Raw genomic sequence first — 57,671 nt, forward strand, 5'->3', positions numbered from 1 at the left:
ATTAACCGCTTTAGCTGCTGGTTTCTCTTCTGTTAATGAAGACATGCTATTTTGCATTTGCTGATAACGTTGCTCCATTGACGTCTGCTGAGACATCTTATTGCTGACTAAGGTAATTTCTGGACGTTTGTCCATACCAATACCCGTAGCAACAACAGTGACGCGCAGCTCTTCGTGCATTTCTGGGTCTAGAGAAGTACCGATTACTACCGTCGCATTATCAGATGCGAAAGCACGGATAGTATTACCTACCGTCTCAAACTCATCCAAGCGCAGGTCGAAACCAGCGGTGATGTTAACCAACACACCACGCGCACCAGACAGGTCGATATCTTCAAGTAGTGGGCTAGAAATGGCCATTTCAGCCGCTTCTTCTGCTCTATCTTCACCACGAGCGACACCTGAACCCATCATCGCGTAGCCCATTTCTGACATGACTGTACGTACGTCAGCGAAGTCTACGTTCATCAAACCTGGGCGTGTAATCAGTTCAGCGATACCTTGTACTGCACCTTTAAGTACGTCATTTGCCGCACCAAAAGCATCTAGTAACGAGATACCACGACCAAGTACTTTCAATAATTTATCATTTGGGATGGTGATCAGTGAGTCTACGTGTTTTGATAACTCAGTAATCCCCGCTTCTGCAAATGCCATGCGCTTTTTACCTTCAAAATTGAAAGGCTTAGTCACAACAGCAACTGTCAGAATACCCAGTTCTTTGGCTACCTCGGCAACAACTGGAGCAGCCCCAGTTCCTGTACCACCGCCCATACCTGCTGCGATAAAGACCATATCTGCGCCATCTAATGCATTACGCAGAGCTTCACGATCTTCTTCAGCGGCATTACGGCCGACTTCAGGGTTTGCGCCAGCACCCAGACCTTTGGTAATACCTGTACCGATCTGGATAGTTTGTCCAACTGCGGTTTTACGCAGTGCCTGTGCGTCTGTATTGACAGCGAAGAACTCAACGCCTTCAATACGTTCACGCACCATGTGTTCAACGGCATTACCGCCGCCGCCCCCAACGCCGATGACTTTAATCACCGCATCGTTGGTTAGCTCCATTGGTTCAAACATAATGTCTCTCCGTTTTGTGCTTACTACTTTTGAAGCTAATAATATGCTTCTTTATAAAAATTAAAATTCTTTTCTCAGCCAGCTAGTTATTTTACTAAACCACCCGCTCACTGATGCTCGTTTTTCTATTTCGGTATCATCGCCTAAATGGCTTTCTTTACCGTAGTGCAGAAGCCCAACCGCAGTTGAATAGTATGGCTCCTGTGCATAATCCGTTAATCCTGTGATGTTGAGCGGTGTACCAATTCGCACTTGCGTATGGAACACTTTTTGAGCACATTCGACTAAACCATCGATTTGAGCTGCTCCACCAGTCAACACGATACCAGCGGCCAAATGGTGTTTGACACCTTGTTGGCGTAACTGTTCCTGTAAATTTAAAATTTCTTCATTTACTAAGTTTAACAGCTCAGTATACCGTGGCTCGATAACTTCTGCTAAGGTTTGACGCTGTAAACTTCTAGGTGGACGACCACCCACACTAGGCACTTCTACGGTCTCATCTTTACTGACAATCGAACCTACTGCACAACCATGACGCACTTTGATTGCCTCTGCATCTGTTGGCGGTGTTCCGAAAGCATAAGCGATATCACTAGTCACCACATTACCTGCGTATGGAATAACCTTAGTGTGGCGTAAAGCGCCCCCCGTATAAACTGCCATATCCATTGTACCGCCACCAATATCGACGACACAAACGCCTAACTCACGCTCATCTTCAGTTAACACGCTATAGCTTGCAGCAAGACCCGCAAAAATAAGCTGATCGACTTTTAACCCACAACGCTCAACTGCTTTGACTATGTTCTTCGCCATATCATTATGGCAGGTGATCAGATGTACTTTGGCTTGCATACGTACACCCGATAACCCAACCGGGTTTTTAATCCCTTCTTGGTAATCTATCGCGAACTCTTGTGGAATTACGTGCAATATTCTGTGTTCATCACGAACACGAACTGATTTTGCAGTATGTACCACACTATCAACATCTTCTTGTGTCACTTCTTCTTCTGAAACTGGCACCATACCAATTTCATTTTGGCAGCTAACATGCTTACCCGATAACGCAAGATATACTGAAGATATTTGGCAATCTGCCATTAATTCAGCCTGATCAATCGCTCTTTGGACACATTTTACCACTGATTCAAGGTCGTTTACGCCACCTTTGTCCATTCCGCGAGATGGACAACTTCCCACCCCAATAATATTAACCATACCATCGGGCAGAATTTCGCCAACAAGGGCTGATACCTTGGAAGTTCCAATTTCAAGGCCTACCACTAATTTTCTGTCCGTTGCTTTAATCATTTCTTCTGCCTAATTAGAGTTATTAGTCATTATTGTAAACTCGGTGGAGCATCGACCAATAGTGGTGCCCAACCCACCGCAGCACCACTGGTATAACGTAAGTCAACATAATCAACTCGTTTATCCGTCGTTTGCTGCAAAAGCGGATAAAGTTCAAGGAACCTGTTTAGCCGCTCTGAAACATCTTTTTTACCCAGTTCAATTCTGACATCGTTGTCTAAAATAATTTGCCATGCATGCCTAGCAGTCATAGAGAGTGACTTTAGTTTTAAGTTATGTGCAGCTAACGTATTCTTAAATACTGCAAATTCTTTAAGAACTTCTTTTTGGCTACCTTGTGGGCCATACAGCAACACATAGTCGCCTTTCCCATTTTCGCTGACCGGTAAACTAAATACCCGCCCCTCTCCATCTACCATGTTTTGATCATTCCACCTTGCAAATGGACGATACTCAACAATGTGAATCTTTAATTCGTCAGGCCATTGTTTGCGCACTGTAACTTGGCGTATCCAAGGCATCATGCTTATTTGATTTTGGATAGCATTGACATCAACTGTCATAAACGTACCTGGTTGCCCTAATGCTAAAATTGCCTTTCTAACATCATCATTTTTGGTGTAATGACGCTCCCCTGTTAGAACCAACTTAGACATGGGTAGCCTATCTGCATCTTTCATCCATGTCGTTACCATCCAACCACTCCAAATGATAGTACTTACAACAATTAGGAAGAAAAATAACCCACCTAAAAATGCACCATTACTTGGCCCTGAACTTGGGTCTTCATCGTTCTTATGGTTATGATGTTTAACGTTTAATGCTGCCTGCGACATATCAACGAGCCAATTTCAAAATTTGCACAACTAACTCAGAAAACCCCATACCTGCTTGACGTGCGGCCATTGGTACTAGGCTATGGCTAGTCATGCCTGGTGAGGTATTCACTTCTAATAAATAGAACTGACCGTCACTATCTTGCATTACATCCACTCGCCCCCAGCCTTCACATCCTACTGTCTGATATGCATTCATTGCTAACTCAGACAACTCAGATTCCGCTTGTTCATCTAAACCACTTGGGCAAAAATATTGCGTTTCATCTGACAGATATTTTGCTTCATAGTCATAAAAAATACCCGGTGGTTGAATACGGATGGACGGTAATGTCTTATCACCTAATATTGCAACCGTAAATTCTGGGCCACTAAGCCATTTTTCTATCAACACTGTATCGTCAAACTGAAATGCCAATTCTAGTGCTGAAGACAATGTCTCTAAACTGTCGACTTTACTCATCCCAACACTGGAACCTTCTAAACTTGGCTTAACAATAAGTGGTAAACCAAGTTGTTGAACCTTTTCGATAACTTGTTCATGGGAAGCTTGGGTATACTGCTGCTGAGTCAAGTATACATACGGAGACACACTTAACCCCGCCCCTTCCCACAATTGTTTTGTTCTTAGCTTGTCCATGCTGAGTGCCGAGGCCATTACACCGCTACCAGTATAAGGTAGGTTTAAAAACTCCAATAACCCCTGTAATGTTCCGTCTTCACCGCCACGACCATGTAACGCAATAAATACTTTATCGAAACCTGCATTTCTCAGTGTTTCAACAGGAAAATCTTTGGTATCAATAGGATGAGCATCAATACCTGCTTGACGTAACCCTGTCAGCACAGCGTTCCCTGACTGAAGTGAAACCTCACGTTCAGCGGATGTCCCTCCTAATAAAACCGCAACTTTCTCTGCCATATTTATTCCTCAACCATCGGCGGCTGTAATTTCGTTTCCGCTAGGTTTTTTGCTATTTTACCAATATTTCCTGCGCCTTGAACTAAAATTAAATCATTTTCATCAAGAGTTTGAGCTAGGATGTGTGGTATTTGTTCAACGTCGGCAACATAAATAGGATCAATCTGACCGCGACCACGAATTGTTCTACATAATGAGCGGCTATCAGCCCCCGGAACATGCTTCTCACCAGCAGAATACACATCTAACATCAGTAATATATCAACTTGCCCCAGCACATTAACAAAATCATCGTATAAATCACGCGTACGTGTATAGCGATGAGGCTGAAAAATCATAACAATACGTTTATCTGGCCAACCTGCTCTTGCTGCTTTAATGGTGGCGTCAACTTCTGTTGGATGATGACCGTAGTCATCAACTAACATCACTTCGCCTTCCTTACCATTCACATTGCGTAATGCGAAATTACCTAGGAAATCAAAACGACGCCCAGTGCCTTGGAACTCTACCAGCGCAGACAAAATATGTAAGTCATCAATGCCTTCCTCAGTTGCCACAGCAACCGCAGCCGTTGCATTCAATGCATTGTGACGCCCCGGCGCATTAAGTACGACAGTCAGTTCTGGCATCCCTTCACGCGCAATGGTGAAAAAACCTTGATTACCTTTTTGTTCATATTTTGTGATACGCACATCAGCATCTTCACTAAAACCATAAGTCGTTATATAACGACCAATTTTGGGTAATAATGAACGAATTACAGGGTCATCAATACACATGACTGCACGGCCATAAAATGGCAAATTATGTAAGAAGTTAATGAACGTATTGGTTAAATTATCAAAGTCACCTTGATAAGTATCCATATGATCAGCTTCAATATTCGTGACGACCGCAACTAACGGTTGTAAGTGCAAAAATGAAGCATCGCTTTCATCAGCTTCAGCAATTAAGTAACGGCTACTGCCTAAGCGAGCATGTGTCCCTGCTGATTTAACTAAACCGCCATTCACAAAGGTTGGGTCTAAACCTGCTTGTGCATAAATCCCAGAAATCATTGCTGTCGTTGTTGTTTTGCCATGAGTCCCTGCAACAGCAATACCATGACGATAACGCATTAGTTCAGCTAACATTTCTGCACGGCGAATAACAGGAATACGTAACTCTTTTGCTGCTTGAATTTCAGGGTTCTCACTGGAAATAGCTGTAGAAACTACAACCACACTCGCATTTTCAACATTTTCGGGGCGATGGTTAAAATAAATTGTTGCGCCCAATTCGGTTAACTGTTGAGTCACTGCATTTGGTGCTAAATCAGAACCACTAATTTCATAACCTTCATTTGCCAACACTTCAGCGATACCACCCATGCCGGCACCACCGATGCCAACAAAATGGATGTGCCTAACTCTTCTCATTTCTGGCACTGATATTCTTAATTTCGCTAATTGTTGTGTATTCACTATATTTCTTCGCTTCTAATTAAATCGGTATCAATTATGGCTAAAATTATTTAGCCACTTCGCAAATAACAGCAGCAACGCGTTCCGTTGCGTCAGTTATTGCACAATCATGGGCTTTTTGCGCCATCGACAGTAACGTTGCCCTATCCCACTGTTCAAGTAGGTTCGCCACAGCATCAGCCGTAAATTGCGGCTGTTCTAATATTTTAGCGGCCCCTGCTTTTTCTAGCGGCAGTGCATTCCAATATTGCTGGCGGTCTTTATGCTGAAAAGGAACAAAAATGGCAGGTAAACCTGCGGCTGCAACTTCACTTACTGTCAATGCACCTGAGCGGCAAACAACAATATCTGCCCAAGCATAAGCTTGCGCCATATCGTCAATAAATTCAGTAACTTTATACTCGGAATTACCCGAAACTTGCAGGTGTTCATTATACAATGCTTCAGTAGAACCTTTACTACCTTTTCCAGCCTGATGCCAAATATTTAACTGCTTGCTTGTTTTTTCAGCCACTAAAGGCATAACTTGGTTTAAAATTCGCGCCCCTTGGCTACCACCGATAACCAATACACGTATTGCGCCATCTCTACCCGCCAAACGGATTTGTGGGGCTGGTAAAGCTAAAACATCTTCACGGACGGGGTTGCCAACCACAGGTGCATTTGGAAATGCCCCCGGAAAAGCTTGTAATACACGCTTAGCTATTCGAGATAACCATTTATTCGTTAAACCAGCTATGCCATTTTGTTCGTGCAAAACAACCGGAACCCCACACTGCCATGCTGCAATTCCACCCGGACCGGAGACATAGCCCCCCATCCCTAAGACTGCATCGGGTTGATACTGTTTAATAATGGCCTTAGCTTGACGGATCGCTTTGTAAATCCGCCAAGGTGCACCAACCAATGCCGCAATCCCTTTTCCCCTTAAACCCGATATCTGAATAAACTCGATATCAATGCCATGTTTAGGTACTAATGTAGCTTCCATACGATCAGCGGTGCCTAACCAACGAATTTCCCAGCCCTGAGCCTGCAAATAATGCGCCACAGCTAGACCAGGAAAAACATGTCCCCCTGTTCCACCGGCCATGACGAGTAGTTTTTTTGCCTGACTCATTTAACGCTCCTTACAAACGCCTGTGCTTTTTCAAGACGTGTTTCAAAATCAATTCGTAATAATATTGCTATCGCAGCAGCCATAACCAGTAAACTTGAACCACCATAACTAATTAATGGTAATGTTAATCCTTTCGTTGGCAGCATACCGGATGCCGCACCGACGTTGACAAGTGCTTGGAAAGTAAACCAAATCCCAATTGAGCACGCTAAATAACCACCAAACAGTTGATTTGACATTAATGCGCGGCGACCGATCATCATCGCCCTGAATGCCAACATAAATACCATTAGCAGAACCAGTACCACGCCTAAATAACCCAGCTCTTCGGCTAAAACTGAAAAAATAAAATCCGTATGCGCTTCGGGCAAATATTCCAATTTTTGTACTGAATTACCTAACCCCTGACCAAACATTTCCCCACGACCAAAAGCCATCAAGGATTGCGTTAACTGATAACCACTACCAAACGGGTCATCCCATGGGTTTAAGAAAGAGGTAACACGTCGCAAACGATATGGTTCAAACCAAATCAATGCTAATACCCCAACTGCACAAGCAGCGATCCCAATAATAAATGGTGCGAGCCTTGCCCCAGCTAAAAACAATAAACCAAGTGTCGTGACCACTAAAACAATGACGGTTCCTAAATCAGGCTGTAATAACAGTAAAGAGGCCATAACGACCAAAATACACATTGGTTTGATAAAACCGAGGAAGCGTGTACGTACCTCATCTGATTTACGAACTAAATAACTAGATACATAGCAAAATAATGTAAATTTTGAGAGCTCCGCAGGCTGGATTTTTACCAACCCGATATCTATCCAGCGTGATGCACCATTAACCGAGCTGCCTGCGACAAGTACTACAACTAGCATGGCTAATGATGCCATCAGTAATATAAAGTTGTATTTTTCCCAAACCGCCATCGGAATACGCATTACACCTAGCGCTAAAATAAATGCAATGACGATATACACAACATCACGTTTAGCAAAATAGAATGGGTCTTCCGTTAAACGTTGCCCTACGGGCATCGACGCGGATGTCACCATAATGAAACCAACCGCAGCAAGACCGAATGCCAACCATACTAATGTACGGTCGTAAAGCGTTGAGCCTGAAATCACGCCATTTCTTTCACCAATGACCCAGTTTTTGATACGCAATGCACCCGGTATTGTCATTAACCTAACTCCTCGGCTAATTGAGCAAAGACAGCACCGCGCTGCTCAAAACTTTTAAATTGATCCAAACTTGCACAGGCAGGAGATAACAACACCATATCACCGGCTTTTAAATTTGGTGCAATTTGGCGTAAGCTTTGCTCCATGGTTTCTGTCAATACTGATTTTTCCGGCGCCAGCGCCGCCAATGTTTCACCATCGCGACCAAAACAATACAAACGGTAGTTATCCGCAGCAATATAAGGTTTGAGTGATGAAAAATCAGCAGACTTACCATCGCCACCTAATAATAAATACAAAGTGCCTTCAACATGTAACCCATTCAGCGCCGCTTCTGTACTACCAACATTAGTTGCTTTAGAGTCGTTAATCCAACGAACACCATGTTTAAATAGGACCAATTCAAAACGGTGTGCCAGCCCTGCATATTCTTTCAAGACTTGTACACTCGCTTTACGAGGAATATTAACTGCATCTGCCAAGGCTAATGCGGCTAACGCATTGAGGTAATTATGTTGGCCGGTCAGATGCATCTCGTTAACATCCAACAGTTGCTCACCTTTAGCCACTAACACACGTTTTTGGGTATCAAAGAAATAATCACCGTTATTTAAACCAAAACTGATGCATTCATCTTGTGTTAGGTTTTCGGGTAATGTCAGCGCATCTTGCCCATTCACAATGCAGTTTTCAGCTTGATGATAAATTTTCAATTTTGCTGCGCGATACTGCACTAGCCCCAATGGATAGCGATCCATATGGTCTTCACTAATATTCAATACCGTTGCAGCAGCCGCTTTTAAACTGGATGTCGTTTCCAGTTGAAAGCTTGATAGCTCTAAAACATAGAGAGCATGCCCTGCATTCAGTAATGAAAGTGCAGGAATACCTATATTGCCACCAACGCCGACTGAAACCCCGGCGGCTTTTGCCATTTCACCCACAAGTGAGGTAACCGTACTTTTACCATTCGACCCCGTAATAGCCACTATCGGAGCATCGGCTTCACGGCAAAAGAGTTCAATGTCACCCACAATTTCGATGCCGTTTTGTGCAGCTTGCTGCAATTGCGGTGTTGCTAAAGCAATACCAGGGCTTGCAACAATTAAATCCGCTTCTTGTAGCCATGAGTTATTCAAACTACCGCTATGGCACGCCACATTTACAGGAAGTTTATCAACACCGGGCGGTACGGTTCGGGTATCCATCACACGCGGCACAACGCCACGCTCAATGAAAAAATGAACGCAGGATAGGCCTGTTACCCCAAGACCTATAATAACTACATTCTTACCCTGATAATCGACCATGTTAACGCACCTTCAAGGTTGCTAGCCCGATCAGGACTAACATTAACGAAATAATCCAAAAGCGCACGATCACTCGTGGCTCTGGCCAGCCTTTCAATTCATAATGGTGGTGAATTGGTGCCATGCGGAAAATACGTTGACCGCGTAATTTAAACGAACCAACTTGTAAGATCACCGACAGTGTTTCAACCACAAACACACCACCCATAATCACTAATAAAAACTCTTGGCGTAGTAGCACCGCAATGGTACCGAGTGCACCACCAAGCGCTAATGAGCCAACATCGCCCATAAAGACTTGTGCTGGATAGGTGTTAAACCACAAGAAGCCCAAGCCAGCACCAACAATGGCGGTACACACAATCACCAATTCACCTGCATGAGGTAAAAATGGAATATGCAAATAACCTGCAAAGTTGACGTTACCTGTCGCCCATGCCACTAAAGCAAACCCAGCTGCAACGAAAACAGTCGGCATAATCGCTAAGCCATCTAGGCCATCCGTTAAGTTAACCGCGTTGCTAGTCCCGACAATCACAAAGTAAGTCAATAAAATATACAGCACACCCAGTTGCGGCATAACATCTTTAAAGAATGGAACAACCAACTGTGTTGCTGGTGTGTCTTTACCAATCGCGTACATTGAAAATGCAACGACTAATGCGATAACGGATTGCCAGAAATATTTCCAACGCGCGATTAACCCCCGCGTATCTTTACGAACCACTTTGCGGTAATCATCAACAAAGCCAACAATACCGTAGCCGACTAATACCAGTAATACACACCAAACATACGGATTATCTAAGCGAGCCCATAACAGTGTTGAAACTGTAATTGAGAATAAAATCAATAAGCCGCCCATGGTTGGCGTGCCACGTTTACTAAAGTGTGACTCAGGCCCTTCACTACGAACGACTTGACCAATTTGCATTTTTTGCAAGTAAGTAATTAGATGTGGACCCATCCATAAAGCAATAGCGAGTGCTGTCAGCAAACCGACAATGGCTCTGAACGTCAAATAAGAAAAGACGTTCAACACGGAAAACTTGTGGACCAACATTTCGGCAAGCCAGACTAACATTCAAAGCACTCCTTTAATGCATTCACTACATCTTCCATCGCGGAGCTGCGTGAACCTTTAACTAAAATGGAAACAACATCATTCTGCTGTGCTAGCGGAATTAGTCGGGACAATAAATCTGTTTTGGTGGTGAAGTGTTCACCGCACTCACTTAATTGGCTGATCAGCTCACTCAGTTCACCAACACTTAATACTTTTTCTAAACCTGCTTGCTTAGCTGCGATACCAACACGTTGGTGACAATCGTGAGCGTAATCGCCTAGCTCGCCCATATCGCCAACAACCAGAATGCGATATCCCGGCATTTGTGCTAGCACATTAATAGCAGCAATCATTGAGCCATCATTTGCATTATAGGTATCATCGAAAACCACTTTATGCTCAGCTAAACTGACAGGGTATAAGCGCCCCGGTACAGCTTGAGTTTTCGCCAAGCCATTTTTAATGTTTTCAAGGCTAGCCCCCACTGAAATGGCTAATGCACTCGCAGCAAGGACATTCGCAATATTATGCATCCCCGGAAGTGGCAATGTGATATCAGCACGCCCCACTGGTGTGTGTAAAACAAAATCCGTTGTCAGTTGCTTAACTTGAATATCTGAAGGGTAAAAATCCACGTTAGCTTCTGGCGCTAATGAATAATACCAAACCGTCTGGCGTGGCTGAAACCGCCATTTATCACTGTAGCTATCAAGATTAACAATCGCAGTGCCTTCTTCTGCCACACCTTGATAAATTTCACCTTTGGCCTTAGCAACCCCTTCAGGTGAACCAAAACCTGCTAAATGCGCCCCAAATAAATTATTCACTAGTGCCGCTTCAGGCTTCACTATATTCGTCGTATAAGCAATCTCATTGGGGTGATTGGCCCCCATTTCTATGACGGCAAAATCGTATTCGTCAGTCAAGCGAAATAACGTTAACGGAACACCAATATCATTATTCAAATTACCCGCGGTATATAGGGTTTTGCCCCGCTCTGACAAAATTGACGCCACCATTTCTTTCACCGACGTCTTGCCAGAAGAGCCCGTTAAGCCAACAACTTTCGCTCGACTTTGTTGACGTACCCACGCAGCCAGTTGCCCCATAGCAATCCGAGTATCTTTCACGACGACTTGTGGGCAATCCACATTCAGTTTACGTGCTACCAATAAGGCTTTTGCACCCGCCTCAACCACCTGCTGTGCAAAATCATGGGCATCGAAACGCTCACCTTTTAAAGCAATAAACAAGCCGTTTTCTGGAATTTTCCGGCTATCCGTACTCACTGCGGTTAGCTGTAATTGGTTATCTGCCGTGCATTCAATCTGCCCAGCTGTAATTTGTGCTAATTGTGCAAGTGTTAGTGGGATCATGCGATTACCCCCAATAACCTTGCGACCGTTAAGCGGTCTGAATAATCCAATTTTCGCTGGCCGATAATTTGGTAGTCTTCATGGCCTTTACCCGCGATCACAATCACATCATCTGGTGAGGCTTGCAAAATTGTACTGGTCACCGCCTCTGGACGGCCAGGGATAGCTAATGCTCGGCTTGAATCTAACAAACCCGCCATAATGTCATTAATAATGTCAATTGGGTCTTCACTACGAGGGTTATCATCTGTAATGACTATTTTATCAGCCCATTCTTCCGCCGCAGCCCCCATTAGTGGGCGCTTGCCTTTATCACGGTCGCCGCCACAGCCAAACACGCACCAGAGTTGCCCTTTACAGTGTAAACGAGCCGCAGCTAATGCTTTTTCTAAGGCATCAGGTGTATGGGCATAATCAACCACCACTGTCGGTTTGTTAGGTGCACTAAATACTTCCATGCGACCACACACTGGCGATAATGAGGATGTTGTCGCCATCAGTTCGCCCAATGGGTAATCCATCATTAATAAAGTTGCCATCGCCACTAATAAGTTACTGACATTAAAAGCCCCCATTAATGGGCTTTCGAACACCCCATTCCCCCACGAGGAAGCAAAGTGGATCGTCGCGCCTTTATCATGGTATTCCACCTCTGTCGCAGCTAACCATGGGCCCTGCCAACCATTAGGTATTCGATTTTCCATCGTTACCGCACAGGCCTGAGGTAAACGCTGTAACCATTTCAACCCGACATCATCATCTGCATTAATGATTTGCGATTTTGTATTATGAGTAGAAAATAATAACCATTTTGCGGCTTCGTAATTTTCCATATCACCATGATAATCAAGGTGATCACGGCTTAAGTTGGTAAATACTGCCGCATCAAATTGTAATGCAGCCACACGGCCTTGAATTAAGCCATGTGAAGATACTTCCATCGCGGTTAAACTCGCTTTTTTATTTAATAATTGTGTAAGTTCAAGCTGGATATCAACTGCTGAGCCAGTGGTGTTTTCACTTGGCGTAACCTGCCCTAATAGCCCATTACCCACAGTTCCCATTACGGCACTGGTTTCACCTAAGCCTTTTGCCCACTGCGCAATTAATTGTGTTGTCGTCGTTTTACCGTTTGTCCCAGTAACACCAACTAATTTCATTTTTGTTGATGGATGTTGGTAAAACTCACCAGCAAGTGCCGACAAGCGATTATTAAGGTCATGCAGATAAATAACAGGTACGCCGTGGATAAAACGCACTTCGCCTTCTGCCGCTTCTCCCTGTGCCTCAGCAATAACAGCGGAAACTCCTTGAGCAATTGCTTGAGGAATATAGTGTCGACCATCCGATTGATGACCTTTTATAGCAATGAACAGATCGCCCGAGGCAGCCTTTCGACTGTCTAGTGTCATCTCACGTAGTGAGACTGGAGCTATGCTCACACCAAAAGGTGAGAGAAGATCACAAAGATTACGATCTGCCACTTTTAACCTCTTTTTTGCTATTCACAATTTCGTTTTGTTCGTTCGGTTGTAATGCATCAGGTTCAATATTCATGAGTCGTAAGACCCCGCCCATAATTGAACCAAATATAGGTGCAGATACCGCACCACCATAATATTTGCCTGCACTTGGTTCGTTAATTAACACCACCAATGCATAACGCGGATTACTGGCTGGCGCAACGCCAGCGGCGTAGGCTAGATATTTTTCGACATAACGCCCTTCAGGACCGACTTTTTTCGCGGTCCCTGTTTTGATTGCAATGCGATAGCCTTTAATGGCAGCACTTGCACCACCACCGCCTGGTAAAGCGACGCTTTCCATCATATGAACCACTGTTCGCATAATCGGCTCGGGAAATACACGAGTCCCTGAAACAGGAGGGTCTACCTTTGTGATAGATAATGGGCGATAAATACCAAAACTACCGATTGTTGCATAGGCCCGCGCAAGCTGTAACGGAGTTACCATTTGCCCGTAGCCAAAAGAAAAGGTGGCCCTTTCAAGATCAGACCACCGTGTTTTTTTACTTGGGAATATGCCACTACTTTCCCCGACTAACCCCAGATTAGTCGGCTTGCCAAACCCAAAGCGGTTATACACATCCACCAGCTCTGTGGCAGGCATCGCTAACGCCAGTTTAGAAACACCAACGTTACTCGACTTCTGTAAAATCCCAGTGATTGTTAACTCTGCATAACGCCCAACGTCTTTAATTTCATGACCGCCAACACGATATGGATAAGTATTTATCACTGAGTTTTCTTTAATAATTTTATTATGCAACGCGCTCATGACGACCATTGGTTTCACGGTCGAACCCGGTTCAAAAATATCGGTAATAGCACGATTACGCATTGCATCCATTGGTGTACCAGCAAGGTTATTAGGGTTGTAGGATGGGCTGTTAGCCATCGCTAAGATTTCCCCTGTATGCACATCCACTAAAATTGCCACACCAGATTCGGCTTTATTTTGTTGAACACCACGAGTTAACTCACGGTATACAATAGACTGAATTCGCTCATCAATACTCAACGTTAAGTTATGAGCTGCTTGGCTATCAACCGATGAGATAGTTTCGATAACGCGTCCATTACGGTCTTTACGCACGGTACGCTCACCCGGCGCCCCTTTTAACCAACGGTCAAAGCTTTTTTCGACCCCTTCAATCCCTTCACCATCAATATTTGTCACACCAAGCAAATGCGCGGTAACTGGGCCTGATGGGTAATAGCGGCGGGATTCTTTACGTAAATAGATCCCTGGGATTTTTAATTTTTTAACGTAATCACCGATAGATGGATTAACTTGGCGCGCTAAATACACAAAACGGCCTCTTGGATTGGCCGATATTTTGTTGGTAATTTGTTCCAGTGGTATCTCAAGTGCATCAGCGAGTGCTTTCCAGTGCTCATCATTGCTGATCCCCCCTTTTTCAAACACTTCTTTTGGGTCAACCCAAATTGCATTAACAGGCACACTGACGGCGAGTTGGCGCCCTTCTCGGTCACTAATCATTCCTCTTGAGGTTGCCACTTCTTGCACACGCAAAGAGCGCATGTCGCCTTCTTTTACCAGTTTTTCTGGCGCTATAATTTGTAGATAAGCCACACGCGCCAATAAACCAGCTAACGCTAAGACAATGCATCCACACAGCAAAATAAAACGCCAGCGGATAAAGCTGGTGCTTTCATCTTGTTTCTTATTTTTCGCTGTTTTCGGTGCTTTCATTAGGGACCTTTTTATTGTTTAGAAACAATAATTTTTTCTTGTGATGGTTCAACTTGTACCATCTGTAATTTATCAATAGACAAACGTTCTATCCGGCTATGGCTCGCTAATGCATTTTCCTCAAGGATCAGATTGCGCCATTCAATATCTAGCGAGTCTTTCTCTTCGTAGAGCCTGTCTTTCGCAGCAGTTAACAAACGTGTCTCATGTGCCGTGGTCACCACAAATATTGCACTAACAATAATTGCAGCTAATAAAATCAAAGGAACAACGCCATAACGGAATAAATCGCGCCCAATCACGCGTGCTAGGCTGTGCCTTTCAGGAACCATTATTGCCCCGCCTTTTCTGCAAAACGCAGCACAGAGCTACGTGCGCGTGGATTTTCGTTTATTTCCCTATCTGAAGGCTTCATTTTCCCTAAGTCGCGCAATTTCGCAGCACCGAGTTCCTTTATTTGACTCTCCGTGAGGGGTATCCCCGCAGGTACAGTAGGCCCTTTGCTATTTTTGCGAATGAATCGTTTAACTAGCCTATCTTCCAAAGAGTGGAAACTAATTACAGATAAACGCCCATTTGGAGCAAGTACATTCATCGCCCCCTCTAATGCCTGTTCAATTTCTTCCAATTCGCTATTGATATAAATACGAATCGCTTGAAAACTGCGGGTTGCTGGGTGCTTATGTCGGTCTTTCATTGGACTAACTTTGGCAATTAATTCAGCAAGGTGCCGCGTACGAGTTAATGGCTCTTCTTCTGGATTGTGATTACGTTCAACGATCGCCCTTGCGATACGCTTAGCAAAACGCTCTTCACCAAATGTTTTAAGTACCCAAGCAATGTCATCTACCTCAGCGTTCATCAGCCATTGTTGTGCTGACTGGCCTTTCGTTGGGTCCATTCTCATGTCTAATGGCCCATCACGCATGAAGGAAAACCCCCTTTCTGGGTCATCTAATTGCGGCGAAGAAACACCTAAATCCAACAAGACCCCATCAACTTTACCCACTAAACCTTCTTCTTCTACGTAGGCTGCTATATCAGAAAACGGCCCATGTTTAATCATAAAACGAGGGTCATCAATACTTTGTGCTGCTTTTATGGCTTCTGGGTCACGGTCAATGGCTATCAATCGACCATGTTCACCCAGTTGGCTTAAAACCAGACGGGAGTGCCCACCGCGACCAAATGTGCCGTCGATGTATACCCCATTAGGCTGAATATTTAAGCCATTAACGGCTTCATCCAATAATACTGTTACGTGCTTAAATTGCTGTTGCGTCATTGTTATAGTGACAAATCCTGTAAGCGGGCTGAAAGTGGTTCATTGGTAAGGCGTTCAGCGGCAATATCGTCATCCACTTGCTGATACCAAGTTTGTTCATCCCAAAGTTCAAATTTATTAATCTGGCCAACCAACATGACCTCTTTGGTTAGCCCTGCGTGTTGACGCAATGTACTGGCTAACAAAAGACGCCCCGCATTGTCCATTTGGCATTCACTTGCATGGCCAAGCAAAAGCCTTTGTACGCGCCGTTCTGCAATGTTCATGGTCGATAACCGAGAAAGTTTTTCTTCGATGATCTCCCATTCGGGTAAGGTATAAAGCAGCAGGCATGGCTGGTGAAGGTCAATGGTACAAACCATTTGCCCTTTTGATTCCTCGTTCAGCATTCCTCGATAACGAGTAGGCACGGTTAAACGCCCTTTGCTGTCGAGATTAACCAGTGTTGCCCCACGAAACATACCCGATTAAACCCCTTTTATTTCCAAGCCACCCACTTTACCCCACAATTCACCACATATAAAGTTTACGAATGGTATGAAAACCTTGTCAAGCCAGTCAGATTGAGCTTTAGCTTTATTTACAGAACAATTCAGAAAAAATAATGGCGGGTAAAATCTTACTGGGAAAGAAAATAAGAAATAATAGATTGATATAATTGACATATTTTATAGAACACAGTCTAAATAAACTAAATTATGATAATTTGACTAAAAATCAAACAATTTGTTATAAGTCTGACCTATGTTTTATTTTTAATCCGTGCATCTCTCACCAATTTTTTGGGTTTACTTGGTCTTAAAACAACCACTAATATATAATCACAGCAAAAACACCCCTGTAAAAAAATAAAACCATTATATTTCAACCCAATAAATAACTGTTTTAATAAACAGTATTAATTAATAGAAGATTTACAAACTAATTTTTTATAAAACAGTCAGACTCGAATTCTCACTCTAATCCGCTAATTTAGCTTTCACTGTTAAATGGTTAATAAATATTTTAAGATAATTCCTAAAGTTAAATATTTACCTATTTTTGCATATAAAAAAAAGCCCCTACTGTGTAGGGGCCGTTATCTTACTCATTTTTGTGATTAACATCACTCATTATCGCATAAATAATTAACTGTTCGGCTAAAGTTAAAGCGAGTAATTATTGCTTACGACCTAAACTTCCACGACGACATAAATCACGACGAATACGGGTGACACCCGGTTCCGGTTTTTGTTTTTCATCTAGGCTGGCTAATACCAACTCTAAGATACGTTCTGCTATGTCTCTATGACGCTGAGCTAGGGAAAGCACAGGGCACCCCAGAAAATCTAACAGTTCGTTATCACCAAAGGTGGCAATGACCATGTGTTCCGGTAAACGACCGCTGCGTTTAAGCGCAATATCAAGTACCCCTTGTAGCAAGGAGAATGACGTCGTGAACAACGCATCAGGCATTTCATTACCACTATCAAGCCAGTGGGCAAAAACTTCCGCTGCTGAATCCCGTTCATAGCTATTTGCATATAAATAATCAACTTGGCGAGGGTCTTCGTTCCATGCTTTACGAAAACCTTGCTCACGCAAATAGCTGACAGATAACTCAGGTAATGCCCCTAAATACAATACCGATTCAGCTTTAAACTTACGCAATTCTGCTGAAATCATGAAAGCATCTTCTTGGTCATCCCCTACTACGCTAATAAAGTGCTCTTTTTCAAGGGCTCTATCGAGTGCAATAATAGGTAAAGAACGGTTTGCCCAACGCTGGTAAAACGGGTGCTCTGGGGGTAATGCCGTTGAAACAATAATGGCATCAACTTGCCGTTGCAGAAGGTGTTCAACGCAGCGAATTTCGTTGTCTGGTTGGTCTTCTGAGCACGCAATGAGTAATTGGTAACCACGCTGACGTGCCTGCCTTTCAAGGTAGTTCGCTATACGGGTATAGCTGGTATTTTCCAGATCAGGGATCACTAACCCTATAGAACGGGTACGACCTGCACGTAAACCCGCCGCGACTGCATTTGGATGGTAATTGTGCTCTCTGACGACTGCCATCACTTTTTCTACAGTTTTATCGCTGACTCGATACTGCTTGGCCTTGCCGTTGATCACATAACTAGCCGTTGTGCGGGAAACACCCGCTAGACGGGCTATCTCATCCAGTTTCACGTTAACCTCTTTACAATTTTGGGAATAGCTCCGAGTCATTCGGAGCCTTAAACGCGAGTATTCTACCTTTGGAAGATAAATTTTTCATCGCATAATTTTATCACCACGTGAAACACCGACGATCCCTGAGCGCACAACTTCAACAATTTCAGCAACACCGCGTACAGATTCGATAAAAGCATCGAGTTTTTCGCTTGTTCCCGCTAGCTGAACGGTATAAAGCGTTGGAGTCACATCTACGATTTGCCCACGGAAAATATCAGCACAACGTTTCACTTCATCACGCCCATAACCGGAAGCTTGTAGCTTCACTAACATGACCTCGCGTTCAATATGTGCTGACGCTGTTAGCTCACTGACACGCAAAACATCAACCAGTTTATGCAATTGCTTTTCTATTTGCTCAAGCACCTTTGCATCACCTTTAGTTTGGATGGTCATCCGTGACAAGGTTGGGTCATCCGTTGGTGCGACGGTTAGGCTTTCAATATTATAACCACGTTGAGAAAACAGACCTATGACGCGGGACAAAGCACCTGATTCATTTTCTAATAAAACGGATAAAATACGACGCATGATCAGGTCCTCTCTGTTTTGCTCAACCACATTTCATCCATTGCCCCACCACGGATTTGCATTGGATAGACGTGCTCAGTTTCATCAATATTAATATCAACAAATACTAACCGTTGATTTTCGTTCACCTCAACGAGGGCTTGTTGCAACTTGGTTTCAAGTTCATCAGGTGAGGAGATTGAAATCCCCACATGACCATAAGCCTCTGCTAACTTAATAAAGTCAGGTAATGATTCCATATAAGATTGTGAATGGCGACCTTGGTAAATCATGTCCTGCCATTGTTTCACCATACCTAAGAAACCGTTATTTAAATTAAGTACGACAACTGGCAAACCATATTGCAGCGCGGTTGAAAGCTCTTGAATATTCATTTGGATGCTGCCATCGCCAGTCACACAAATAACCGTTGATTTAGGGTGTGCTAATTTCACCCCTAATGCAGCTGGCAAACCAAACCCCATCGTGCCTAAGCCACCTGAGTTAATCCAATGACGTGGTTTATCAAAAGGGTAATATAATGCAGCAAACATTTGATGTTGCCCTACATCAGACGTGACATAGGCTTCCCCATTCGTTAAACGATAGATCATTTCAATCGCCTGCTGGGGCTTAACTTTTGTTGAGTTAGTTTCATAACGCAAACATTGTTTAGTACGCCATTGCGCTATATCTTTCCACCAATCTTTGAGCGCTTGGCTGTCTTGTTGTGATGATGTTTGCTCTAACTGACCCAGCATTTGTTTTAGTGTTAATTTGGCATCTCCGACAATAGGAATGTCCGCATTAACCGTTTTTGAGATAGACGTTGGGTCAACATCAATTTGAATGACCGTCGCGTTTGGACAGTATTTTTCTAAATTGTTGGTTGTACGGTCATCAAAGCGCACACCAACTGCAAAAATAACATCCGAGTTATGCATAACCTTATTGGCTTCATAGGTACCATGCATACCTAGCATACCAACAGACTGCTGGTGAGTTTCAGGGAAAGCCCCTAACCCCATTAGTGTGGATACTACCGGCAATTGCAGTTTCTCAGCCAGTTCAATAATTTCTGCGGAGCAATTTGCATTGATGGCACCCCCACCAATATAAAAAACCGGTTTTTTTGCTGCGACTAGCTTAGATAGCGCTTTTTTTATTTGGCCTTTATGCCCTTGCAATGTTGGGTTATAAGAACGCAAAGAGACACTGTCTGGATAACGGTAAGCAAATTTTAAAGCCGGATTAACGGTATCTTTTGGAAAATCAATGACCACCGGACCCGGACGACCGCTGGCTGCAATATAAAAAGCTTTTTTGATTGTTTCAGGGATCTCTTGTGCATCTTTAATTAAAAAGCTGTGTTTAACTATTGGACGAGAAATCCCAACCATATCGCATTCTTGGAAAGCATCATTGCCAATTAGCGAACTAGCAACCTGCCCTGATAACACGACCATCGGAACAGAGTCCATATATGCTGTCGCTATCCCTGTGATTGCATTCGTTGCACCAGGACCCGATGTCACAAGCACCACGCCGACATCCCCTGTTGAACGAGCGTAACCGTCTGCCATATGCACCGCAGCCTGTTCATGACGCACTAAAATATGTTCTACCCCACCAACAGTGTGAAGTGCGTCATAAATATCTAATACTGCACCGCCTGGATAACCAAACACGTGCTTTACTCCTTGGTCAATCAATGATTTGACGACCATTTCAGCTCCCGACAACATCTCCATGAGTTTGCCCCCAGACATTATTTGCAAGTTAAGAGGTATCAATTACCCCTTTATTTTTATCATTAAAATAGGTGAATTAGTGCTATTAACATATCGCTCCGGCTGAAACGAAGCAAACATCATTTTCAGCACCAAGTACATTAAACTTTCAGATAATCTTGAACATCAGTCGTTGGTAGGTAGATTGACTATATATGAAAAAAATAGGAGGTTGAATGACTAGTTTAGCTAAAAAAACAGTGGAATTTCCCTTCGCATTGTCAGTTGCAAAAATCACAAGGTTCATAAACAAAAAAGCCACCCAAGTAAGTTAGCTTGAATGGCTTTAGTTTCTATATCTATTATTCTTTATACATAGTTTCAATTTCTAATTGGTAGCGCTCAGAAATAATTTTACGGCGCAACTTCAATGTGGGGGTTAATTCCCCTTGTTCCATCGTAAAAGTAGTCGGTAATAAGGTAAAACGTTTAACTTGATGAAAATGTTCTACATTCTTTTGTAAGTCTTTTAAGCGGGACTCAAACAACGCCACAATTTTTGAGTCTTTTAAGAGCTCTAAACGGTCACGATATTTCAAATTAATTGAATTAGCGTACTCTTCCAAACTGTCATAGCAAGGTACGATCAGCGCAGAAACAAATTTACGTGCATCAGCAATAACGGCTATATGTTCAATAAATTTGTCTTGCCCTAAAACGCCTTCAATCATTTGTGGAGCAATATACTTACCGTTAGACGTTTTCATTAAATCTTTCAGTCTATCTGTAATATAGAGGTTACCGTGGGCATCGATTTTCCCTGCATCCCCAGTTTTTAACCAACCATCAGATGTAAAAGTGTCTAAGGTCTCTATTGGCCGATTATAGTAGCCTTTCATGACGACAGGGCCTTTGACTTGAATTTCGTCATCTTTACCAATACGTACAGAGACTGCTGATAATGGTGTGCCAATAGACCCTAACGGGTATTTACCCTCTTCCCAGCAAGATACCGTGGCACAGGTTTCTGACATGCCGTATCCATATTTGATATCGACACCTGCTGAAAGAAAAAAGGCAATCACGTCATCATCTAGACGAGCACCTGCTGCTGGCATAAAGCGAATTCGCCCACCTAAACCAGCACGAATTTTACTCAATACTAGTTTATCTGCGAGAGGGAAAAGCCCCCGGTTAAACAATGAAGGTTGGCGACCTTTTGCTATGGCATTGACGCGGCTTTTACCTAGCGAAATTGCCCAGTTAAATAACCCTCTGCGTAACCACGGTTGTTTAGCCGCTTTACTTTGTACCGCGCTATACACTTTTTCATAGAAACGCGGTACCGCACACATGACGGTTGGTTTAACATCGGCGAGAGCTTCACGTACATTGTTGGTATCGGTTAGATAAACATTTAAAGCCCCCACGTGCATCACATAAAAGCTCCAAGCACGCTCAAACACATGGGAAAGCGGCAAGAAGCTCAAAGAAATATCATCCGCTGTTAATTTTAGCCGTTGGTCATGAAGGTACAATTGCGCCGCCATGTTGTAGTAGTCCAACATGACCCCCTTCGGCTCACCAGTGGTCCCTGATGTATAGATTATCGTAAATAAATCACTAAGATTATGCGCCGCAATACGGGCATCTAACTCAGTTTGAAATTCAGGCTTAGCTTGAGACATAAATGCCGACAAATGCATCGTTTCTACGGAGCTACCGATCAGCTCCACGCTCTCATTCATCACGACAATCATTTTTAACTGTGGACAAAGTGCTGGTAGCTGGCAAGCGACCTGATATTGAACGTCTTCCCCAACAAAAAGAATGTTGATATTTGCATCATTAACAATATAGGCTGCTTGCTCAACGCTACTGGTTGCATAAAGTGGAACGGTGACCGCCCTAATTTGCAAAGCCGCAAAGTCAACAAGCGACCAGTCCATACTGTTATGAGCAAAGAGACCAATATTACCTTGCGTTGCAACTTGTAACGCCAAAAGGCGGCGAGAAATCGCAGAAGTGCGTTCACCAACCTCACTCCATGTTAACGAGCTTTGTTGCCCGCAATCCCATTGACTGAAAGCTATCCGGTTCGCTGACTCTTGTGCATTAATTCTGCTACGTAAGCGATTAACCAAGTGGTATGGATATAGATTTTCAGTAATCAAAGTTAATTTCCTATCGGCCATTATCAATATAAGTTGCTCGGTTTGCTCACAAGCACTTAGCTATATTACAATTTCAGCTTACAACTGTTAGCTGAATATTCGAAGTGTATCGACTAAAGGGAAGCGTGGAAAGCATTTATATGTAAATTTTTTGCAAATGTTATATGCACTACAAAACTCATCATAGTTCTCACTATAATGAGTTAGTTATGCTGTTGTAGTGCCTATTCTGTTTTATAGGTAGTTTTTAGAAGGGAGATTAATCGTGCTTGTTAATACCCTTTAGCTGCATTGGCCTCACCCTGACAACTGACTGAAAACCATTACGTCTGTTCCTCTAGCTTTAGTTAACGCCCAAAATAATTATGCCGCTGCCGCCTGCTCAGTTAGCCCTGCAATCATTTGGTTGAATTGAGACTTCATCCATTGGTGGCCTTTATCCCTTGCCGTTGACTCGTGCCACGTTAAATAACAAGGGCGTGTGTTATTTTCCCACGGTAATGTTAGCGAACGTAATTTGAATTGACCTGAGTAATGTTCAACCAACCATTTTGGTGCAAATGCCACTAAATCAGTTTGAGCAACAATATTAAGCACGCTGTTTAAATCAGTTCCTTGATAACTCACGTTGTCAGATAATTCAGTATTATAATAATAAGGCTTACTGAATGAGCCAATATTATCCATAGCAACAATAGCATGACGCTCATTGTTTATTTCAATAGCAGAAATAGTATTTCCAATACGAGGGTGATGGTTTGATGCAACTAATACTAATTCATCATCAAATAAAATTTGTTGTTGATATTCGGGTTTTTCGAATTGGCTATAGCCAAGGAAAAAATCTATTTCTTGATATTTTAATTGATGAGCAATGTTGTTATCCATAAATGAATGAATAAAAATATTAATATTAGGTGATACTATTTTAAATTTCGCGACAATAATTGCAGCTAAGCGAATATCTAATGGAGAACAAATAGACAAATTAAACATTCGTTCGCTATCTTGTGGGTCAAACCCTGCGCCAGGTAATTCATTATGTACTAACTGCAACGCTTGCCTAACGGGGCCAAACAACTGTTTAGCACGAGATGTTGGTTGAATACCCCGACCATACCGAACAAACAGCTCATCATTAAACATGGATTTTAAACGAGACACCGCATTACTTACTGCGGGTTGAGACATCCCTAAAACTTGAGCCGCTTTTGTCACGTTTTGCATCTGCATGACAACATCAAAAACCGTTAATAAGTTTAAATCAACATTACGCAAATGAATATCACCATTGTCTTTTTTGGCTGTTAAAATCGTATCAAAATCAGTCATTTTTTACTCCACTAAATATATTTATCATTTTTCATTAATGAAAAGGCTCATTCATCGAGAAAAAACCGACGAATATATAAATTCATTAAATATTATGTTTAAAACAACTTATAGATAATAAGTCATTTCGCTTTCCCTGCATTTATTAAAACGACGTTTATATTATTTTACCCATTAATTAGATTCACAGTATAAATATCATTATTAAAACGTAAATATTCACTAAAGTAATGAATGATGGTTACTTATTAAGCGAACAATCACTCTCAGTAAAAATAATAAAACAATTTGTGAAAGAAATCATAATAAATCGTGTGTGAATTCAAGAAATATTCGCATTATCAGATTATTTTTTAATTATATATTTATTAGATAATTAATTTAATTGAAAACCATCAGTGAACATGATTCATTTCCCTCTTTTAATCCATCACCCACATACAAAAACAAAGAAATAGTTAAAAAACAATAGATTACATGAATCAATCCGCACAACTATTTCACCAAAAGAATTTTACCCTTATTTCAGCCAGTAAATATAGGTAAAAACGTCATATAAATTATAAAATTTAGTCACAACCCCTAGTTTTTAGAGGTAATTCATGATTGGTAAAAATATGTGAAAAATCTAAGATTGACATTAACCATGAGATCACGTATCAATAAATACAGTTAATTAAGCAACACAAGAGAGACAGTTTAAAATGATGTTTTCTATCCGCCTACTAAGCCTACTACTACTCGCATTAAACTTGCGCGGTATGCTTATGGACGGAAAATAGCAAGACACTGTCCACAAACATTAAGAACCCGCGCAACCCGCGGGTTTTTTTATGCCTGCGGCTTTAAAAGAACATAACGATTGGTTTAATAAAATAAAATTCGAGATGAGGAACACAATATGAGCAACCAAGTTATTATTTTCGACACCACCTTACGGGACGGTGAGCAGGCATTGCAGGCAAGTTTGTCAGTCAAAGAAAAATTACAAATTGCCTTCGCCTTAGAGCGTTTAGGTGTTGATGTTATTGAAGCGGGTTTCCCTGTCTCCTCTCCAGGTGATTTCGAGTCAGTCCAAACCATCGCTCGTGAAATTAAAAATAGCCGAATCTGTGCATTAGCACGTTGTATTGAAAATGACATTGATGTTGCAGCCGAGTCATTAAAGGTTGCCGAAGCCTTTCGTATCCATATTTTCTTAGCCACCTCCAATTTGCATATGGAGAAAAAATTAAATAAATCCTTTGATGGCGTAATGGATATGGCAATCAATTCCATCAAGCGCGCTAGACGCTATACCGATGACGTTGAATTCTCCTGTGAAGATGCGGGCCGTACTGACCCTGACAATTTATGTCGCATTGTAGAAACGGCTATTAATGCAGGTGCAACGACAATCAATATCCCAGATACTGTCGGTTACACAACGCCTTACCAGTTTGGCGGCATTATCACTGATTTGTATAACCGTGTGCCCAATATCGACAAAGCCGTAATTTCTGTTCATTGCCATGATGATTTAGGGATGTCCGTTGCTAACTCAATCAGTGCTGTGCAAGCCGGTGCCCGCCAAGTTGAAGGGACTATCAATGGCTTAGGCGAGCGTGCTGGCAACACAGCATTAGAAGAAGTGATTATGGCAATTAAATTGCGCGAACAAATGTTAAATGTGCATACCAATATTAATCACAAAGAAATTTACCGTACCAGCCAATTAGTTAGCCAATTATGTAATACGCCAATCCCAGCCAATAAAGCGGTTGTAGGTAGCAACGCATTTGCTCACTCATCAGGAATTCACCAAGACGGTGTATTGAAAAACCGTGAAACCTACGAAATTATGACGCCAGAGTCTATCGGCTTAAAAGAACAACAATTGAATTTAACCTCGCGTTCAGGCCGTGCTGCCGTTAAACACCGTATGGAAGAAATGGGGTATCACGAAGGTAAAGACTTCAAATTGGATGAATTATATACTGCATTTTTGAATTTAGCCGATAAGAAAGGTCAAGTCTTTGACTATGACTTAGAGGCCTTGGCTTTCTTTACGAAACAACAAGATGAAACTGACCACTTCGTGATGGACTATTTCAGTACACAATCAGGCTCTAGCATTGTCGCAACAGCAACAGTCAAAATGCAGTGTGGCGATGAAGTGAAGTCTGAAGCGGCAACCGGCAATGGCCCCGTTGATGCCATCTACCAAGCCATCAGCAACATCACGAAATTCCCTATGAAATTAGTATCTTACCAGTTATCAGCTAAAGGCCACGGTGAAAATGCATTAGGCCAAGTGGATATCGTGGTTGAATGCCATAACCGTAAGTTCCACGGCATGGGGTTAGCGACAGATATCGTCGAATCTTCAGCGAAAGCCATGGTGCATGTGTTGAATAGCATTTGGCGTTCAGAACAAGTCGAAATAGAAAAACAAAAAATAAACCAAGAATCACAATCAAACACAAAGGAAGCTGTTTAACAATGTCTAGTTATAAAATTGCCGTATTACCGGGTGATGGCATCGGTCCTGAAGTTATGGCGCAAGCACACAAAGTTTTAGATGCCATTAGCAAACGCTTTGCTATCACTATTAATACTAAAGAGTATGACGTTGGTGGTGCGGCTATCGATAAACACGGAGAACCTTTACCACAAGCAACAGTACAAGGTTGCGAAGAAGCAGATGCGGTGTTATTTGGCTCTGTCGGTGGACCAAAATGGGAGCATTTACCACCCGATAGCCAACCTGAACGCGGTGCGTTATTACCTTTACGTAAACATTTTAAATTATTCAGCAACTTACGCCCTGCCCGTTTATATCAGGCACTGGAAGCATTCTGCCCTTTACGTGCTGATATCGCAGCCCAAGGTTTCGATATCCTTTGTGTCCGTGAATTAACAGGTGGTATTTACTTCGGTCAACCAAAGGGTCGTAAAGGTGAAGGCAGCGAAGAATATGCATTTGATACCGAGGTGTATCACCGCTATGAGATTGAGCGTATCGCACGTATTGCATTTGAATCAGCTCGTAAGCGAAATAAAAAAGTGACCTCTATTGATAAAGCTAACGTGTTACAAAGTTCAGTGTTATGGCGTGAAGTCGTTAATCAAATTGCAAAAGAATACCCAGATATTGAAATCAGCCATATGTATATCGATAACGCGGCAATGCAAATGATTAAAGCACCTTCACAATTTGATGTGGTGTTATGTTCTAACTTATTTGGCGACATTATTTCTGATGAATGCGCCATGATCACTGGTTCTATGGGTATGTTACCTTCTGCAAGTTTGAATGAATCTGGGTTTGGTTTGTATGAACCTGCTGGCGGCTCTGCCCCCGATATTGCAGGGAAAAATATCGCAAACCCAATTGCTCAGATCCTATCAGCCTCTATGCTGTTAAGATTTAGCTTAGACCAAGCTGACGCTGCAGATGCTATTGAGCGTGCAGTCAATAAAGCCTTAGAAGAAGGCTATAGAACATCAGATTTAGCTGGTACAGGTAAATCAATCAGTACCAGTGAAATGGGCGATACCATTGCTCGTTATATTGCAGAAGGGGTGTAACATGGCTAAGACTTTATATCAAAAATTATATGACGCGCACGTTATTCGGGAAGTCGAAAATGAAACCCCGTTAATTTATATCGACCGCCATCTGGTACATGAAGTGACTTCTCCTCAAGCTTTTGATGGGTTAAGAACTAAAAACCGCCCGTTACATCAGCCGAGTAAGACCTTTGCTACTATGGATCATAACGTTTCGACACAAACAAAAGATATCAATGCTTGTGGCGATATGGCTCGCATCCAAATGCAAGAATTAATGAAAAACTGCCAAGAGTTTGGTGTGACTTTATATGATTTAAATCACCCATATCAAGGTATTGTCCATGTGATGGGCCCTGAGCAAGGGATCACCCTGCCTGGAATGACAATTGTCTGCGGTGACTCCCATACGGCAACACATGGAGCATTTGGTGCGTTAGCTTTTGGGATTGGAACTTCTGAAGTTGAACACGTTATGGCAACGCAAACGCTGAAACAAGCGCGTGCCAAAACCATGAAAATCGAAGTTGTCGGTAAAGCCCCAGCAGGGATTACAGCAAAAGACATCGTATTAGCTATCATTGGGACGACGGGTAGCGCAGGTGGTACAGGCTATATTGTTGAATTTTGTGGTGAAGCCATCGAAAATTTAAGCATGGAAGGCCGTATGACGGTGTGCAACATGGCTATCGAATTAGGTGCTAAAGCTGGGATCATCGCACCAGATGAAACCACCTTCAATTATATAAAAGGGCGCCAGTTTGCACCTAAAGGCCAACAATGGGATGACGCAGTCGAATATTGGAAAACGTTGAAAACAGATGATGATGCTAAATTTGATAAGGTCGTCACTATTCAAGCAAGTAGCATCGCACCACAAGTTACTTGGGGAACCAACCCAGGGCAAGTTATTGCTATCAATCAGCCTATCCCTGCACCTGAGTCATTTGCAGACCCAGTTGAACGCGCATCTGCAGAAAAAGCGTTGGCTTATATGGGGTTACAATCAGGCATTAAATTATCAGATGTAAAAATTGATAAAGTGTTTATTGGCTCATGTACCAACTCACGGATTGAAGATTTACGGGCAGCGGCTGCAATTGCTAAAGGTAAAAAAGTCGCAGACGGTGTTCAAGCGATTGTGGTTCCGGGTTCTGGTCCTGTTAAGGCACAAGCTGAACAAGAAGGTTTAGATAAAATTTTTATTGATGCCGGTTTTGAATGGCGCTTACCGGGCTGTTCAATGTGTTTAGCCATGAATAATGACCGTTTAAATCCAGGTGAACGCTGTGCATCAACCAGTAACCGTAACTTTGAAGGTCGCCAAGGTCGTGCTGGTCGTACACATTTAGTTAGCCCAGCGATGGCTGCTGCCGCAGCGATTAATGGCCATTTTGCTGACGTTCGCGACATTCAAATTTAAGGGGAAAAGCAATGGAAAAATTAATTACCCACGTAGGCATTGTTGCTCCTTTAGATGCCGCAAACGTTGATACTGATGCCATTATTCCTAAGCAATTTTTGCAGAAAGTTACTCGTACTGGTTTTGGTCAACATCTGTTTAATGACTGGCGTTTTTTAGATGAAAATGGCCAGCAGCCTAACCCTGATTTTGTCTTGAACAAACCCGTGTTTAAAGGCGCAAGTATTTTACTGGCGCGTGAAAATTTCGGTTGCGGCTCTTCTCGTGAACATGCTCCATGGGCACTGACTGACTTTGGCATTCAAGTCGTTATCGCCCCAAGTTTCGCCGATATTTTTTATGGCAACTCGTTCAATAACCAATTGTTGCCAATCAAATTAAGCGAACAAGAAGTGGATGAAATGTTTAACTATGTGAACAGCCATGAAGGTTGCCAGTTCACTGTTGATTTAGAAGCGCAAACAGTCACAGCAGGCGATAAAACGTATCATTTTGAGATTGATAGTTTCCGCCGTCATTGCATGATGAATGGGTTGGACAGTATTGGGCTGACGCTGCAACACGTCGACCAAATTAAAGATTACGAGCAGAATATCCCCTCTTTTATGCAATAAACCCGTTTCTACGCCTACTTCAGTAGGCGTAGTTTCACGATATAAAGTGGAACATCCCCTCACTAACGCCGTAAAGCCTCATCATTCAAGACGAGGAACATCTTCAGAAGGCTTAAACCAAGCAGATTTAAAATCAAACCAGCCAAAGGTATTCATGCGAACGCCACGCATTGTGCGTTGACCTTGTAATTCAAGCCAATGATGAAAAATAGGATGGAAAATTTGTGAGTCAATTAAACTTTCACACCAAGATTCAACGTCTAATTGGTGAGTTCTCCATAAACAAAGTTCATTTTCCAGTGTATTTCCAAGACATTGACGTAATAGCGGCATTTCATATAGGGTAGCAAAAATTGAAAACTCCAGTGGCTTAAAAAAGTTTGCCGTGGCTAACCAAATATCGCTTGGCGCATCCCCATTAAACCAATCATCATAATCAATAATATTGATGTTAAGCTCAACACCTTGTGTTTGTAGCACCCTTTTCATTATTTGGCTTATCGCATAAAACTCATGGTGATGATGATAAAAGGTGACTGTCAGTTCAGTTAGGTCAGCAGGTTTAGGAAATAAAGTCAGCATTTTGCTATGGTGCCAATGTAATAACAAACCATAAGCAGGCGCCCAGTGACGCTGGTAAAACGGCTCGCAATGAGCAAGTAAGTTTACTGGCGTTAAAAAGCTGCATAGCCACTTGCGGACATCTTCACGTTGAGCAATTTCTGAACGCTGATCCATCAGCAAGAAATAGCACCCCTCCTCCATGCGACTTTCCAATGAATCATTGTGATGTGTATCGCCATCCATTTTTAATGTGGTACACACCATTTGCTCTGATAGCTCAGGAACCACCCATATAGTCACTTCATCAAGTAGCGCTCGATAGCCAAAATAGCGGTCAAAAGCCGAAATAGTCAGTTTTTGTGGCAAGTTTTTTTCAACTTGGTAAGGGCCTGTACCGATAGGGCAACGACTAAAATTTTCTATACTTTCCCATTCTTTAGGTAGAATAGCGGCATGATGGCTACCTAATAACCAAGGCAACTGCTTATCGGGCTTGCTGAGGGTGATATCAATGACATAAGGCTGGGGAGACGACACAGATTGAATATGAGAAAAAAGCGGCCAGCAGCTTTTTAAGCGTAATAGTGACGAAATGATATCATCTACCACCATTACTCTTCCATGGTGAAAGTAAATTGCGGGGCGTAGATAAAAGCGCCATTGAGTATCACTAATGCTCTGCCAGTGATGTGCTAAACCATCTTCGACTTCCCCTTTTTCCTCATTTATATGGGTTAACCCATTAAAAATTTGGCTCATTAAGTGAATTTCTGAGCGACGCATTGGCGCACCAGGTAAAAGCGCCGGAAAATCACGATAATAGATAATGCGTAGTAAGTTTTTACCTTGCCGATAACTGCGCTCTAATTCAGATAGTACCATTTGACGAATAGTTTCTTTATCACCGACAAGAGCCACCAGCTTTTCTATACTTTCCTCTTTTAGTAATTGCTCAGCCTGCGCCTGCTGTAACTCTAAGCCATTTACATGGAAGATTAACGTAGAGCGTTTACCTCGGCCTGATTCTGCTCGCCAACTAAGCCAACCATTAGATTGCATATTATTAAGTAGTGTACGAACGTGACGTCTAGAGCAAAACAAGGTATCTGCAATATTTTGCAGAGTAGTTTCACTATCTTGCCCCTGAAAGTGTTGCCAAAGGCGGATGAATTGGTTTTGTAAGCGTGAATTAGACATAAAAGAGGAACTCCGGCAAAAAATGCATCAATTTTAATTTTCTAAAACCAAGCGATAATAGTTAGCAGTAAGTAGCTCGTTTGGTTTGCATATTGCTGACCAACTCCCCCATTTAGAGTAATGGTGTTTTATCACCAAGCCGGTTCGCCGGCTTTTTTTTGCCCTGTTTTTTCAGGCTTCACTCTCTCTTCCAATCAGATACTTGTGTTCGCCCCCAAGCTACCTTCCCTCGTCATCTCGCTATGGCGCAAACTATTTAGAGGTTAGCTATTTGCGTATTATTTATTATCGATATAGTCACAATTCTACACTTCACTTAAATAATTATACCGTAAGAAACTCACTGGCAAGTAGTCTTTGAAAAGTAAATCATTCATAGTTATAAACAGCCAAAGCCAATAATATGGATGTTATTCACTTTTTCTGTGGATATCTATGTTAACAACCCTATGGTAATCAGGGTATATCCCCAGCGCCTTTTTTTATCAAAAAAAAACAGAAACTAATAAACATTGGTAAATCAATCAAATAAAATCAAAAACACCACTTTATCCACTGGTTAATTTTTTAACTAAATCGCTTAGGAGTCTAACTGAACAAAGATCAAACAACGAGGTATTTATCCACAACATATGCGCTTAACTCACTCGTTTTTTGTGATAAACTTCAAAAAAAACGTTTCGTCAAGCCTGTAAATGCACACAGTGCTCCCTATTTTTAACAGTTATCCAGAAATCCTGTGGATAACCTAGTGCATGATCCTGTGATTATCTTGGGAGGAACTTTAATAACCTCTAAAATCGTTTTTAATATACGTAAATAACTAATGATATTATCATATATTTCATATAGTTAAAATTTATAGCTATAAAGTGTTATACTCACCTCATTCAGCAATTTATTTTTGTTCGTTTTTTACACACTAATACCCAAATCATGATGCCATTTATACCACCGCAACCACCTGAAAACGAAGCAACCCTTATGAATAGGGCTCAAGCACTCGCGGGCTATACACTGGGTCAGCTCGCTCAAATAGCCAATATCCCAATTCCCCCTAATCTTAAACGAGACAAAGGTTGGGTTGGGATGTTATTGGAGTATTTTTTAGGTGCCAGCGCAGGTAGCAAAGCAGAACAAGATTTCGCTCATATTGGTATTGAATTAAAAACCATCCCAATTGACCGCCACGGCGTTCCATTAGAAACCACCTTCGTTTCTGTAGCACCATTAACGGGCAACAGTGGTTTAACATGGGAAAATAGCCATGTACGCCGTAAGCTATCGCGAATTTTATGGTTCCCAATCGAGGGAGAAAGACAAATCCCTCTAGCCCAACGGCGCGTCGCTAACCCCTTAATTTGGAGCCCTTCTCCTTTTGAAGAACAATTGCTACGACAAGATTGGGAGGAGTTAATGGACCTCATCGTGTTAGGTAAAGTAGAAACCATTACGGCACGGCATGGCCAAGTACTACAAATTCGCCCCAAAGCAGCAAATAATAAAGCACTAACTGAAGCGATTGGTGAATTTGGTCAACCAATCATGACATTACCACGTGGTTTTTACCTTAAGAAAGATTTCACTGCGCCTTTATTAGCGCGGCATTTTAATCTTGCTTAACAACCCCCATCGCCTGTACCAAAGCAGACGATAAACAATTATCACTGTTTATTTATTTGATTTAGAAGGTACAAAGATGTTTGAGTGGATATTGGACCCTAATGCGTGGATGGCACTGGCTACACTAACAATATTAGAAATTGTATTAGGCATAGATAATATTATTTTCCTCAGTATTGTCGTCAGCAAGCTCCCTGCCCACCAACAAAATAGTGCAAGGCGCACTGGGCTGATAGCAGCAATGGTAATGCGTCTTGCGTTACTTGCCTCAATAGCTTGGTTATCACGACTCACCACACCACTTTTTAGCATTGCTGAGCATATGGTATCTGCCCGCGATTTAATCTTGTGTGCAGGAGGCATTTTTCTCATTTGGAAAGCTAGCCAAGAGATTTTCGACACTATTGAAGGGGAAGATGAGAATAGTTTTGCCAGTAAGCGCATTAGCTCATTTTGGGGGGCTATCGTACAAATTGCTTTGTTAGATATTATTTTTAGTCTAGATTCTGTGATCACGGCCGTTGGGCTGTCAGATCACTTATTCATCATGATGGCGGCGGTAATTATTGCAGTATTAATTATGATGGTTGCCGCCAAACCTATTGGGGAGTTTGTTGACCGGTATCCGTCAGTGAAAATTTTAGCCTTATCCTTTTTAATATTAGTCGGTTTTACGCTGATACTCGAAAGCGTCCAAGTCCATGTATCAAAAGGCTATATTTACTTTGCTATGTTCTTTTCAATGGCAGTACAGGTACTTAATATTTTACGCAGTAAAAAATGGAAAACAAAACATCCCCCCTATTAACTTGATGTTCCAAGCGCTTGCTTTGCTGCCAAGATAGCCCCCTCAACGGCTTTCTTGGCCTGAGGGCTATTTTTCCAACAACTTGAGCCTGTTAATGCGGCTCCTGAAATTAAAATTTCATCATAAGAAGCTTCACTTAATTGAGCTAATGAGCTAAACCCCATTTGCTCTAAGCGGCTTATCACCATGGGACCAACCCCTTTAACAGCCAATAAAATTTTCTTTTCTGACTCGGAAAATGCCATATCACCCTCTTTATACTAATTACCCAATAATTATTTAAGCTAATATTTTGCAATTTACCTCTTTAATACTTTAAAATCGCAATTATAACAATGCCAGTTTGAATAATTATTAACTGACCTATCTTATCACCCAGCCCAAACTTGCTTTATCTTAGGAATTCATATGTATAACGTTCCAGTGACCAATCTACATCAACATACGATGACGTTAGCCGATGGTCGTCAATTGTGTTGGTTTGAATCAGGCCCCAAAACAGGTTTCCCCGTGATTTTTTGTACTGGAGCAGGTATGAGTGGCACATTGGGCTTTGGGTTAGATTTACTGCAACAATTAAATATTCGCTTAATTGTTCCTGAACGCGCAGGGCTTGGGGGCTCCACCTTCCAAACAAAAAAATCATTAAAAAGTTTTGCTATGGATACCCAAGCGCTTTTAAATGAGCAATCTATTGATACCTTTTCTGTAATTGGCTTTTCCCAAGGTGCGGTCTTTGCGATGGCCATTGCCTATTATTGCCAGCCAAATTCACTGTCTATTGTTTCTGGGCAAGACCAATTTGAATACCCAGATACTCGCGCAAAATTAACGGCCGATGTTGTGAATATGCAGGAACAAGCGCTTAATACGCCTGATAATTTATCCGATTGGCTACTTAAGAATGTAACAGGAGAGTGGCTATTAGCTTTTATCCTCAATTGCAGTGCAGAAATAGACCAACAACTGTACAATGAAGAACAATTTCTTGCAGCCTATACAAGTTGTATTCAGCGCGCTTTTGCTCAAGGTAACCAAGGATATGTACAAGACTTATTAATCACCTTGCAAGAATGGGGCTTTACCCCTGAAAATATTCAATGTCCTACCTCCTTATGGTACGGCGAGTTGGATATGAGCACAGTACATTCCCCTGATTTTGGTGAAGTGTTGGCCAGCCGTTTTTTAAACTGCAACCGCTACTTATATCCTCAAGAAGGCGGTTCATTGCTTTGGACACAAGCAGACGCTATTTTAACTAATATTAAGAAGCAAGCCGCTTAATGAAAAAAGCCGCGCTGAATAAATCAACGCGGCTATCAGTTCAATTTTGATATCACATATGTGAATTAGCGATAAACAATCCCGCCATCAGTCAAAATTGATTGACCTGTAATATAATCAGAGTCATCGCTGGCTAAGAATGCCACTAAACCTGCTACATCATCAGGGGTTTGAGCACGACCCAGTGCGATACCCTCAACATATTTTTTGTAGGTTTCGCCTTTTGGTGCCCCAGTGATTTCTGCAAAGCGTTCGTCAATCTCAACCCACATATCTGTACCCACAATACCTGGGCAATATGCATTCACCGTAATACCTGAACTTGCATATTCTTTTGCCGCCGTTTGAGTTAACGCACGAACCGCAAATTTAGTTGCTGAGTACACACCTAACATAGCGAAACCATCGTGGCCTGCAATCGAGGAAGCATTGATGATTTTACCTTTATGCTTACGCTCTTTGAATTTCTCGCTAGCCGCTTGGATGCCCCACATAGTGCCATCTACGTTAATTTTGAAGATTAAATCCATATCTTCTTGGCGAACATCAGCGATTGGCTTAACTTGAGCAATCCCTGCATTGTTGATCATTACATCGAAACCACCTAACTCTGCTTCTGCATGAGCTACCGCAGCAAATACTTGGTCACGTTGACTGATATCTGCGGCAAATGTTGTCACTTTACGACCTAAGGCTGCAATTTCTTTTGCAACATCTTCAAGTTTATCTTTTTTCAAATCCACCAGTGCGATATTGGCACCTTCTTTTGCTAAGCGTAATGCAATACCGCGACCAATTCCTTGTGCCGCACCAGTAACTAAAATGACTTTATTATTTAACGCCATACTGTTCTCCTACTGAATAATAGTCAAAATGACTAGTCCACCATTAACAATAAGTTAGCAATAATAACAATAAGTTACAAAGTAAAGATTTTCTTCTGTCATTCTCTATTTATTAGATATATTTAACTATTAACTTGATAAATACTTTTGATTTTCCAAAGAAAAAGGGATAAATAATGAAATTCAAAGATGATTGTTAATAAAAATCATTATCAATATAATAAACAAAAAATGCGATTTCTTGTATTATGTTTAATTAATACACAATTAATTGAAATTTAAAATCGAATTGGGGCTCATACGTTTCAATTATTCTCTCAGTTCCACCCTAGCGTTTCCCTATATACCGATTAATGTTAACGATTTCAGTAACATTAATCTTCTTTGTCCCTGCAAGGCGAATAAATTTCACACAACAACACATTGTTTTAAACCAAAATAAAAAGCAATAAGCCGAGTTTTTCCTGATTTAAAACCCTTTATTTTGAGGGCTCCATAGAAAAATGAGGGATAAACATGCTACTCAACGGTAAAACTGCAATTATCACTGGGGCATCTTCTGGTATTGGCCGCTCTATCGCAATAATGTTTGCTCAAAATGGAGCTTCAGTGTGCCTGACCGGTAGACGAAAAGCGGAGCTTAGCGAAGTGGCTAATGAGATCAATGCCACAGGAGGAACTGCAATTTATTATGCGGGAGATATCTGCTTAGAAGAGACACATTTCAACCTGATAAACCTAGTTTCAAAAGAATTTGGACGATTGGATATCGCTGTAAATAATGCTGGCATGGTAGGCCCAATGAAACCAGTAGCAGAGTTCAGCCTTGAAGAGTGGGTACAAGTTCAAACTATAAACTCTACAGCCGCATTTTTGGGCGCTAAAAATCAAATACCTTTAATGGTTAAATCAGGGGGAGGGTCAATTATATTCACCTCAAGTTTTGTTGGTAATAGTATCAGTCTTCCTGGGATGTGCAGTTATGGAACAGCCAAATCCTCTTTACTGGCGTTAGCTAAAGGTATCGCGGTGGACTATTCAGATAAGAATATTCGGGCAAACGTCATTCTACCCGGTGGGGTAAATACCGATATGGCAGGCAACCAACAACAACGTGAATGGGCAGCAAATTTACACGCGATGAAACGGTTAGCTGAACCTGAGGAAATCGCATCCTCCGCGTTATTTTTAGCATGTTCACTATCAAATTTTATAACCGGAACATCATTATATGTGGATGGAGGCGTTTCCGTATGCAAATAAGACTTGTTAGGAGAAAAAAGTTAATCCGTTTTAGGAAAAAATGCAAAACCAAACCGCAGCGCCATTTTAAATAAAACCTCATGCAAGCATAGCGTTGGTTCGCAACCTAAAAAAGCCACCGAGTTGGTGGCTTTGATTCTAAAATAGAAATAAATACATTATTCTTTAGATGCTTGGATATATAACATTTCCAATGCAATGGATGCCGCCGCTAATGCAGTAATCTCAGATTGGTCATAAGCGGGAGCCACTTCCACTAAATCCATACCCACAATATTTAATGGCTGTAAACCACGCAGCAATTTCAATGCACGGTCTGAGGTTAAGCCACCCACAACAGGTGTCCCTGTTCCCGGTGCAAACGCTGGGTCAAGACAGTCAATATCGAATGTCAAATATACTGGCATGTCACCAACAATATCTTTAATCTGCGCGATCATGTCATCTACTCCACGATCGTTGACTTGCGCTGCATCTAACACTGTAAAACCGTTGTCACTATCGTGCTCAGTACGAATACCGATTTGCACTGAACGGGTTGGGTCAATTAGCCCTTCTTTCGGCGCATGATAGAACATAGTGCCATGATCATACTGGCTGCCATTACCATAAGTGTCAGTATGAGCGTCGAAATGCACTAATGCCATTTTACCAAAGTGTTTTGCATGAGCACGTAACAGCGGCAGTGTCACAAAATGGTCACCGCCAAATGTTAAGCAACGTTTACCCGATTCAAGTAGCTTTTCCGTATGAGCTTGCAGTTTATCGCACATGTCTTGAGCATCACCGAAAGCAAACACAACATCCCCACAGTCAACCACCTTTAAACGCTCGGTTAATTTAAATTTCCACGGCCAACGATGGCTTTCCCATGCAAGATTAGTAGAAACTTGGCGAATTGCCGCAGGGCCATGACGACTTCCAGCGCGCCCTGACGTCGCCATATCAAATGGTACACCTGTGATCACCCACTGGGCATCTGAACTATAAGGTTGAAAATTCAGCGGAAAACGTAAGAAACCAAATGCGTTAGAAACCAGTGAATTATCAACTTGATTGCCTAAAGTACTATTAATCATTTCTGTTCCTCAAAATGAACCTGCCTATTAGCAAGCCCTTTTAATATTCGATTCGAATGGTTTTTATCTAATTAACTTCGCACAGTATAAATAATAAACAAATCATGTTATTTGCACAAAGTTATTATCTGCAATACTCTCAACTCATGCGCTAAATAGTTCGAGCTGTCGCTAGGCGGCAAATGAGCCAAGCCCTAGGAGCATACACAAGTATGTGACCCGAGTAACCGAGTGCAGCCAACACCGCCACTCTACAAAATATAACGTGCATAATGCTCTAAATAGTTCGTGTTGTGGCTAGGCGGCAAACAAGAATATCTCGGGGAGCATACACAAGTATGTGACCCGAGTAATCGAGTGCAGCCAACACCGCCACTCTACAAAATATAACGTGCATAATGCTCTAAATAGTTCGTGTTGTGGCTAGGCGGCAAACAAGGATATCTCGGGGAGCATACACAAGTATGTGACCCGAGTAACCGAGTGCAGCCAACACCGCCACAGCACGAAATATGACGAGCATTAGATAACTTATTCGTCTTCGAGATAAGTATACCCATACAACCCGTTCTCGAACTCTGCCACAAAATCTTTCTGTAGCTGCTCACTCAGCCCCGTCCCTTTAACTTGCTCAGTAAAGCTTTCTAATAACACTTCAGGAACCAGTTTAACGTATTGCAGCATATCAGCCACGGAGTCGCCTTCTTCACTTTGTAAGTAACGCACATTACCTTGGCTATCAACCCATACATCTATCGCAGCGGTATCACCGAATAAATTATGCATGTTGCCTAAAATTTCCTGATATGCCCCAATCATAAAGAAACCAATCATTGGTGGGTTTTCTGGGTCATAAGCAGGCATTGGCATGGTGGTTTCAACCCCATCGCCATCGACATAATGGTCAATAATACCGTCAGAATCACATGTTATGTCTAACAATACAGCACGGCGGTCTAATGGTTTATCTAGCCCCTCAATCGGCAATACAGGGAAAACTTGGTCAATACCCCATGAGTCTGGTAATGACTGGAATAAGGAGAAATTAACATAGAACTTATCTGCCATACGTTCTTGAAGTTCATCGATTATTGGACGATGAGCACGGTTACTCGGGTCCAAATCTTGTTGAATACGGCGGCAAATATTAAGATACAACTCTTCAGCCCATGCACGTTGAGTTAAATCTAAAACACCATGTGCGTATTGGGTATGCGCTTCTTGTAAGTCAAACTGACTATCATGTAACCATTCACGCAACGAGCGGCTATTCCCTTGATGTTGCATCGATTCCCATGTGTCCCACAATGAAATAAGTGAGCGCGGGGCATCTTCATTTGGTGGTGATGTCTTAGTAAATTCGTTGCGCTCTACACCAATCACATTGGAAACTAAAACGGTATGATGCGCCGTTAACGCACGGCCAGATTCAGTGATAACCGTTGGGTGTGGTAACCCAAACTCTTCACAAGCATCACCAATAGCCCAAATCACGTTGTTAGCGTATTCATTTAAACCATAGTTAACTGAGCAATCAGATTGGGAGCGAGTCCCCTCATAGTCAACACCTAGACCACCGCCCACATCAAAACATTGAATATTGACGCCTATACGATGTAGTTCCACATAAAAACGCGCGGATTCACGAACACCCGTGGCAATATCACGAATATTTGCCATCTGAGAACCCAGATGAAAATGAAGCAGTTGCAAGCTGTCTAAACGACCTGCATTACGCAGGATTTCGACTAACTGTAATACTTGAGTCGCAGCCAAACCAAATTTGGATTTTTCACCACCACTAGCTTGCCATTTACCAGACCCTTGCGAAGCAAGACGGGCACGTACCCCTAAGCGTGGAGTGACATCAAGGCTTTTAGCTTCTGCGAGTACCATCTCAATTTCGGACATTTTTTCGATCACCAGATAAACTTTGTGACCTAATTTTTCCCCAATCAGAGCTAAGCGAATGTATTCACGGTCTTTATAACCGTTACAAACAATCACTGTCTGTGTTTTGCCTGCATTGGCTAAAACAGCCATTAACTCTGCTTTAGAGCCCGCTTCTAGCCCTAATGGTTCCCCCGAATTGACTAAAGATTCAATCACACGGCGTTGTTGGTTGACTTTGATAGGATAAACAAGGAAATAATCCCCCTTGTAGCCATAAGATTCACGAGCACGTCTAAACGCCGCATTTATTGAGCGAAGGCGATGCTGTAGAATTTGTGGGAAGCAAAACAAAGCAGGTAAACGTAAATGCTGTTGTTCTTCTTTGACCTCGTTTACAAGGTCAGCTAAATCAACAAAGGTGTCAGGGTTTTCAGGATTAGGGCAAACACAGACATTTCCGCGCTCATTCACCTGATAGTAACCACCACCCCAATACGCAATATTGTAAGTCTGGCGCATTTTGCGAGCGATATTATCATTCATAACAAACTCCTAATATGGAGGGGTGAGTGACGCGTTCTCCTTCCGATGCATGTAATTACGACATGGCACGACAAGACAGTTATGTCGGGGAAACGGCAATACTCAGATTTTAATAAAAAGTGCTTAGAACATCTAAACAGTGACAATATACGACCTTAAGCTGACAAATTAATGACTCAGCCTCAAAGGTGTATTAGAGATGTGACGGTAACTTCGTGATGAAGTAAAGAATGACAGGAAAGTAAACGCCAATGTCACGCGGCGATCCGCAAATGACGGTTGGATACTGTTATTCAGTAGATTATGGTTCATTCCCCATTAACCCCCAATATAACTGTTTAACCCTTTAAAATTTCAATGTTGTAGCACTATTTTGGCAGGTTGACCTGTTGATTTAAGCTATATCACCTTGTTTTTTATTGAAATTCAAAAGTTTATAAACATTCCTGATAGATAGCAGGGATTTTATTTTACCTGCTGGTATATAACGGGAAATAACAACCATCCGTTACGGTCGCTGTTTATACATCTATTACGCTCAAAAAGCAAAACCAAAATAACTAAATTGAGATAAAACTTTATGGGTCGTTGTTTTGTGCTCTAGCCGTTTTTTGTATAAATAGAGGTAGAAATTTTTGCTGTATGAGACTAAAATAGACGTCTAGATGTTAAAACATCCAATTATAAATCTGCGAATTCTTAAGGTATTAATCTCATGGCTACACATCTCTTTACTTCTGAGTCTGTATCAGAAGGGCATCCAGATAAAATTGCTGATCAAATCTCTGATGCAGTACTTGATGCTATTCTAGAACAAGACCCGAAAGCTCGCGTTGCCTGCGAAACCTACGTCAAAACAGGTATGGTGATGGTTGGGGGAGAAATCACCACCAGTGCTTGGGTTGATATTGAAGAAATCACACGCAAAACGGTTCGCGAAATCGGTTATACCAGCTCCGAAATGGGCTTTGACGCCAATTCATGTGCGGTCTTAAGTGCCATTGGTAAACAATCACCTGATATCAATCAAGGTGTTGATCGTATCGCCCCATCAGAACAAGGTGCAGGTGACCAAGGTCTTATGTTTGGTTATGCCACTAATGAAACTGATGTATTAATGCCAGCGCCAATTACTTATGCACATCGCTTAGTTCAACGCCAAGCAGATGTACGTAAAAATGGCACCTTACCTTGGTTACGTCCAGATGCAAAAAGTCAGGTTACCTTTCAATATGACAACAATAAAATTGTCGGTATTGATGCGGTGGTTTTATCCACTCAGCATTCTGAAGAAATTCAACAAAAAGACCTGCACGAAGCCGTAATGGAAGAAATCATTAAACCTGTTCTTCCTGCTGAATGGTTAAGTTCTGCAACTAAATATTTTATTAACCCAACAGGTCGCTTTGTCATTGGGGGCCCAATGGGTGACTGTGGTTTGACTGGCCGTAAAATCATCGTTGATACATACGGTGGTATGGCTCGTCATGGTGGTGGTGCTTTTTCTGGTAAAGACCCTTCTAAAGTCGACCGCTCCGCGGCTTATGCTGCACGCTATGTTGCGAAAAATATTGTGGCTGCAGGGCTTGCAGACCGCTGCGAGATCCAAGTTTCTTATGCTATTGGTGTCGCTGAGCCAACCTCTATTATGGTCGAAACATTTGGTACGGCTAAAGTAGATGAATCGTTATTAATTAAATTAGTACGTGAATTCTTTGACTTACGCCCTTACGGTTTAATTAATATGCTTGACCTTCTACACCCAATTTATCAGCAAACTGCATCATATGGCCATTTTGGTCGTTCGCAATTCCCTTGGGAAAAAACGGATAAAGCTGAATTATTGCGCAGTGCCGCTGGCTTATAATTTATTTAGTTAATACCGTAAAGTAAAAAACCCATCTGCTAATGATGGGTTTTTATTGTCGATAATATCGTCATATAAATGGCTTAATTTTTTTGTGTAAATTGGAAAATTGCCATTCCTGCTATCATAGCTAACGTAAATATAACCCCTTGAGTAACCCCCATTCCTGTTAATAGCAAGGCAGGTCCTGGGCAAATACCTGCAAGCCCCCATCCAACACCAAATAACACGCTGCCCGTAATCAGCTTTTTATCAATTATTTGGTTAGTTGGTATTTGTAATGGACAACTCAGGATACTTACTCGTTTTCTTTTGATAAAAACATAGGAAACCCCACTAATCACCATTGCCACTGCCATTGTGACAAGTAAGGACGGGTCCCAATTCCCCGTAATATCAAGAAAGGATAGAATTTTAGCCGGGTTTCCCATCCCCGCTATCACCAAACCTAAACCAAATAATATTCCTGATATCAGTGCAATTATAATTGGCATTCACTTATCCCCTTAGCCCGTACTGGTTAGCAAGCGCTACGGTTACAAAAGCCACAAGCATAAAAATAATTACGGCAACAATGGAGCGACGAGAAAACCTCGACATACCGCAAATGCCATGGCCACTGGTACATCCCCCCCCTAAACGCGTGCCAAAGCCAACAAATAGACCTGCTAGAATTAAAACTGGTACGCTAGCCGTAATATTTACTTCTGGCGTATAAGCAAACCAAGTGAATAACAACGGGGCAATCATCAATCCAATGATAAAAGCCGCCTTCCATGCCGTATCACCTTTTATCGGTCTTAGTAAACCACCTAAAATGCCGCTAATCCCTGCTATTCGTCCGTTAAAAACTAATAAAATTGCCGCTGCCAACCCAATCAGCACGCCCCCTATCGCAGCGGATATCGGGGTAAAATTAGCCCAATCAATCACCATGTTAGTTCTCCTTTGCCGGGCAATAAAGTTGATATAACGTATTAAGTAGCGTGAATAGTTTTTCATCTGCTATTGCATAGTAAATGCGTTTACCCTCACGACGAGTTGTCACTAAGCCTTCATTTCGTAACACAGTCAGTTGTTGTGATAAGGTGGGCTGTTGGATACCCAGTTGTTCCTCTAATTCACTGACGCAAGCTTCCCCCTGTGTTAATTGGCAAAGTAGGATTAAGCGATCAGGATTCCCCAGTGTTTTTAATAATGATGCAGTTTGTGTTGCTGCTTGCTTCATCGCAAAAAGCAATTCTTCTGGTGTATTATTCATATAGTCACGTTAGTTATCTTTATTATGTATTATTATAATATATATTTTTATATAATAATCGTCAAATTTTACTTGTTTGCCTTGCTCACCTTCACGTATCCTTAACTTATGAAAACGATTAGAGTCCCTATTTTTTTACAGCAACGAGTCATGAGCACCCTACGGGAAAAGCTCGCGTTGGCGGAACAAAAACTTGAACAAGCTTTTCCAGAACCCAAACTCAATTACAAACAACGCGGCACAACAGCTGGTAGTGCTTACTTAAAACAATGGGAAATTCGTATTAATCCAATATTACTAATTGAAAATACACATCTTTTCATCGATGAGGTTGTTCCTCATGAACTGGCTCACTTATTGGTTTTTAAGGTGTTCGGTCGACAGGGAATTGCGCCCCATGGCAAAGAATGGAAATGGATGATGCAACATGTGCTAGAAGTGGATGCAAACCGTACTCATCGTTTTTCAGTCGCAACAGTAAAAAGTAAAACCTTTAATTACACCTGTGCCTGTAAAACAACCCATGAATTAACAATACGTCGTCATAACAAAGTGATGAGAGGTGAAAACCAATATTTGTGTCGTCGATGTGGGGAAATTTTAAAACCGAAGGAAGTTAGTGCCGCTACGGCAGAAAATTAACCTTCCGCCGTAGCAAATTCAACATGTCTCTTAAGCAAACTCCGTCATCACTAATTTGGCAATTTCGAAGTAGATAATCAAACCTGTGCCGTCAATAAAAGTCGCAATAAACGGTGCCGATACGACTGCTGGGTCTACTTTTAGTTTCTTTAATACCATTGGTATAATTGAAGAAACAATCGCACTCCACATAGTGATAGCGACAATTGTTAAGCTTACAACAATCGTTACCTCGTGACCAACGCCTAAGATCCAAGCACGAATTAAAGCAGCCCCACCAATAGTGACAGCAACTAAAAATGAAGTAGAAACCTCTTTTTTCAGCACTGCACCAAGGTTACGTAAGCTAACTTCTCCCAACGCCATTGCACGAACTAGCGTTGACGTAATTTGAGTACCGCTGTTGCCACCAGTACCAATCAATAATGGGATAAAGAACGCAAGTGAAATTGCTGCTTCAAGTTGTTCTTCAAATGCTTTTAATACTGTCCCTGTATAGGCTTCAGCGACAAATAACATTAACAACCAAACTACACGTTTACGCCACAGTGTTACTGGACTAGTCGTTAAATAAGGCTCATCAAGCGGTGTCGTTGCGCCTTGTAACTGCGCATCAAGTGTATTCTCATCTTCAATCAGTTCTGCGATATCTTGCGGACGCAAAACACCCATTAATTTGCCAAATTGCACAACAGGGATCATATCTAGACCACTATGGTTAATCAGGTCATAGACATCATGACGAGATTGTTCTGGTGCAACCGAAAAATAATTGTGCCGCATAATATCAGACACTAATAAATCTTCTGGAGAAGCTAACAATGATTTAACTGAAAGAATTCCATTTAAATAATTGTCGCTATCAACAACAAATAAATAAGTCGGAATTTGTTCGCCATCAAGGTGTTCAATAAGGTTTTGTTTTACACAGGTGATTGAATCTGCGACAGAAACTGGTAGATATGATTGGCTCATATATGCACTAACAGTTGCGTCATCAATTTTAGGCTGCTGTGTATTGTGGTTTTTAAGGCGCGTGCCTTTCATCGCGGATTGAGCAATTGCAACTGCTCCCGCTTTGTTTTGAGAAGTGAATGTCATTTTTTTAGTCCCTATTACTGTTGGTTACTCAAACAGTACTCAAATAGGGGCGAAACCAGATGAGAGAATGCAAAAGCTATCTCTTCGTCTCGGTTTTAGCACTATACAACGTATCCTGTATTGAGCAGGAAGTTACATGGGGATATACCTTCGGTCGATATATCCTGTCCTAATCTTGGGCGTCTCTCGACGTCGTCAGATCAGTAACCTATGTTTGTATAGGAGCCTCGCCTAACGAGATACTGCACTTTGGATGCGGCGCGAATTATACCCATTGATAAATTAATTACTAGTCTCTATCTACGTTTTTTTACGCATAGTAAACTTATTGTTTAGGGTTTGTTTAAGTTTATATTTAATATAAATTCATCAAGTAACAATTTGTAAAAAACAATAAATTATAATGTTTTTGTTATAAAAACATTATAATAAAACAGTAAACACATCAATAATAACCAAGAAAACAAAAATAACATTAAAGATATAATTTAATAAAATTAATTAAATTCACCCTTATTCCTTGCCTTACAGCATAAATATCAAAACCCATGACTCCAAGCATTATTAAATAAACCACTCACTCTTTATTGGTGTATCATAAATTACTAACACTAATTATTTGAGTGGTTTTTAAAACCAACAACAATCAAATTTAAAAATTAATTAGTAAGAAAATACACTTAAAGCGCTATTTAATTCTAATATATTAACAAAAAATGAATTATTAATTCTTAATAATAATTTTTAGATGTCAATTCAGAATTAAATATCACTAGAATTATCTTAGAATATTTTTTAATTTATTTAACAGTGAAAGTTTTATTATGGATAAAGTAATTGTAGGTATGTTAACAAATTTAACATACAGAGTGAATGATGAAATAAAAATCGCAGCAATTTCAGCATTAGGCGATTTTAAAGCAACAATTGAATATCATGATGCCATCATACGCATCATAGATTTATGCCAAGACCCAAATAAAGAAGTCGCAGTTTCAGCAATTAATACATTGAGTAAATTGTCTGTTTATTTCATACATAGTCCAAAAATAGAACACTAAAAACCCTTATTATGCGTACGTTAAATTTATATTATTTCGTATTGTGTAGCACTGCCCCATTATTTTTATAATGAGACAGCCTAACGACGTTAAATAACCTTACTCGATTTCAGTGTCGCCTTGTAATTGGCAGCTGCAGGCTAAAACATAACCTTCGGCAATCTCTGCTTCAGTCAATGTCATCGTACTGGATGTGGTGTAATTTCCTGATAATACCTTTGTTTTACAACTACCACAGACACCTGCACGGCACGCCGCGATAACCGGCTGTTTATTTTGTTCTAATGCAGACAATAAAGAGGTACCAACTGGTACTTTAAAATTCACTAAACGCTGACGAATTTTTAATGTCAGAACATCTTCGCTATCAATAGCCTCTGGTTCGGTAGAAAAGCGCTCCATAAAGAATTGCTCAGCAGGGACGCCTAAATTTGCAGCAAATTGCTGCGCATTTTTCATATATGGAACTGGGCCACATGTCATTACGATACGTGAATGAATATCGGGTACTAGTACTTTTAGTTTTTCTTCGGTTAAACGACCCTGTGCAACCTCCCCATTATCTGGAGTTTCAGCCATTACACACAGCTGTAGCCTATCTGGATATAATTGGGTTAATTGTTGCCATTCTTGTGCAAAAATGACTTGTTGGTTATCGCGAACATTGAATAATACTTTGACGTTTGCCTCAGGACGATTTGCCATTAGCCAACGAGTCATAGACATAATCGGCGTCACGCCACAACCTGCCGCCAGCATTAAATATTGTTGGTTTTCTACATTAGCGCAAGTGAATTCCCCTTGAGCGGCTGAAAGCCAAAGGTAATCACCCTCTTTAACAGAACGTGTGAGCCAATTTGACCCCATACCATCTGCTAATCGCCTGACTGTAATCGAAATAAAACGACTTTGCCCTGGTGATGATGAAAGAGTATAAGCACGCATGACCTCATCACTATTTTTAATACTAACCAAAGCATATTGCCCTGGTGAATACATATAGAAATCGTGATTAATAAGATTGATAGTCCAAACATCCGCTGTTTCTTGAATAATAGAATGAATTTGCATCCTATTTGGACATAAACTGCTTGGCATTGTCATTGCTTCACTCCTTTATAGGGGGTCACAGCCCCCTTCTCTCATATCGGTATTTTAAACGGGTTCAGTCGTCTTACTAATTATGCAGGTAAAATTTCAGCGAGATCTTGCTCTACCGTGGTGATGCTACGCATACCAAACTTCTCATTTAACACATTTAATAAGTTTTCGGTTAAGAAACCTGGGGCTGTTGGACCGGTATAAATATTTTTCACACCTAGCGCCAATAGTGTTAATAGAATAACAATCGCTTTTTGTTCAAACCAAGATAGAATCAAGCTTAGTGGTAAGTCATTGATACCACACCCAAGTTTCTCTGACAGATTGACCGCCAGCATGATTGCGGAATAAGCATCATTGCACTGACCAACATCCAATAAACGTGGTAAACCTTCTAATGTACCGAAGTCCAATTTATTAAAACGATACTTACCACACGCTAATGTTAGGATCAGGCAGTCCTCAGGTACGCTACGTGCAAAATCAGTGTAGTAACTTCTTTCACCACGGCTACCATCACAACCCCCTACTAAGAAGACATGACGCAGTTTTTTCTGTGCGACTAAATCAATCACCGCATCAGCAGCGCCTAATAAAGTTTGGCGTCCAAAACCAACCGTGATTTTGTGTTCAATTTCGGTATATGGGAACCCTGCTAGTGATTGTGCTTGCGCTATCATGTCAGAAAAATCATCACCAACTAAGTGTTTAGCTCCCGGCCAGCCGACAATGCTGCGCGTCCAAATTCTGTCTTTATATTGCCCAACATCAGGGTCAATAATACAGTTTGATGTCATCAAAACAGGCCCAGGGAATTTAGCAAATTCAACTTGCTGGTTTTGCCACCCACTGCCATAGTTACCGACGAGATGAGCATATTTTTTCAGTTCTGGATAACCATGTGCGGGTAACATTTCACCATGGGTATAAATATTGATCCCTGTACCTTCTGTTTGCTCGAGTAACATTTTCAGATCTTTTAAATCATGGCCTGAAATCAAGATACATTTACCTGCAACAGGGCGAACATTAACCTCAGTTGGCACTGGATGACCAAACTCACCGGTTTCACCCGCATCTAATATTTCCATGATTTTAAAATTCATCAAACCAATTGCCATTGAGTTATCAAGCAATTCATTCATGTCTGATGGCAACGTACCTAGCCAAGCCATAATGTTATGGTATTGGCCATAAACCTCATTATCGTATTGGCCTAGTACATGAGCATGTTCCATGTAGGCCGCAGCCCCTTTTAAGCCATAGAGGCATAACATGCGTAATCCATGGATATCTTCGCCTACTTCTGCCTTATCGATATCCAAAGAGAATTGTGCTGCTTGTGCCTGTAAGGTAGGAATATCGGTACCGGCTAACTGCAAGTGGATCAAGGGGTGATTAAATACCACAGCACTATTTACTGACTGGCAGTGTTTAATTAATTTATCACGTAAATAAATAGCTTCGCGTGCATAACCAATAATACGGTCTGAATCAAAATTGACGTTAGTTAATGTGGAGAAAAATGCGCGTGGAGCAAAACTATCAATATCATGATCGATAATACCGAGTTCACGAGCCGTAACTGCACTGGCCGATAAGCTTTGCAATACAGCAACTAATAAATCTTGTAGGTCAGAAGTTTCTGCTGTTTTACCGCACATACCCTGCGCGTATGCACAGCCATTACCAGCTGGAGTTCTAATTGTTTGTTCACATTGCACACAGTACATGTTATTCGCCTCTTAAAGTTGCATTTCAAATACAACATTAAGATTACGCTCTTTATTAGAATAAAAAAGTGGAATTGTTAGCTATCTAACCATTTATTGATCTACATTAATGTTTTGTATGAATGAGAACTATTATCAATACTGGAAGTATGATAAACCATCTGCTGCTGGCCTTAGTGTTTATTCATTATTTCAGAATGAATAAGCTGCCCTCATTTTATTTTTTGAAAAATAATCACTATTTATTCCAATATAATTTTCCTATGATAAGGTTTACTTTATCTCTTGCTATACTATGAGTGTAAGTTATTGTTATGTAATCACAAAAAGAGAATCAAAAAAAGATGGCACAGGAAAAATTAACAAGTAAGTCCGTAATGAAATATCGTTTCGGTGTACTTAGACGGTTAAAAGAATCAGATAAGACTCCCATAAAGATCTTACTATTAGCCGCAATTATTGGCGCTGCCGTTGGGCTTATTGGCTCTCTATTTATGTTAGGCACCACTTGGATCAGTAACTACCGTACTCAATCTGTTGGCGACTTAGTCATAGATAAATGGTTAGTTATTCCGACTATGTTTGCTGTCTCAGCTATTCTTGCAATGATAGGTTATTATCTTGTTAAACGTTTTTCCCCTGAATCAGGGGGCTCTGGTATCCCCGAAATCGAAGGGGCTCTGCAAGATTTACGCCCTGTTAGATGGTGGAGAGTCATCCCCGTAAAATTTTTTGGTGGCTTAGGAACACTAGGCTCTGGGATGGTATTAGGGCGTGAAGGGCCAACAGTCCAATTAGGGGCTAATATTAGCCAGATGTTCTATGATATTTTTCGCTTAAAAGATAATGAATCTCGCCACACTTTATTAGCTGCGGGTGCAGCCGCTGGCTTATCAACTGCATTTAATGCGCCTCTTGCAGGGATATTATTTATTATTGAAGAGATGCGCCCTCAATTTAAGTACAGTTTAATCTCCATTAAAGCTGTATTCATAGGTGCAGTTACAGCCACTATTGTTTTTAGACTAATTAATGGGGAAGCCGCCTTATTAAATATCGGGCAATTTTCCTCAGCCCCCATGAACACACTTTGGCTCTATTTAGTTTTAGGGCTGTTATTTGGTATTGTAGGGATCTGCTTCAACCGTTTTTTATTATTTTTACAGGATAAATTTCTCGCCTTTTATCAAAATAAAATCTCTCGTTTCGTCTTAATGGGAGGGCTGATTGGTGGGGCTTTTGGTGCTATTGGTGTTTATACCCCTGAAATTGTTGGCGGTGGTTACTCGGTGATCCACCAAATGGTTGCAGGACAATTTACGATTACCTTAATATTCCTCTTTTTTGCATTACGCTTTTTAACCTCAACAATTAGTTTTAGCTCAGGCGCACCTGGAGGGATTTTTTCTCCCTTACTCGCTCTGGGAACGTTATTTGGTGGTGTTTTTGGCTATGCTGTACTCGAACTATTTCCCCATTACCAAATAGAAGTGGGGACTTTTGCCATCGCAGGCATGGGGGCTTTATTTGCTGCAACGGTAAGGGCCCCTTTAACGGGTATCGTATTAGTTTTAGAAATGACGAATAATTATCAGCTTATCTTGCCTATGATTATTACTTGTATCGGTGCCACTATGATGGCCCAGTTTTTAGGTGGCAGGCCCCTTTACTCCGTTATATTAGAAAAAACACTTGAGCGTAGTGCAAAAGAAGAGTCAGCAGCGAAAGCGACCATCCCCCCTTCTGCTTAACGTTAGCCATAAAAAAACGGGTTGTTGAAACAACCCGTTTTTTATCAATCAGATAGTTTTATCTTTTTTTTGCAATTAGCGTTGCGAAATTAAGCTTAATTCGGTTTCCTTGTGCATCCGTGCGATGCAGATGACCTGGGTTTTCATTATATTTTAAAATTTCCCAGTCTTGATAATAATGTTTTAATTCGCCTGGCTTCAAGAAACATTTAAAAGGAACTAAATCTAATGGAGCATCTGGCGTTTCAACAGCACAGACAATCACATTAATACCACCTGATAACGTATGCTGTTGCATGTTCGCCACCACATCCGCAATCTTTTCACGCTGCAAAAACATCAGTACCACAGTAGAAATAATTAATTGATAATCATCTTGAATTTGGTGGCTATTAATATCGTAAATAGCAGTATGAATATTATCTATACCTGCTTGTTTTTTCACAAAATCAATCGCTTGAATATGTTGCGGATTGATATCGACGGAAGTAACGTCATAACCTTGTAATGCAAGGTAAAAACTGTTCCTTCCACGACCAGAGCCTAAATCCAACGTTTTACAAGGGGCTGATAATTTATTTTCACATAAATATCGAACTTCTGAATGGGGGATCGTTAAACCATACTGCTTATAAAATTTAATTTCTGGTTGGCACAAAAAGGCGAGTTGGCATTCCATATCATCACTACAATTGGAAATACGATGCCAAATTTGTGGTTCGATTATTGGCGGCTGGTTATGAACATCAAAGGTGAAGTGCTGTTCGCTGCCATCTTCATTAAAAATGATAAAATCAAGAAAGCCTTTCAATACCTTTAACTGGGCGTATGTATCCTCTTTTGTATTATGGCGCTCTTGAAACATGAGCGGTAAAGAGGTTTTATTCCAGACCGGCATGGTCTTGTAGCACACAAGTTCATTCATATCATCACCAATAAGTTGCATTTTAAATACATCTTATACCGATAGCTTGAACACTGCAAAGCTTTCATTAATAAAACAATCAGGGTTTTGATACAAATCAACCGCCAGTCAGCACTAGCGGTTGCCCTATGATTCATTACCTAATAATAGATAATTAATAACCTAATTGCTTAGCACTTAACCCTAAGAATTCAAATGGTTTTGTTACCACATAACTGTTGGTCGCATCCCCTGAATAGATATTGCTTTGCTCTACTCCTAAGTCAAGCTTTTTGACTTTCCCTGTTTCAGCAGAAAAATCAATTTTCTTTAAATCGGTCCAAAAAATATTTGGCGTTAATGCGGACTCGAAAAAGTAAAGTTGACGCTTATGATCCACCAAAGTACGCCAACGAGTTGATGATATCTCTGGTGAGTTTTCTGATGTCAAACCATATGGTACAGACACATTGCGAACGACACTAAAAACACTCGCTACCGCTTTGTTAGCTGTTGTTTTTTGAGGGATGGCATTGATATAGAATTGGGCCCGGGCAAACCTGTCTGCTGAGCGGTTAGTTCCTGGTAACATCACTGTACCACCAATCCCTTGCCAATATTCCTGCATTGCTAATTGCTTTTCATAAATTGGTGAATTAGTCATCACTTGATATTTTCGATTGTGATGAATAACTTGCTTACCATCAATATATTCAATAATAGCGCTATCGCCACTAGCATCTGATAAAGATAAATGTAAGGTCGCCAAACGATCTTGCCCTGGCACATTATCAGTAGCGACGACTAGCGGATTTTTTTCTAAATCAGCAACCGCTTCTTCGACCGTTGCATAGTTATCTAAAACATACTGTGCCCACAATGAAATAGACAATGCAGGTTGTTTATCGTCCACTTGAGGGTATTTTGATTCCGCTAGCCACAAGAGATTTGCCACTAAGCCTTTTTCATTGACCCCATCAGTCGTCGAAATATCATAACCTGAAGCGATCACGCTACCGTATTTTGACTTCCATTGTAGAGAATTTGGCCCAGCAACCCCATTACGCTCCATTCCCCGAGGGAAAACCCAAAGATTGGTACCAATATCGTATTTCCAATCCATTGTTCTACCAGTCATGATTTGCTCGTTGTCACCCAAGTAAAGTACCCGAGTACATGCTTGGCTCACCACAATAGGCATTGATATTGCTGCGATTGTCGCTAGTGCTACGATGCTTTTTTTAACAAACTGCATGCCATCTCCAAAATAATCAAATTAATGTACTATAAGCATAGTATACAGATGGATATTATTTAGTCTTACTAGATAAAAAATAAAATGAGATATGGATATAGTAAGAAATACAATAAATGATAAACGTTAATGGCACTTCTTTGTATCAGTGCCATTTTTTACAGTGAAAAAACTAGTTATTTACTGAAGAAAACAAAGAACGTAATAATGCTGCTTTTTGTTTGTTATCTGGGATAGCTAATATTTCATCATAGAAGCTAATCGAAATACGACAAGCTAATGCAGGCGATTTTTTACCCGCTTGTAAATTGCCAAGAATTGCTGTGTCTGCACCATATTTTGTAGAAAGTTCGCTGGCTAGTTTAGTCAACATCTCAGTATATTCAGCAGGTGACATTAAAGCTTGCTTCGTACCCGCTTCACTCGAAATTAACAGTTCATTCGTTGCTTGAATTTGCTTTAATAATACTACTTGGCTTTTTTGGGGTGGGATAATTTCCGCCGTCTCTCTTAAATGTGGGAAAAGAGAATAAAAACATGTTTGCCCTGTTGGGTCTTCTTCTAATAAGATTTTAAGATAATCATTCACTTTACTGGTGAAATTAATAACAGAATCATCAGAGGCGTATTCCATACGCTCCAGCACCAGTTTCATTACGCTGCCAACAACCTGATCAAATAATTGACGACGCAGGTCTTCATTCGTCGGGTCATATTGTGTAATAAGGTGCTCAAAACTTTGGTAGGTCTCAGGGCTTATTTTCTTTACTGTGGCAATTATCGGCAATTCTTTTTCAACTTGAGCAAGTGCTTCTGAATGAATAGCACTATTATTTTCAGTTGATAACACGTCATTATCTTTACTTAACCAATAAAAACCGAGCGCAAATGCAATAAAAATAATGCATACAATTAATGCGGTTTTACGTGAGTTATTTGTTTTCAAAATTGCCCTGCCTTTTCTCTATAAAACGGATCACCACAAATGCCGTCAAACTTGCCTATATCACCTAAACAATGAGATATATTGCCATACACCAAATAATAGTGTTCAAGACGATAACGTCCTATGCCTACTATTTTAGCTTGCATCGAAGCTGTCTAGCTATAGGAATAAAGGAAATTGCGAAATAAAGATAAGAGGGATTTAGTACAGAAAATAATTTAGTTATTCATAAAATAAAAAACCTCCGGAGCTTAGCAGCCCGAAGGTTTTGAATAATAAAACTTATTTAGTTTGAACGCCTTCAACAGAAATCAGCAGTTGTGCTTCTTGAGATTTAGGCCCTAAATCAGATTTAATATTAAATTCTTTCAATTTAATATTACCTTGAGCTTCAAAACCTGCGCGATATCCACCCCATGGGTCTTTACCTTCACCCATCAGTTTTGCATCTAAGGTAATTGGTTTTGTCACACCATTTAAAGTAAAATCACCTGTAATTTTATAAGTTTCACCGTCTTTTTTCACTTCTGTTGAAACGAATTTCGCTTCAGGGAATTTAGCTGCATTTAAAAAGTCTGCGCTGCGTAAATGCTTATCACGCTCTGCATGGTTAGTATCAATGCTTCCCGTTTTAATCGTGACTTCTACTTTATCTTTTGATGGGTCTTTTGCATCATAAGTGAAATTGCCATCGAAATCTTTAAAGCTACCATATACCCAGCTATATCCTAAATGCTGAATACGGAATTCAATAAACGCATGTTGGCCTTGCTTATCAAATTGATATGTTTCTGCTAATGCAGAACCTGCGGTTAAAAATAAAGCACCAGTAGCCAGACCAAGAACCGTTTTCTTCAACATAATTATCTCCACGTTACTTATCGGGATTAAAACCCAACATTCTTTTTAATGTAATATCACGATCAAAAAAGTGATGTTTAAAAGCAGCAAAAGCATGTAAAACTGACAATAAAACTACAGCCCAAGCTAAATATAAGTGAATTTCACCTGCGGTATCCGCTTGTGTTGCAGCGCCAGTAAATATTGCGGGTACTTCAAACCAGCCAAATACACTAATAGGCTGTCCATCAGCAGTCGAAATTAAATAACCGCTAATCAAAATACTGAATAAAATAATATAAATCAGCACCTGTGCAATCAAAGAGCTTGCTCTCGTTAATTTGCTATAACTTGCTAATGGTTTCGGTGGGGGAGAAATAAATCGCCAAATCACACGAAATGCCATAACAATAAATAATAATATTCCTATACTCTTATGTATCTCAGGAGCTTGGTGGTACCAACTGTCATAATATCCCAGTGTCACCATCCATAAACCTAAAGCAAACATTCCATATACGACTATTGCGACCAACCAATGCACGAGCAACGAGATATGCCCATAACGGGTTGCACTATTTTTCCATTGCATGATAAAAAAACCATTTAGAGGTGAAGGTGATATCGTATTAACTAAGCCGTAGTAATCATAAGGTGAAACTAATATTATTCCTATCCCTAAGTTAAACAAATAATTTGTTGTAGATATTCAAATACAATCAACATAATTAAAAATAGTTTACTATTTTGTTTTGTCTATATTTAATAGTAAAAGTTGAATAAAGATTCTTCCAGTTTTGTAAACAGTCGTAACTGGATAATTATATTTCCATTTTGGTTAATTTCAATTTGTTCTACCTTATAGCAAATAGATATAACCTTTTCTCATAAAAATAAAATTTGTCGGTCAGGCATTTTCCTTTTACATTGGTATTCTCCATTTTTACATTTTTAATTAACTAGCAGGTTAGACTCTATGTATAAACTTTGGATAGCGAATAAAAATTACTCTTCGTGGTCTTTACGTCCTTGGGTTTTATTAAAAGTATTGCAAATCCCGTTTGAAGAAAATCTGTGTTTTTTTGAAAATGGTAAAAGTAGCCATAACAAATTTAGTCGTTTCTCCCCAACGGGCTTAGTACCTTGTTTAGTTGATGACAAACTCACTGTTTGGGATTCTCTCGCTATTTGTGAATACATCGCTGAAACGCCCCCTCAAGTATGGCCAAAAGATAACAAAGCAAGAGCTTGGGCTCGCAGCGCTAGTGCAGAAATGCATTCTGGGTTTACTTATCTACGCCAACAATGCCCAATGAATGTTGCGCTCAAAGCAACTACAGCGACGATTTCTTCCGAATTACAAACGGACCTAAACCGCCTTCAGCAATTATGGCAAGATGGGTTGAATCAATTCGGCGGGCCATGGCTTGCGGGCAATGAGTTTAGCGTTGTTGATGCTTTCTTCGCACCTGTAGCCTTTCGCATCCGTAGCTATCAGTTACCAATAAGCCCAGCAGCACAACATTGGGTAGCCCGCGTTTTAGATTTACCGGCAATGAAAGAATGGCACGAAGCAAGTCTACATGAACCGAATATCGACCACTAACCGATAAGATAGGGGCGCTTAGTTGTATTGCCCCCTAATTTATTGATTAGGAAAAAATCACCTGCACGAACATCAAAATTAAATATTAACCAATCTGATTAATATTCAAGCCATTACCCCTATTTTATAAATAAAAGATTACAATCTTTCATCCCAAGGGTTAGCAGTCATTACATCGCCAGTAGGAGTATGTAATGTAACTTGGTCGTTTTTAAACCATTCCGCTAACGAAAAGCCCCCTTTTGGGGTTTCAATGTGAATATCAATTGGGCAATACGGGGTATTTGCTTTAATGGCGAATTCGGCAAAATCTTCTTTTTGTTGAGGAGTTGAACAACGAATAACTACATCAAGGTCGCAGTCAGATAACATACTTTGAATATCGGTTGCCAAGGTATAGGCACAACTCCCCGTGACGCCCCACTGCCAAGGCCATTTATCCTGTGAGATTATCCATAACACCTGGACAGGTGGTAACGCGATAAACATAGAGCGTTGTAATTCAACTGAATTTGCTACCAAAGACTCTACATTCATAATATGGGTTATCGCTGATTTCTCAATTTGAGTCGTGACGCGTTGATGCGGTTTAATTCCCCGAATTGCGACCGTCAATTTATTATTGTCCGCTTTATCTCTATAAACGGTCAGTGGCAGCTTACTATTCCACTGTGAGGCAACCCATTCAGGAAGCGATTCTACCGCAACATCATTATCATTGCCGACCCAAACAAAATCATGCGGATT

The 57,671-nt window shown here is 41.1% G+C and carries 50 protein-coding genes and 1 riboswitch (2 of these 51 cut by a window edge); of the genes, 13 read left to right on the forward strand and 37 right to left on the reverse strand.

Translation table 11 applies throughout. The annotated features are described in order from the left end of the window. From ftsZ to leuO, 20 genes are all read right to left on the reverse strand, one after another. A protein-coding gene (ftsZ, locus tag ACPEH5_RS07455) for a cell division protein FtsZ (RefSeq protein ID WP_042845111.1) crosses the window boundary here: on the reverse strand, positions 1-1,083 show its 5' portion. It extends 75 nt beyond the left edge of the window; 1,083 of the gene's 1,158 nt are visible here — the first part of the coding sequence; it begins with the start codon at positions 1,081-1,083; the stop codon falls past the left edge of the window. A 60-nt stretch (positions 1,084-1,143) separates the two neighbouring features. Continuing rightward, on the reverse strand, positions 1,144-2,400 hold the full coding sequence (gene ftsA, locus ACPEH5_RS07460) for a cell division protein FtsA (protein WP_042845112.1): 1,257 nt from the start codon (positions 2,398-2,400) through the stop codon (positions 1,144-1,146). Positions 2,401-2,429: 29 nt separating this feature from the next. Next, on the reverse strand, positions 2,430-3,236 hold the full coding sequence (gene ftsQ / locus ACPEH5_RS07465) for a cell division protein FtsQ (RefSeq protein ID WP_042845113.1): 807 nt from the start codon (positions 3,234-3,236) through the stop codon (positions 2,430-2,432). Position 3,237: 1 nt separating this feature from the next. Continuing rightward, positions 3,238-4,158 carry a D-alanine--D-alanine ligase gene (locus tag ACPEH5_RS07470; protein WP_166685529.1) on the reverse strand — a complete coding sequence of 307 codons (921 nt, stop codon included), beginning with the start codon at positions 4,156-4,158 and terminating at the stop codon, positions 3,238-3,240. A 2-nt stretch (positions 4,159-4,160) separates the two neighbouring features. Then, complete coding sequence (gene murC / locus ACPEH5_RS07475) at positions 4,161-5,624, reverse strand: UDP-N-acetylmuramate--L-alanine ligase (RefSeq protein ID WP_042845115.1); 1,464 nt, start codon at positions 5,622-5,624, stop codon at positions 4,161-4,163. Between the two features lie 46 nt (positions 5,625-5,670). Continuing rightward, positions 5,671-6,744, reverse strand: a complete 1,074-nt coding sequence (murG, locus tag ACPEH5_RS07480) for an undecaprenyldiphospho-muramoylpentapeptide beta-N-acetylglucosaminyltransferase (protein WP_042845116.1) — start codon at positions 6,742-6,744, stop codon at positions 5,671-5,673. Beyond that, positions 6,741-7,934: a cell division protein FtsW gene (gene ftsW / locus ACPEH5_RS07485; protein ID WP_042845117.1), complete on the reverse strand. Its 1,194-nt coding sequence runs from the start codon at positions 7,932-7,934 to the stop codon at positions 6,741-6,743. The genes murG and ftsW overlap by 4 nt, the downstream gene beginning before the upstream one ends. Continuing rightward, entirely contained in the window at positions 7,934-9,244 is a 1,311-nt protein-coding gene (gene murD, locus ACPEH5_RS07490; protein ID WP_042845118.1) for a UDP-N-acetylmuramoyl-L-alanine--D-glutamate ligase, read from the reverse strand. Before murD ends, ftsW begins: the two co-directional genes overlap by 1 nt. Before the next feature lies 1 nt (position 9,245). Continuing rightward, on the reverse strand, positions 9,246-10,328 hold the full coding sequence (mraY, locus tag ACPEH5_RS07495; protein ID WP_129466223.1) for a phospho-N-acetylmuramoyl-pentapeptide-transferase: 1,083 nt from the start codon (positions 10,326-10,328) through the stop codon (positions 9,246-9,248). Beyond that, positions 10,322-11,686 carry a UDP-N-acetylmuramoyl-tripeptide--D-alanyl-D-alanine ligase gene (gene murF / locus ACPEH5_RS07500; RefSeq protein WP_129466224.1) on the reverse strand — a complete coding sequence of 455 codons (1,365 nt, stop codon included), beginning with the start codon at positions 11,684-11,686 and terminating at the stop codon, positions 10,322-10,324. The genes mraY and murF overlap by 7 nt, the downstream gene beginning before the upstream one ends. After that, complete coding sequence (murE, locus tag ACPEH5_RS07505; RefSeq protein ID WP_048607943.1) at positions 11,683-13,170, reverse strand: UDP-N-acetylmuramoyl-L-alanyl-D-glutamate--2,6-diaminopimelate ligase; 1,488 nt, start codon at positions 13,168-13,170, stop codon at positions 11,683-11,685. Before murE ends, murF begins: the two co-directional genes overlap by 4 nt. Beyond that, positions 13,157-14,923, reverse strand: coding sequence for a peptidoglycan glycosyltransferase FtsI (gene ftsI / locus ACPEH5_RS07510; RefSeq protein ID WP_281110423.1), 1,767 nt, complete (start codon positions 14,921-14,923; stop codon positions 13,157-13,159). The genes murE and ftsI overlap by 14 nt, the downstream gene beginning before the upstream one ends. An 11-nt stretch (positions 14,924-14,934) precedes the next feature. After that, positions 14,935-15,255, reverse strand: a complete 321-nt coding sequence (gene ftsL / locus ACPEH5_RS07515; RefSeq protein WP_048607944.1) for a cell division protein FtsL — start codon at positions 15,253-15,255, stop codon at positions 14,935-14,937. After that, positions 15,255-16,208, reverse strand: coding sequence for a 16S rRNA (cytosine(1402)-N(4))-methyltransferase RsmH (gene rsmH / locus ACPEH5_RS07520; RefSeq protein ID WP_129466226.1), 954 nt, complete (start codon positions 16,206-16,208; stop codon positions 15,255-15,257). Before rsmH ends, ftsL begins: the two co-directional genes overlap by 1 nt. A 2-nt stretch (positions 16,209-16,210) precedes the next feature. Continuing rightward, the gene (mraZ, locus tag ACPEH5_RS07525) at positions 16,211-16,669 is read right to left on the reverse strand and encodes a division/cell wall cluster transcriptional repressor MraZ (protein ID WP_042845126.1); all 459 of its coding nucleotides are present in this window, start codon (positions 16,667-16,669) and stop codon (positions 16,211-16,213) included. A gap of 697 nt (positions 16,670-17,366) precedes the next feature. After that, entirely contained in the window at positions 17,367-18,377 is a 1,011-nt protein-coding gene (cra, locus tag ACPEH5_RS07530; protein ID WP_042845417.1) for a catabolite repressor/activator, read from the reverse strand. An 84-nt stretch (positions 18,378-18,461) separates the two neighbouring features. Then, on the reverse strand, positions 18,462-18,953 hold the full coding sequence (gene ilvN / locus ACPEH5_RS07535) for an acetolactate synthase small subunit (RefSeq protein ID WP_042845128.1): 492 nt from the start codon (positions 18,951-18,953) through the stop codon (positions 18,462-18,464). 2 nt (positions 18,954-18,955) lie between these two features. Continuing rightward, on the reverse strand, positions 18,956-20,683 hold the full coding sequence (ilvI, locus tag ACPEH5_RS07540) for an acetolactate synthase 3 large subunit (RefSeq protein ID WP_042845418.1): 1,728 nt from the start codon (positions 20,681-20,683) through the stop codon (positions 18,956-18,958). Positions 20,684-21,024: 341 nt separating this feature from the next. Then, entirely contained in the window at positions 21,025-22,857 is a 1,833-nt protein-coding gene (locus ACPEH5_RS07545) for an AMP-dependent synthetase/ligase (RefSeq protein WP_080750874.1), read from the reverse strand. A gap of 342 nt (positions 22,858-23,199) precedes the next feature. Next, positions 23,200-24,168: a transcriptional regulator LeuO gene (leuO, locus tag ACPEH5_RS07550; RefSeq protein WP_042845131.1), complete on the reverse strand. Its 969-nt coding sequence runs from the start codon at positions 24,166-24,168 to the stop codon at positions 23,200-23,202. 901 nt (positions 24,169-25,069) lie between these two features. Between leuO and leuA the strand changes: the two genes are divergently transcribed. From leuA to leuD, 4 genes are read left to right on the forward strand one after another with little or no spacing between them, the layout of a single operon-like run. Continuing rightward, a complete protein-coding gene (gene leuA / locus ACPEH5_RS07555; protein ID WP_042845133.1) occupies positions 25,070-26,647 on the forward strand; it encodes a 2-isopropylmalate synthase in 1,578 nt (525 codons plus the stop codon). A 2-nt stretch (positions 26,648-26,649) separates the two neighbouring features. Next, positions 26,650-27,738, forward strand: coding sequence for a 3-isopropylmalate dehydrogenase (gene leuB, locus ACPEH5_RS07560; protein WP_048607947.1), 1,089 nt, complete (start codon positions 26,650-26,652; stop codon positions 27,736-27,738). Between the two features lies 1 nt (position 27,739). After that, on the forward strand, positions 27,740-29,143 hold the full coding sequence (gene leuC / locus ACPEH5_RS07565) for a 3-isopropylmalate dehydratase large subunit (protein WP_129466228.1): 1,404 nt from the start codon (positions 27,740-27,742) through the stop codon (positions 29,141-29,143). Between the two features lie 11 nt (positions 29,144-29,154). Next, positions 29,155-29,757 (forward strand): 3-isopropylmalate dehydratase small subunit, encoded by a 603-nt coding sequence (gene leuD, locus ACPEH5_RS07570; protein WP_042845138.1) that lies wholly within the window; start codon positions 29,155-29,157, stop codon positions 29,755-29,757. A gap of 81 nt (positions 29,758-29,838) precedes the next feature. Here leuD and sgrR read toward each other — a convergent pair whose 3' ends face one another. After that, positions 29,839-31,518, reverse strand: coding sequence for an HTH-type transcriptional regulator SgrR (gene sgrR, locus ACPEH5_RS07575; protein WP_272572515.1), 1,680 nt, complete (start codon positions 31,516-31,518; stop codon positions 29,839-29,841). A 939-nt stretch (positions 31,519-32,457) separates the two neighbouring features. On the opposite strand from sgrR, the gene mutH reads away from it, so the two are divergent. Next, positions 32,458-33,141 carry a DNA mismatch repair endonuclease MutH gene (gene mutH / locus ACPEH5_RS07580; protein ID WP_042845420.1) on the forward strand — a complete coding sequence of 228 codons (684 nt, stop codon included), beginning with the start codon at positions 32,458-32,460 and terminating at the stop codon, positions 33,139-33,141. 76 nt (positions 33,142-33,217) lie between these two features. Beyond that, entirely contained in the window at positions 33,218-33,949 is a 732-nt protein-coding gene (locus ACPEH5_RS07585; RefSeq protein ID WP_210815187.1) for a TerC family protein, read from the forward strand. Here the strand turns inward: ACPEH5_RS07585 and ACPEH5_RS07590 are convergent. Beyond that, positions 33,946-34,194: a Pathogenicity locus gene (locus tag ACPEH5_RS07590; RefSeq protein ID WP_071548288.1), complete on the reverse strand. Its 249-nt coding sequence runs from the start codon at positions 34,192-34,194 to the stop codon at positions 33,946-33,948. The genes ACPEH5_RS07585 and ACPEH5_RS07590 overlap by 4 nt on opposite strands. Positions 34,195-34,357: 163 nt before the next feature. Between ACPEH5_RS07590 and ACPEH5_RS07595 the strand changes: the two genes are divergently transcribed. Beyond that, positions 34,358-35,233 (forward strand): alpha/beta fold hydrolase, encoded by an 876-nt coding sequence (locus ACPEH5_RS07595; protein ID WP_272663771.1) that lies wholly within the window; start codon positions 34,358-34,360, stop codon positions 35,231-35,233. 65 nt (positions 35,234-35,298) lie between these two features. Here the strand turns inward: ACPEH5_RS07595 and ACPEH5_RS07600 are convergent, their stop codons facing one another. Further along, positions 35,299-36,078, reverse strand: coding sequence for an acetoin reductase (locus tag ACPEH5_RS07600; RefSeq protein ID WP_042845147.1), 780 nt, complete (start codon positions 36,076-36,078; stop codon positions 35,299-35,301). 516 nt (positions 36,079-36,594) lie between these two features. Between ACPEH5_RS07600 and ACPEH5_RS07605 the strand changes: the two genes are divergently transcribed. Next, entirely contained in the window at positions 36,595-37,341 is a 747-nt protein-coding gene (locus ACPEH5_RS07605; RefSeq protein ID WP_281110425.1) for an SDR family oxidoreductase, read from the forward strand. Positions 37,342-37,499: 158 nt separating this feature from the next. Here the strand turns inward: ACPEH5_RS07605 and speB are convergent, their stop codons facing one another. Together speB and speA are read right to left on the reverse strand one after the other, a co-directional pair. Further along, entirely contained in the window at positions 37,500-38,420 is a 921-nt protein-coding gene (gene speB / locus ACPEH5_RS07610; RefSeq protein WP_042845149.1) for an agmatinase, read from the reverse strand. A 531-nt stretch (positions 38,421-38,951) separates the two neighbouring features. Then, positions 38,952-40,856 carry a biosynthetic arginine decarboxylase gene (gene speA / locus ACPEH5_RS07615; RefSeq protein ID WP_048607955.1) on the reverse strand — a complete coding sequence of 635 codons (1,905 nt, stop codon included), beginning with the start codon at positions 40,854-40,856 and terminating at the stop codon, positions 38,952-38,954. Positions 40,857-41,571: 715 nt separating this feature from the next. Here speA and metK point away from each other — a divergent pair. After that, entirely contained in the window at positions 41,572-42,723 is a 1,152-nt protein-coding gene (gene metK / locus ACPEH5_RS07620) for a methionine adenosyltransferase (protein WP_281110426.1), read from the forward strand. Positions 42,724-42,806: 83 nt separating this feature from the next. Here metK and ACPEH5_RS07625 read toward each other — a convergent pair whose 3' ends face one another. Genes ACPEH5_RS07625 through ACPEH5_RS07635 form a run of 3 tightly spaced genes read right to left on the reverse strand, consistent with a single transcriptional unit; the run spans position 42,807 to position 43,984 of the window. Next, entirely contained in the window at positions 42,807-43,217 is a 411-nt protein-coding gene (locus tag ACPEH5_RS07625; protein ID WP_042845154.1) for a DUF6691 family protein, read from the reverse strand. Positions 43,218-43,221: 4 nt separating this feature from the next. Continuing rightward, positions 43,222-43,659, reverse strand: coding sequence for a YeeE/YedE family protein (locus tag ACPEH5_RS07630; RefSeq protein WP_042845155.1), 438 nt, complete (start codon positions 43,657-43,659; stop codon positions 43,222-43,224). Position 43,660: 1 nt separating this feature from the next. Continuing rightward, entirely contained in the window at positions 43,661-43,984 is a 324-nt protein-coding gene (locus ACPEH5_RS07635) for an ArsR/SmtB family transcription factor (protein ID WP_042845157.1), read from the reverse strand. Positions 43,985-44,092: 108 nt separating this feature from the next. Here ACPEH5_RS07635 and ACPEH5_RS07640 point away from each other — a divergent pair, with 108 nt between their 5' ends. Then, complete coding sequence (locus ACPEH5_RS07640; RefSeq protein WP_166687407.1) at positions 44,093-44,626, forward strand: SprT family zinc-dependent metalloprotease; 534 nt, start codon at positions 44,093-44,095, stop codon at positions 44,624-44,626. 30 nt (positions 44,627-44,656) lie between these two features. Here the strand turns inward: ACPEH5_RS07640 and ACPEH5_RS07645 are convergent, their stop codons facing one another. Beyond that, complete coding sequence (locus ACPEH5_RS07645; protein WP_166687408.1) at positions 44,657-45,727, reverse strand: magnesium transporter; 1,071 nt, start codon at positions 45,725-45,727, stop codon at positions 44,657-44,659. 73 nt (positions 45,728-45,800) lie between these two features. Further along, positions 45,801-45,973: riboswitch (M-box (ykoK) riboswitch) on the reverse strand. Between the two features lie 578 nt (positions 45,974-46,551). Between ACPEH5_RS07645 and ACPEH5_RS07650 the strand changes: the two genes are divergently transcribed. Continuing rightward, complete coding sequence (locus tag ACPEH5_RS07650) at positions 46,552-46,788, forward strand: HEAT repeat domain-containing protein (RefSeq protein WP_042845162.1); 237 nt, start codon at positions 46,552-46,554, stop codon at positions 46,786-46,788. Positions 46,789-46,887: 99 nt separating this feature from the next. On the opposite strand, the gene hcr is transcribed toward ACPEH5_RS07650, so the two are convergent. Together hcr and hcp are read right to left on the reverse strand one after the other, a co-directional pair. After that, on the reverse strand, positions 46,888-47,892 hold the full coding sequence (gene hcr, locus ACPEH5_RS07655) for an NADH oxidoreductase (protein WP_042845164.1): 1,005 nt from the start codon (positions 47,890-47,892) through the stop codon (positions 46,888-46,890). Between the two features lie 77 nt (positions 47,893-47,969). After that, positions 47,970-49,622 (reverse strand): hydroxylamine reductase, encoded by a 1,653-nt coding sequence (gene hcp / locus ACPEH5_RS07660; RefSeq protein ID WP_042845165.1) that lies wholly within the window; start codon positions 49,620-49,622, stop codon positions 47,970-47,972. A 344-nt stretch (positions 49,623-49,966) separates the two neighbouring features. On the opposite strand from hcp, the gene clcA reads away from it, so the two are divergent. Beyond that, positions 49,967-51,373: a H(+)/Cl(-) exchange transporter ClcA gene (gene clcA / locus ACPEH5_RS07665; RefSeq protein ID WP_048607958.1), complete on the forward strand. Its 1,407-nt coding sequence runs from the start codon at positions 49,967-49,969 to the stop codon at positions 51,371-51,373. Positions 51,374-51,431: 58 nt separating this feature from the next. Here clcA and tehB read toward each other — a convergent pair whose 3' ends face one another. The 5 genes from tehB to ACPEH5_RS07690 all read right to left on the reverse strand — a co-directional run bounded on the left by tehB (position 51,432) and on the right by ACPEH5_RS07690 (position 55,910). Continuing rightward, positions 51,432-52,319, reverse strand: a complete 888-nt coding sequence (tehB, locus tag ACPEH5_RS07670; RefSeq protein ID WP_166687409.1) for an SAM-dependent methyltransferase TehB — start codon at positions 52,317-52,319, stop codon at positions 51,432-51,434. 133 nt (positions 52,320-52,452) lie between these two features. After that, complete coding sequence (locus tag ACPEH5_RS07675; RefSeq protein ID WP_042845170.1) at positions 52,453-53,532, reverse strand: linear amide C-N hydrolase; 1,080 nt, start codon at positions 53,530-53,532, stop codon at positions 52,453-52,455. Between the two features lie 172 nt (positions 53,533-53,704). Continuing rightward, on the reverse strand, positions 53,705-54,478 hold the full coding sequence (locus ACPEH5_RS07680) for a hypothetical protein (protein WP_042845171.1): 774 nt from the start codon (positions 54,476-54,478) through the stop codon (positions 53,705-53,707). A 282-nt stretch (positions 54,479-54,760) separates the two neighbouring features. Next, a complete protein-coding gene (locus tag ACPEH5_RS07685) occupies positions 54,761-55,339 on the reverse strand; it encodes a YceI family protein (protein WP_042845172.1) in 579 nt (192 codons plus the stop codon). A gap of 13 nt (positions 55,340-55,352) precedes the next feature. Then, entirely contained in the window at positions 55,353-55,910 is a 558-nt protein-coding gene (locus tag ACPEH5_RS07690; protein WP_042845173.1) for a cytochrome b, read from the reverse strand. A gap of 384 nt (positions 55,911-56,294) precedes the next feature. Here ACPEH5_RS07690 and ACPEH5_RS07695 point away from each other — a divergent pair, with 384 nt between their 5' ends. After that, positions 56,295-56,924 carry a glutathione S-transferase family protein gene (locus ACPEH5_RS07695; RefSeq protein ID WP_281110428.1) on the forward strand — a complete coding sequence of 210 codons (630 nt, stop codon included), beginning with the start codon at positions 56,295-56,297 and terminating at the stop codon, positions 56,922-56,924. 138 nt (positions 56,925-57,062) lie between these two features. On the opposite strand, the gene ACPEH5_RS07700 is transcribed toward ACPEH5_RS07695, so the two are convergent. Then, on the reverse strand, positions 57,063-57,671 hold the 3' portion of the coding sequence (locus tag ACPEH5_RS07700; RefSeq protein ID WP_042845176.1) for a malonate decarboxylase holo-ACP synthase. Its footprint extends 12 nt past the window's final position; only the last 609 of its 621 coding nucleotides appear in the window; its start codon lies off the right edge, out of view; its stop codon occupies positions 57,063-57,065.

The sequence above is a fragment of the Providencia sp. NPDC089933 genome, assembly GCF_049545585.1.
GTDB classification, from domain to species: Bacteria; Pseudomonadota; Gammaproteobacteria; order Enterobacterales; family Enterobacteriaceae; genus Providencia; species Providencia huashanensis.

Coding starts and splice junctions, on each gene's coding strand:
- ilvN (WP_042845128.1), bottom strand. CDS start 18,953: ATGCGTCGTATTTTATCCGTTTTATTAGAAAATGAATCAGGTGCTTTG.
- ACPEH5_RS07630 (WP_042845155.1), bottom strand. CDS start 43,659: ATGGTGATTGATTGGGCTAATTTTACCCCGATATCCGCTGCGATAGGG.
- ftsA (WP_042845112.1), bottom strand. CDS start 2,400: ATGATTAAAGCAACGGACAGAAAATTAGTGGTAGGCCTTGAAATTGGA.
- murF (WP_129466224.1), bottom strand. CDS start 11,686: ATGATCCCACTAACACTTGCACAATTAGCACAAATTACAGCTGGGCAG.
- ACPEH5_RS07590 (WP_071548288.1), bottom strand. CDS start 34,194: ATGGCATTTTCCGAGTCAGAAAAGAAAATTTTATTGGCTGTTAAAGGG.
- leuC (WP_129466228.1), top strand. CDS start 27,740: ATGGCTAAGACTTTATATCAAAAATTATATGACGCGCACGTTATTCGG.
- ACPEH5_RS07685 (WP_042845172.1), bottom strand. CDS start 55,339: ATGTTGAAGAAAACGGTTCTTGGTCTGGCTACTGGTGCTTTATTTTTA.
- ftsQ (WP_042845113.1), bottom strand. CDS start 3,236: ATGTCGCAGGCAGCATTAAACGTTAAACATCATAACCATAAGAACGAT.
- ftsL (WP_048607944.1), bottom strand. CDS start 15,255: ATGGTTCCTGAAAGGCACAGCCTAGCACGCGTGATTGGGCGCGATTTA.
- leuD (WP_042845138.1), top strand. CDS start 29,155: ATGGAAAAATTAATTACCCACGTAGGCATTGTTGCTCCTTTAGATGCC.
- leuA (WP_042845133.1), top strand. CDS start 25,070: ATGAGCAACCAAGTTATTATTTTCGACACCACCTTACGGGACGGTGAG.
- ACPEH5_RS07595 (WP_272663771.1), top strand. CDS start 34,358: ATGTATAACGTTCCAGTGACCAATCTACATCAACATACGATGACGTTA.
- speA (WP_048607955.1), bottom strand. CDS start 40,856: ATGAATGATAATATCGCTCGCAAAATGCGCCAGACTTACAATATTGCG.
- leuB (WP_048607947.1), top strand. CDS start 26,650: ATGTCTAGTTATAAAATTGCCGTATTACCGGGTGATGGCATCGGTCCT.
- ftsI (WP_281110423.1), bottom strand. CDS start 14,923: ATGAAAGCACCGAAAACAGCGAAAAATAAGAAACAAGATGAAAGCACC.
- ACPEH5_RS07675 (WP_042845170.1), bottom strand. CDS start 53,532: ATGCAGTTTGTTAAAAAAAGCATCGTAGCACTAGCGACAATCGCAGCA.
- clcA (WP_048607958.1), top strand. CDS start 49,967: ATGGCACAGGAAAAATTAACAAGTAAGTCCGTAATGAAATATCGTTTC.
- metK (WP_281110426.1), top strand. CDS start 41,572: ATGGCTACACATCTCTTTACTTCTGAGTCTGTATCAGAAGGGCATCCA.
- ACPEH5_RS07600 (WP_042845147.1), bottom strand. CDS start 36,078: ATGGCGTTAAATAATAAAGTCATTTTAGTTACTGGTGCGGCACAAGGA.
- hcp (WP_042845165.1), bottom strand. CDS start 49,622: ATGTACTGTGTGCAATGTGAACAAACAATTAGAACTCCAGCTGGTAAT.
- ilvI (WP_042845418.1), bottom strand. CDS start 20,683: ATGGAGATGTTGTCGGGAGCTGAAATGGTCGTCAAATCATTGATTGAC.
- ftsW (WP_042845117.1), bottom strand. CDS start 7,934: ATGACAATACCGGGTGCATTGCGTATCAAAAACTGGGTCATTGGTGAA.
- ACPEH5_RS07690 (WP_042845173.1), bottom strand. CDS start 55,910: ATGCAATGGAAAAATAGTGCAACCCGTTATGGGCATATCTCGTTGCTC.
- ACPEH5_RS07640 (WP_166687407.1), top strand. CDS start 44,093: ATGAAAACGATTAGAGTCCCTATTTTTTTACAGCAACGAGTCATGAGC.
- ACPEH5_RS07625 (WP_042845154.1), bottom strand. CDS start 43,217: ATGCCAATTATAATTGCACTGATATCAGGAATATTATTTGGTTTAGGT.
- ACPEH5_RS07470 (WP_166685529.1), bottom strand. CDS start 4,158: ATGGCAGAGAAAGTTGCGGTTTTATTAGGAGGGACATCCGCTGAACGT.
- hcr (WP_042845164.1), bottom strand. CDS start 47,892: ATGACAATGCCAAGCAGTTTATGTCCAAATAGGATGCAAATTCATTCT.
- ACPEH5_RS07650 (WP_042845162.1), top strand. CDS start 46,552: ATGGATAAAGTAATTGTAGGTATGTTAACAAATTTAACATACAGAGTG.
- mutH (WP_042845420.1), top strand. CDS start 32,458: ATGCCATTTATACCACCGCAACCACCTGAAAACGAAGCAACCCTTATG.
- ACPEH5_RS07635 (WP_042845157.1), bottom strand. CDS start 43,984: ATGAATAATACACCAGAAGAATTGCTTTTTGCGATGAAGCAAGCAGCA.
- ACPEH5_RS07585 (WP_210815187.1), top strand. CDS start 33,218: ATGTTTGAGTGGATATTGGACCCTAATGCGTGGATGGCACTGGCTACA.
- tehB (WP_166687409.1), bottom strand. CDS start 52,319: ATGCAACTTATTGGTGATGATATGAATGAACTTGTGTGCTACAAGACC.
- speB (WP_042845149.1), bottom strand. CDS start 38,420: ATGATTAATAGTACTTTAGGCAATCAAGTTGATAATTCACTGGTTTCT.
- murD (WP_042845118.1), bottom strand. CDS start 9,244: ATGGTCGATTATCAGGGTAAGAATGTAGTTATTATAGGTCTTGGGGTA.
- ACPEH5_RS07545 (WP_080750874.1), bottom strand. CDS start 22,857: ATGGCCGATAGGAAATTAACTTTGATTACTGAAAATCTATATCCATAC.
- leuO (WP_042845131.1), bottom strand. CDS start 24,168: ATGACTGATTTTGATACGATTTTAACAGCCAAAAAAGACAATGGTGAT.
- rsmH (WP_129466226.1), bottom strand. CDS start 16,208: ATGACGCAACAGCAATTTAAGCACGTAACAGTATTATTGGATGAAGCC.
- mraY (WP_129466223.1), bottom strand. CDS start 10,328: ATGTTAGTCTGGCTTGCCGAAATGTTGGTCCACAAGTTTTCCGTGTTG.
- murG (WP_042845116.1), bottom strand. CDS start 6,744: ATGAGTCAGGCAAAAAAACTACTCGTCATGGCCGGTGGAACAGGGGGA.
- ACPEH5_RS07645 (WP_166687408.1), bottom strand. CDS start 45,727: ATGACATTCACTTCTCAAAACAAAGCGGGAGCAGTTGCAATTGCTCAA.
- ACPEH5_RS07695 (WP_281110428.1), top strand. CDS start 56,295: ATGTATAAACTTTGGATAGCGAATAAAAATTACTCTTCGTGGTCTTTA.
- sgrR (WP_272572515.1), bottom strand. CDS start 31,518: ATGTCTAATTCACGCTTACAAAACCAATTCATCCGCCTTTGGCAACAC.
- ACPEH5_RS07605 (WP_281110425.1), top strand. CDS start 36,595: ATGCTACTCAACGGTAAAACTGCAATTATCACTGGGGCATCTTCTGGT.
- mraZ (WP_042845126.1), bottom strand. CDS start 16,669: ATGTTTCGTGGGGCAACACTGGTTAATCTCGACAGCAAAGGGCGTTTA.